The organism is Streptomyces sp. NPDC001717 (assembly GCF_042892775.1).
Taxonomy (GTDB): domain Bacteria; phylum Actinomycetota; class Actinomycetes; order Streptomycetales; family Streptomycetaceae; genus Streptomyces.
On record NZ_JBIAUK010000008.1, the window covers coordinates 87,771 to 144,008 of the forward strand.

Here is a 56,238-nt window from a genome sequence, read left to right on the forward strand (position 1 = left end):
CGCTGCCAGATGCTGTAGATCAGGTGGCGGCCGGACTTCTTCGGGACGGTGCCGGTGAACACGTAGTCACCGTTCTGCATGCCCGGGTCGGCGACCTTCGCGAACGGGGTCGGCTCCAGGTCGGACCACTTCAGCGGCTGCGACGGGTCGTAGCCGTCCTTCGTCACGTACAGCTCGAAGGAACCCTTGTGCGGGGCGGTCCCCTTGTAGCGGAAGGTGTGCGGGCCCGCCGTCATCGGGCTGGCCGGCCAGTCGGCGCGCGCCAGGTCCAGGCCCTGGTACTTGTCGTTGCCGGCGGAGCACAGCTGGCCGTTGGGGATCAACGCCCGGTGGTTCCCGGCCGCGTTGGCGATGTTCACGGCGTTCCAGTCGTAGAACGCCTGGGCCCCGCTCGCCGCGACGGCGGCCTTGCACGCCGCCGACTTGGGGGATTCGGGCCCCTCCGCGTAGCACGCCGCCACCCGGCTGACCGGGTCCGTCATCGAGCCGTGCGCGGCCGCGGGAACGGCCGAGTACGCCGCCACCGCGAGCGGGACGAGGGCGACGCCGGCGATACGGGTCGCGGTACGGGGGCGTGCGGACATGGGTGGGCCTCCTCAGGGCGAAAGGCAGGGATGCGCCGGCGGAATCGGGCTCAGTGGCGCCGCCCCCCGGCGGCGCCACATCGGGCCCTTCCTGTCCTGGCCCCGCCAAGCTAGCCCCCCGGACCACGGCTTTCGCCGGATCCGGGCGCCCGGAGAGGATCTTTAGGGTCCGCTTAAGGAAGCGGTAAGCGGGGGCCAAGGAAGGGGCCGGGGAAGGGGTGGTGGGAGCCGCTCCCCCCACCCCTTCCCCGGCCCCGCCGCGCCGCTCCGCGTGCGTACGCGACCGGCTATCCGAGCAGCGCGGGCAAGCCGGCCGGGGTTCGGGCCTGCTCGTCCAGGGCGTCCAGGGCGCGTACGGCCTGGGCCGCGGCCTCCGGGTCGCTCGTGGCGAGACCGCTCTCGGCGAACTCGTCCTCGTCCAGGCGCAGTACGGAGGTCCCGTCCGCCGAGACCCACAGGTCGAGGTCCAGGTCCTCCACGGTGATCACTCCCTCGCGCACCACGGCCGGACGCGTGACGTCGCAGTACCAGCCCTTGAGGACGCCGTCGCCGGTCCACACCTCCTTGACCGCGTACCAGCGGGTGCGCCAGAAGTGTTCGACGAACACGTCGCCCGGCTCGAAGCGCACGAAACCGAAGTCGCGCACGCCCTCCGCCGCCCAGGGGGCGCGTACGGAGATCCGGTCGCCGTCGTCGGCCACCTGCGCGGCCGGGTAGCGGATCTTTTCACGTCCGGCCTTGACCAGTGCCACGGTCAGCTCCTGCACGCTCACTTCGTCTCCAGTTCCTTCGCGTAGCGCGTCTTCATCGCGCGGATCGGGACGGTCATGCGGCCGACGCTACGTGCGGGGTGGACCGGTCGCCTCCCAATTAACCGGCGATGGTGGACAATCACCCGCGTGACCTCGACGAACCTGAAGATCACCATCGACGTGCGGACCGGCTCGGCCGCGCCGTACGAGCAGCTGCGCGCGCAGATCGCCGACCGGGCCCGCTCGGGGAAACTGCCGGCCGGCTTCAAACTGCCCACCGTGCGGGGGCTGGCGGAGGAGCTGGGGCTGGCCGCCAACACCGTCGCGAAGGCGTACCGGGCGCTGGAAGCGGACGGGGTGATCGAGACGCGGGGGCGCAACGGGACGTTCGTCGCGGCGGCGGGTGAGGGCGCCGCCCGCGAGGCCGCGTCCGCCGCCCAGGCCTACGCGGACCGGGCGCACCGGCTCGGCCTGACGGAAGCCGAAGCCGTGTCCGCCGCCGCCGAAGCCGTCCGGGCCCGGTACGCGAAGTAGGTGCCGCGCCGCCGCGGGGGCTCCGCCCCCCCAACCTCCGTGCCCCAAGCGCCGGCGGGGCTGGTTTTGCCTCCGGCGGCGGCGCGGGGTACGGGCGGAGCCCCGGCAGTTGGGCCGCGCCAGACGACCATCCGCACGCCCGCCGGAGGCTAGAGGTACAGGCCCGCCTCCGACGGCGCCTGCGCCGGCAACACCGCCGGTCCCGTGCCCCGCCGCAGGGCGAAGAGTTCCGCCAGGCTCGCGCCCTCGCGGGACACGCCCTCGTCCGTGCCGAGCCAGTCCACCGCCTCGCGGTGCGTCAGCCGGCCGACCTCGATGCGCGCCAGGCACCGGCCCGGGCGGACCACCGCCGGGTGGAGGCGTTCGAGGTCCTCGTTGGTGGTGACGCCGACCAGGACGTTGCGGCCCTGGCCCAGGAGCCCGTCCGTGAGGTTCAGGAGCCGGGACAGCGCCTGCCCCGCCGTGTGCCGGGCCTCGCCGCGGATCAGCTCGTCGCAGTCCTCCAGCAGCAGCAGCCGCCAACGGCCCTTCGCCGTGCCCTCGTCCTCCCCGATCGCGATGTCCATCAGGTAGCCGACGTCGTTGAACAGCCGTTCCGGATCCAGTACGCAGTCCACCTGGCACCAGTCCCGCCAGGACCGGGCGAGGGTGCGCAGCGCCGAGGTCTTGCCCGTTCCCGGCGGCCCGTGGAGCAGCAGCAGCCGGCCCGCGATGTCGTCCGGGGTGACCTTCATCAGCCGGTCCATCGCCCCGGCCACCGGCGCCGTGTAGTTCGGCCGGACCTCCGCCCAGGTGCCGGCGGCGATCTGGCGGGTCGTCCGGTACGGTCCCCGGCGCGGGGACACGTACCAGAAGCCCATCGTGACGTTCTCGGGCTGCGGTTCCGGTTCGTCCTGCACGCCCTCCGTGGCATCGCCGAGCACGCTCTGGGCGAGTTCGTCGCTGACCGCCGTCACCGTGACGTCCGCGCCCCGGCTCCAGCGCGAGACGAGCATGGTCCAGCCCTCGCCCTCCGCGAGGGTGGCGCTGCGGTCGCTGTCGCGCGCCGAGCGCAGGACCTTGGCCCCGGGCGGCAGCAGGGTCGCGTCCACCTTCACCCGGTCGATCGACAGGCTGTGGGAGTACGGCTGCTCGCCGGACGCGAACCGGCCGAGGAACAACGCGTCCACGACATCCGACGGCGAATCGCTGTCGTCGACATTGAGCCGGATCGGCAGCGCGTCATGCGGGTTGGCTGGCATGGCGCCCATGATCCGGCACGGGGTGCCCTCTTGCACCCGTGTTTCCCCGGTTCGGGTGGCAGGGTTCCCTCTTCAAACGTGCCGGACGTGAAGATTCGGCCCGGAACCCTACTCCGAACATTCTTGGCATGGACACTTCCAGAAGGCCCCGGCTCCTTGTACCACGGACTCAGCAGTAACTCCGCGGTAACTCCGGCGTGACACCCGCGTCATACCGGAGGAACCCCCACACCCCCCACAAGGGAGCCGCACCCCCATGAGCATGAGAATGACGCGTTTCGCCGCCTTGACGTCCTCGCTGTTACTCGCAGCGGGGGCGGCCCTGTTCGGTGCGGGCCAGGCGGCCGCCGCGGCGCAGGCCGACTTCGGCTACGTCGCCCTCGGCGACTCGTACTCCTCCGGTGTCGGGGCCGGCAACTACGACAGCGCGAGCGGCAACTGCAAGCGCACCACCCGCGCCTACCCCGCCCTGTGGGCCGCGGCCCACGCCCCGCAGACCTTCTCCTTCGCCGCGTGCTCGGGCGCCCGTACGGGTGATGTCCTGTCCGGCCAGCTCGGCCCGCTCAACTCCGGCACCGACCTGGTCAGCATCACCATCGGCGGCAACGACGCGGGATTCTCCGACGTCATGACGACCTGTGTGCTCCAATCCGAGGCCACCTGCGTCGCCCGCGTCAACCAGGCGAAGGCGTACGTGGACTCCACCCTCCCCGGTCAGCTCGACCAGGTGTACAACGCCATCTCCGGACGGGCGCCCTCCGCGCACGTCGTCGTCCTCGGCTACCCCCGCTTCTACAAGCTGAACGGCACCTGCGTCACCGGTCTGACCGAGGGCGAACGCTCCGCCATCAACGGCGCGGCCGACTACCTCAACGCGGCCATCGCCAAGCGCGCCGCCAACCACGGCTTCACCTTCGCCTCGGTCGCCGGCGCCTTCACCGGCCACGAGATCTGCTCCGGCGACGCCTGGCTGCACAGTGTCAACTGGCTGAACATCGGCGAGTCCTACCACCCGACCGCCGCCGGACAGTCCGGCGGCTACCTGCCCGTCTTCACGAACGCGGCCTGACCGGCCGCGGGATCCGCGGCAGCCGGGCTCGGCGCCGGGCTCGACGTCGAACTCGGCGTCGGACTCGGTGACGGGCCCGGACCGGGGGAGGAGGCTCCGCTCGTCGGAGTCTCCTTCTCGCAGGTCACGGAGATGTCCACCCACTGCGTGGCCACCTCGGCCGGCCCGCGCACCTCCAGCCGCACCGCGTCGTGCCAGTCCGCGTCCGCCGCGTACGTGAGCTCGCTGTGCTCCAGCCGCCGGCTCCTCGGCCCGCCCGCCTCGTACGTGACGGACTGCCAGCCCGGACCGGAGCCCCTCCCGCTCCGCGTGGCCCACCGGTACTCCAGCGTCACCGGGGTGCGCTCCACCTCGACCGTGGCGGTGAAGGCGGGCGCCCGATCCGCGGGCGGCGGGCAGGTGCCGGTGTAGGAGGAGCGCACGACGTCCACGTACGCGAGCACGTCCCGACCCGCCGCGCCCGACGGCGAGGCCGACGCGGATGCGGGAGCCGAAGCGGACCGTGTCGCCGAGGGCGTCGTCGTGGCGCCCGGCGAACCGCTCGCCGAGCCGGTGGGGCCCGCGCCCCGGCCCTCGCCCGCGCCCTGACGGTCCTTCACCAGCAGCCACCCCAGCAGGGCCAGCGCCGCGAGCAGCACCACGATCCCGACGGTCAGCACCGCGCCGGCCCCGCTCCGCCGCACCACCTGTGGTCCGGGCTCGGACGGGGGAGCGTCGAGCGGCCGGCGCCGGTCGTCGTGTCCTTGCTCGTGGTGGTGCGCGACCGCCGTCGGCGAGTCGGGCCCCGACACCGGCCCGCCCGGGGCCCGTACGGCCCCTCCCGCCCCCACCACCCGCAGCATCCGGGCCGCGTCCGCCGCGGACAGCCTGGCGGCGGGGTCCTTGCGCAGCAGCCCTTCCAGCACGGGCTCCAGCGGGCCCGCCCGGCGCGCGGGCGGCAACTCCTCCTCCACCACCGCCCGCAGGACGTCCACCGGGCTCCCGCCGCGGAACGGGGGCGCGCCCTCGACGGCGGTGTACAGCATGACCCCGAGCGACCACAGGTCCGACGCGGGGCCGGGGTCCTGCCCGAGTGCCCGCTCCGGGGCCAGGAACTCGGGCGAGCCGACCACCTCGCCCGTCATCGTGATCGCCGGGGAACCCTCCAGGCCGGCGATCCCGAAATCGCTCAGCACCACGCGGCCGTCATTGGCGAGCAGTACGTTGCCGGGCTTGACGTCCCGGTGCAGCACCCCCGAGTCGTGCGCGGAGCGCAGCGCGGCCAGTACCTGTTCCCCGATGTGCGCGGCCCGCCGCGCGGGCATCGGCCCCTCGGCCTCCAGCACCTCGGCCAGCGAGAGGCCCCGCACCAGCTCCATCACGATCCACGGCCGGCCGTCCTCGGAGGCCACGTCGTAGACCGTGACGACCCCGCGGTGCGAGACGCGGGCCGCAGCCCACGCCTCCCGCTCCAGCCGCCGGTACAGCCGGGCGAGTTCGCCGGCCTCCATCCAGGCCGGCGCGAGCACTTCCTTGACGGCGACCTCACGGGCCAGCACCTCGTCCCGGGCCCGCCACACGAGGCCCATCCCGCCGCGGCCGATGGGTTCGAGCAGCCGGTAGCGGCCGGAGACGACACGATCGGAGTGCGATTCCCCACCCCCGGCACCCGGTCCACGCACGTTCCCAGCCACGCGAGCCTCCCCTGCGTCATGAGGTGATCACTCCAAGTTAGCGCAGGGCGGGTCGTGTGGCTCCTGTCGTGACGCGACTGGTGGCGCACCGTTCCGAACTCGGCACATCTATGCGGAGAGTGACGGGTGACTCCGCTGAGTAATCGTCAACTCCCCGTCGCGATAGGGGTAATTCACACCACCGGGATACCCGAGGGCGTTGTGGGGGCGATAGGGTTAACCTGCCCGGGTCGGGTGCCCTTGTACGGGTGGGGAGAGATCATGGAACAGATAGCAATGCGCAGCAGGCCGCCACGCGTGCCTGCCATCACCTGCGGCAGCAGCGCGAGCAGCTCGCGCCTCGACCGTCACCTCGCCGTGCTGGGCGGACCCGCCCTCCCGCACCGGGAGACCGCCGAGGCGACCCTGCTGATGCGCGAGCTCACCTCCCGCGACCACACGCACCGCCTGCGGAGCCGGAGCGCGCGCGTCTCGCTCTTCGCCCCGCTGCGCCGTCTGCGTCGCACGCTCTTCGGCAGCCGCCGCTCGTAACTGCCCGTCCGTCCCCGCACCGCAGCCGTCGGCCGTCCCGGTCGCCGGTTCCCCGGCCCTACGCGAACACGCCCACCACACCGTCCCGGCGAAGGTCCGAGATCTGCGCGTCCGTCATCCCCAGGGCGCGCAGCAGGGCCCCGGCGTGTTCGCCCAGCGCGGGCACCGCACCCATGTGCGGTGCCGCGCCGCCCGGCAGCCCGATCGGCGGCAGCAAGGCCCGCAGCGGACCGACCGGCGAATCCACCTCCCGCCATCGGTCCCGGGCCGCCAACTGGGGGTGCCCGGCCAGTTGTGCCACCGAGTTGAGCCGCGCGCAGGCGATGCCCGCCGCCTCCAGCCGCCCGATCGCCTCGTCCGCGCGCAGCCGACCCAGGGCCTCGGCCACCACCGCGTCGGTCTTCTCCCGGTTCACGGTGCGCGCCGCGTTCGTCGCGTACGACGGGTCGTCGGCCAGCTCGGGCCGCTCCAGCACCTGCTCGGCCAGCCGTCGCCACTCGCGGTCGTTCTGCACGGAGAGCAGCACCCGGTCGCCGTCGGCCGTCGCGTAGGCGTCGTACGGTGCGATCACCGCGTGCGCGAGTCCCGTCCGTACGGGCTGCTCGCCGCCGTGCATCGTGTGGTGCAGCGGATGCCCCATCCACTCGGCGAGCGCGTCCAGCATGGACACCTCCACCCTGCCCCCGCGCCCGGTGATCCCGCGGCGCAGCAGCGCGGCCAGCACCCCCGAGAAGGCGTACATGGCGGCCGCGATGTCCGCCGCGGGGATGCCCGCCTTGACGGGCCGCTCCGGCGTGCCGGTCACCGACACCAGCCCCGCCTCGCACTGCACGAGCATGTCGTAGGCCCGCTTGTGCGCGTACGGGCCCTCCGGGCCGTAGCCGGAGACGTCCACGGCGACCAGTCGCGGGTAGCGCGCGCACAACGCGGCCGAGTCGATCCCGAGGCGGGCGGCGGCCCCCTGGGCGAGGTTCTGCACGAAGACGTCGGCGTTCGCCAGCAGTCGGTGCAGGACCTCCAGGCCGCGCGGGTCCTTCAGGTCGAGTGCGATGGACTCCTTGCCGCGGTTGGCCCACACGAAGTGCGAGGCGAGACCGTGGGCGGCGGTGTCGTAGCCGCGCGCGAAGTCGCCGCCGTCGGGGCGCTCGACCTTGATCACCCGCGCGCCGAGATCGGCGAGCTGGCGGGTGGCGAAGGGGGCCGAGACGGCCTGTTCGACGGCGACGACGGTGATGCCGTCCAGCGGGAGCGGTTCGGGAGCGGCGCTTGCGGTGTCCATGGCACCGATCCCTATCCCGTCCGACCCCGCCCTGTCACCCCCCGGGGCCGGGTCAGCCGGCCGCGCCCCGGGCGAAGCGGCGGGTGGCGAGCGGCGCGAACACCGCGAGCAGCAGCACCGCCCAGAGCAGCGCCCCCGCCACCGGGTGCGCGGCGGGCCAGGCGGCGCCCGGTGCGGCCTCGGCCCCGGCGTTCCCGCACAGGTCCCGTACGGCCGTGGCGACGGCGCTGATCGGGTTCCACTCCGCGACCGTGCGCAGCCACCCGGGCAGCCCGGCCGTCGGCAGGTACGCGCTCGACAGCATCGGCAGTACGAAGGTGGCGCTGCCGAGCTGCCCGGCCGCCTCCTCGCTCTTGCTGAGCAGGCCGAGGTACGTGCCGACCCAGGCGGAGGCGAAACGGAACAGCAGGAGCACGCCCAGGGCGCCCAGTGCGCCCGGCAGGCCGGTCTCGACCCGCCACCCCATCGCGAGTCCCACCAGCATCAGCGGCACCATCGAGGCGGCGGTGGTGAGCAGGTCCGCCGCGGTCTGCCCGAGCGGGACGGCGGCGCGGCTCATGGGCAGGGTCCGGAAGCGGTCCATCACCCCGCGGTGGGCGTCCTGCGCCGCCGTGAACATGCCGGTCATCAGCCCGTTCGCTGCGGTCGCGGCGAGCAGTCCGGGCACCAGGAACTCGCGGTACTCGGCGCCCGGCATGGCCAGCGCGCTGCCGAAGACGTAGCCGAAGAACAGCAGCATCGTGATCGGCATGGTCTGCGTGAGGATCAGCAGGGCCGGGGCGTGCCGGGCCTTTTGCAGTTGACGGGTCAGGACGGCGCCGCCGTCGGACAGCAGGGTGCTCATGCCGCGTTCTCCTTCGGGGTCACGGGCGCGGGGATGCGGGTGAGGCGCAGGAACACCTCGTCGAGGGTGGGCGGGCGCAGGCTCGCGTCGGTGACGGGCACGCCCGCGGTGTCGAGTTCGCGGATGATCCGCGGCAGCGTCAGCCCGGCGTCGAGGACGGTCACCCCGACGGTGAGGCGCTCCTCGTCGAGCGCGGGCCGGCCGCCGGTGAGCCGGTCCAGGACGGCCGCCGCGCGCGGGAGGGCCTCCGGTCCGGGGACGGTGACCTCGGCGCGGGCGCCGATCAGCGCCTTGAGCTCGACGGGGGTGCCGTTCGCGACGGCTCGGCCGCGGTCGACGACCGTGATGTCGTCGGCGAGCCGGTCCGCCTCCTCCAGGTACTGCGTGGTGAGCAGCACCGTGGTGCCCTCGGCCGCGAGTTCTCGAACGGCGCTCCAGATGTGCTCGCGGGCCGACGGATCCAGGCCGGTGGTGGGCTCGTCGAGGAACAGCACGCCGGGGCGGGTGATCAGCCCGGCGGCCAGGTCGAGGCGGCGGCGCATCCCGCCGGACCAGGTGCCGGCGACCCGGTCCGCGGCCTCGCCGAGCCCGAAGCGCTCCAGCAGCCCGTCGGCGCGGGACCGGCCGGCGGGGCCGCGCAGTCCGGCGAGCCGGGCGAAGAGCCGGAGGTTCTCGCGGCCGGTCAGGTCCCCGTCGACGGAGGCGTACTGCCCGGTGACCCCGATGGCGCGGCGGACGGCGGCGGGCTCGCGCGTGACGTCGTGGCCGGCGACGAGCGCCCGGCCGCCGGTGGGCGCGGTCAGCGTGGTCAGGATCCGGACGGCGGTGGTCTTGCCCGCTCCGTTGGGGCCGAGGAGACCGCAGACCGTGCCCTCCGGAACGGCGAGGTCGAGACCGCGCAGGGCGTGGACGTCCCCGTAGTTCTTCTCCAGCCCCTCACTAAGTACAGCGTACGTAGTAGTCATGTGCGGCACCCTACCTCACTACGTACGGCGTACGTAACTAAGATGGTGGCGAGACGACGAGGTGATCCGAGCGATGACAGCCGGCGGGCGACCCGCTGAACCCGAAGTGATCTGGTCCCGCCCGCAGCGCGCCGGCCGGGGCCCCAGGCCCGCGCACAGCCGCGAGTCGATCGCCGCCGAAGCGGTGCGCATCGCCGACGCGGAGGGGATCGAGGCCGTCTCCATGCGGCGCGTCGCCGCCGGGATCGGCGCCGGGACGATGTCCCTGTACAACTACGTGCCGCGCAAGGACGACCTGTACGAGCTGATGGTCGACGCGGTCAGCGGCGAGTACGTGTTCACCCAGCCGACCGGCGACTGGCGGGCCGACCTGCTCGCCCTGGCCCGCCAGACACGGGACCTGATGCACCGCCACCCGTGGCTGCCGGGGCTCCTCAGCCCCGTCCACGGCTTCAGCCCGAACGCCCTCGCGTACCTGGAGCACAGCCTCGACTGCCTGGCCCCGCTCGACGTGCCGGACGGCGAGAAGCTGGAACTCGTCGCCGCGGTCAACGGCATGGTGTCCACGTACGTGGCGAGCGAGCTGGCACTGGCCGAGCGGGCCCGCTCCCTGCCCTGGAGCGAGGCCGCCGAGGCGAGCGTCCGGGCCGCCTGGCTCGGCTCACGGCTGGCCACCGGTCGGTACCCGCGGCTGGCCGCCGCCCTCACGAGCGCCCGGCCCGCCCCCGAGCCGGGAGTGGACATGGCCGCGGTCTTCGACCGGTCGGTGTCCCGGCTGCTGGGGGCCTGGGGCGAGGCGTAGGCGGCATCGCGCCGCCCGGGGCGGTGTCGACAACCTGTCCGGAGCGGCGCGGACACGGGCTCAGGGCGGCCCGGACAACGTGCTCGGAGCATTCCGGACACGTTCAGAGCAGTCCGGGCTATGCGTTCGGAGCGGCTCGGGCAACGCGTCAGAGCAGCGCGAACTGCCCGCCCGGGCCCTCCTCCTGGTGGTCCAGCACCGAGGCCGGGCGCCGTGCCGAACGCGGCGGCGGCAGCACCGCGGCCGCCCGCAGCGCGGCCGCGGGCAGCAGCGGGCCCGGCTCGAACGCCGCCCGCTCCGGCGCCAGGTCCGCCAGCAGCGCCAGGGTCGTCACCAGCGCCAACAGCTCCGAGGTCCACGCCTGCGGCCACTGCCCCGGACCCAGCGCCACCAGCCCCTCGGCATCGGGAGCCCGGTGCGCCACCCGGGCCGCGAACCAGGCCTCCAGCACCCGCACGCCCTGCGCCTCGTACTCCCAGGCCCCGACCGGGACGGGGGAGACCGTGCCCGAGCCGAGGCCCAGGGTCTCGCTCTCCGCGTCGTACGACAGCTCCAGTGGCCACGCCCCGACCGCCGAGCGGACGTACGGCCGGCGCCCGCCGGGCAGCCGGGGCGGCTCGCCGCCGCGCGCCCCGCGCAGCTGGACGGTGAGGAGCCGGTGTCCCAGCTCCAGCCCGGCCCGCCAGCGCCCCGGGTCGGTGGAGAGCGGGACCTCGTACCCCCGCGGCCCGGGGCGGCCGGCGGCGAGGATCCAGCACAGCAGGTCCTCGGGGGTGACCCAGCCGCCGTACCGCTCGCCGAGCAGGGGGAGCAGGCCCGGGGCGACATTGGGCTCGGCGCCGCCGGGGCGCCGGTGCAGGGGCCGGATCCGCCCGAGCCGACCGGCCGGGAGGTGTGCGCTGACCAGCAGCTCGGGGGTCTCGACGGCGAACAGCTGGTGCTCGTCCAGGACCCGCCACAGCTCCGGGCGGGCCGAGTCGATGAGCCGCTGGTCGGGCAGGAGCCACTGCTCGTCGAAGGGCTCGCGGAGCACCCGTACCGGTTCCGGGCACGGGCCGGGCTCGTCCGCGAAACGGGCCGTGGCCGCCGAACGCTGCCCCGGCAGCGCGGCCGCCCCGGAGGCGGGGGTGCGCAGCCGGCTCGGGCGGAACAGCCGCTCCCGGTCGGCGCCTTCGGCACCGGTCAGGGCCGCCCAGCGGGCGCGCAGGGAAGCGGGATCGGGCGCGGCCACCCAGTCCCGGCCCAGGCGCAGGCCGCCCACGGACCAGGGCATCAGATCGTCCAGCAGCGGTACGTCTTCGCTCACGCCGCCGATGGTAGCGACGGGACCCGGCGGCCGGGCTCCGCCCAGGCCGAAGAGCTACGCTCCTTGTGTACGCGTATGACGTGTATGTGTGGAATCGACCGAGGAGATGTCATGAGTCAGTACGACGAATACTCGACTCCGTCGCAGGCCGAGGGGGAGCGGCTCGACGAGGACATGGACGAGACCCAGATGCAGCAGACGCACCACCCGAAGACGATGCGCACCACGCCCTCCCAGGCCGAGGGCGAGCGGTCCGCGGAGGACGACGAGAAGCGGTAGCCGCAGCCGCAGCCGACGGCGGGTGTCAGTGCGCGTCGACCGTCACCGTGAAGGAGAACCGGTCGCCGCGGTAGCGGATCCGCGCCACGTCCACCACCCGGCCGTCCTCGTCGTACGTCACGCCCGTGTAGTGCAGGATCGGGCTGAGCAGCGGGACCTGGAGCAGCTCGGCCGTCTCCGGGTCGGCGAGCCGCGCCTCGACGGTGTCCGTGATCCGGCTGATGCGCACCCCCACGATGTCCCGCAGCACCTTCGTCATCGGCCACCGTTCGAGATCGGCGAGCCGGACCGACTCGGCGAACTCCGGAAGGACCGCGTTCTCCGCCCAGTTGCTGGGCTCCCCGCTCTCGCGGTCGTGGCGCAGCCTGCGGTACGTGACCACCTCCGGGGTGTCCGGGAAGTGCTCCAGCAGCTCCCCGGACACCGCCGTCCGCGCGTGCCCGAGGATCGTCGTGCGCTCGCCCGACTGCTGGGCCACGATCGTGTCGACCGAGCCCAGCAGCCGCACCGGGGCGGCCCGCCGGGCCCCCGGTTCGATGAAGGTGCCGCGCCGACGGTGCCGGCTGATCAGCCCCTCGCCCTCCAACTCCTTGAGCGCCTGCCGCATGGTCAGCACGCTCACCCCGTAGTGCCCTGCGAGCTGCTCCTCGGTGGGCAGCCGCAGCGAGGCGTCCGGCGTGCGCCCGAGTATCGAGGCGCGCAGCGACTGCGAGACCTGGTACCAAAGGGGAAGTTTCCGGTTCAGGACCAGCGAGTCGGGGGCGAAGGCGGTCACGGGTGGGGTCTCCGTAGGGCTGACAGGGGTGGTGTCCTGCGCATATTAGGCGCGGAAGTGGCGCTGGAGCCCCTGCCAGACGTCGTCGTATCCGCGCTGGAGGTGGTCCGCGCCGGCCGCCTGGGCGGTGGCGGTGATCGGCCAGCGGGTCTCGAACATGAAGGCCAGGCCGTCGTCGATCTTCTGCGGCTTCAGCTCGGCGGCGCTCGCCCGGTCGAAGGTCTCCCGGTCCGGGCCGTGCGCGGACATCATGTTGTGGAGCGAGCCGCCGCCGGGGACGAACCCTTCGGCCTTGGCGTCGTAGGCGCCCTCGATCAGGCCCATGTACTCGCTCATCACGTTGCGGTGGAAGTACGGCGGGCGGAAGGTGTCCTCGCCGACCAGCCAGCGCGGGGCGAAGACCACGAAGTCGACGCCCGCCAGTCCGGGGGTGTCGGTGGGCGCGGTCAGCACCGTGAAGATCGACGGGTCCGGGTGGTCGTAGCTGATCGACCCGATCACGTTGAAACGGCGCAGGTCGTACACGTACGGGACGTGCGTGCCGTGCCAGGCGACCACGTCCAGCGGGGAGTGGTCGTAGGTGGCCGACCAGAGGTTGCCGCAGAACTTGTTGACCACCTCGGTCGGGCGCTCGACGTCCTCGTACGCGGCGACCGGAGCGCGGAAGTCCCGCGCGGCGGCGAGGCCGTTGGCGCCGATCGGGCCCAGGTTCGGCAGCTCGAAGGGCTGGCCGTAGTTCTCGCAGACGTAGCCGCGGGCGTCGTCCCCGAGGAGCTCGACGCGGAAGCGGACGCCGCGGGGGATCAGGGCGACCTCGCCGGGGCCGGCGGAGAGCAGGCCGAGCTCGGTGCGCAGCAGCAGGCCGCCGCGCTCGGGGACGATCAGGAGCTCGCCGTCGGAGTCGCTGAAGACCCGGTCGGTCATGTCGGCGTTGGCGGAGTACAGGTGGACGGCCATGCCGGTGCGCTGGGTCGCGTCGCCGTTGCCGCCCAGGGTCCACAGGCCGGCCAGGAAGTCGGTGCCGGGGGCCGGGGTGGGCAGCGGGTTCCAGCGCAGTCGGTTGGGGTCCGGGACGGTCTCCGTGAAGGGCGCGGTGCGCAGGGCCCCGTTGTCGACGCGGGTGAAGGGCGGGTGCGCGGCCGAGGGGCGGATCCGGTAGAGCCAGGAACGGCGGTTGTGGGTGCGGGGCTCGGTGAAGGCGCTGCCGCTGAGCTGCTCGGCGTACAGGCCGAGAGCGGCCCGCTGGGGCGAGTTCCGGCCGAGCGGAAGCGCGCCCGGCACGGCCTCCGAGCTGTGCTCGTTGCCGAAGCCGGTGAGGTACTCCAGTGCCTCGGCCGTCTTCCTGGCCTGCTCGCTCATCTGCTGCTCCCACTCCGTCGAATGAATCCTATGCCCGACAGTAGGATTCCGCGGCCCGCGCGTCAACGGCGGGCGGGGTGCGGGGGTCGGTCGGATTCATCGTGCGGAGGGGCGGATTCGCGGCGCCGAGGGGGATCCCAAAAGATGAACAATGCTCTACTCTCACGCGCATGTCGTGGACCCGCAGGTCTCCTGCCGTGCCGGCGGTGCTCCTCGCCGCCCTCCTAGCCCTCCTGTCCCTCCTCGTCGCCGCGCCCGCCGCGAGCGCGCACGAGGAGCGCCCCGTCACCCTCCCCGACGGCACCGGATCCGTGCCCGAGTACCGCAAGGCGGAGCCGGACCTGCTGGTCTGCAAGACAGACCGGCCCGACTTCAAACGCCGCACCTCCGCCTTCCCGCAGGAACTCCGGGACCGCAACCTCGCCCTGTTCGAGCGCTGCCTGCGGACCGGCTACCGCCACCTCCAGGAAGCCGTCGACGCCGTCGACCGGCCCGGGATGAACATCGCGATCCTCCCCGGCCTGTACGAGGAGGAGCCCTCACTGGGCAAACCGACGGGGGAGTGCGCCTCGCTCAAGGCTCCGAACTCCGCGCTCGGCTACCAGATCCTCAGCTACGAGCAGCAGGTGGCCTGCCGCCACAACCAGAACCTCGTCGCCATCCTCGGCAAGACGAACCTGCAGATCGAAGGCACCGGCGCCTCGCGCACGGACGTCGTCATCGACGCCAAGTACCAGAAGCTGAACGGCATCCGCGCCGACAAGTCCAACGGCATCTACTTCCGCAACTTCACCGCCCAGCGCACCACCTTCAACTCGCTGTACGTCCTGGCCGGCGACGGCTTCGTCATCGACGACGTGCTGACCCGCTGGAACGACGAGTACGGCTTCCTGACCTTCGCCAGCGACCACGGGCTATACAAGAACTGCGAGTCCTACGGGAACGGCGACTCCGGCATCTACCCCGGCAGCGCCTCCAACATCAACGACGGCCGCGGCTACGACGTCCCCCGGTACTCCATCGAGATCACCGGCTGCCGCAGCCACCACAACATGGTCGGCTACTCCGGCACCGCGGGCGACTCCGTCTGGGTGCACGACAACGAGTTCGACCAGAACATGGGCGGCGCCTCCATGGACAGCGCCTTCCCCGGCCACCCCGGACTCCCGCAGAACCACGCCAAGTTCGAGCGGAACCTGATCCACGACAACAACCAGGACTACTACGGGTACGTCGCCGACGGCACCTGCGCCAAGCCGCCCGTCGAGCGCGGCTACGAGCGGGGCGTGGTCTGCCCGCAGATCTCCATGCCCCCGGGCACCGGCATCATCACCGCCGGCGGCAACTGGAACCTCTACGAGAACAACTGGGTGTACGGCCACCAGCGTGCGGGCTTCTTCCTCAGCGCCGTCCCCGCCTTCATCCGGGGCGAGGAGGCGTGGTCCAAGCAGACGGACACCTCCCACCACAACCGGTACGCGGGCAACGTCCTCGGCAAGGACAAGTCCGGAGCGTCCCGCCCCAACGGCATGGACGTGTGGTGGGACGGTCAGGGCCGCGCCAACTGCTGGCAGGACGGCCCCGACGGCTCCACCCCGGGCACGGTCCCGCAGTGCGGCGGTGCGCGCGGCGACGTATCGGGCGCCTCGGCCCGCCTGGTCGGCGAACCGGTCAAGCTGGTCCAGCTCCTCGTCTGCGCCGACTACAGCGTCCAGGCGCGCAAGCTCCCGGCCGGTTGCGACTGGTACGGCGCGCGCGGGGTGGAGCGGGTGGAGACCCAGATCGCGGTGGCCGTGGCGGCGGTGCTGCTCCTGGTCGGCGGGGTGCTGTGGCGGCGCCGCCTGCGGGGCTCCCGCCTGGGCGCGGTGGCCTCACTCCTCGGCCTGGCGGGTCTGGTCCTGGACGTGGCCGGCTCCACCATGTCGCTGACCGCGACCTTCGTCCCCGCGCTGGCCGTGCTCCTGCTCGGCCTGTGGTGGACGGGCGTCGGCCTCGCCCTGCGCCCCACCCGGCCCTGGCTTGCCCGCCTGACCCTGCTCCTGGCCGGGCTGACCCTGCTGGACGCCTTCGACAAGGCGGTCCTGATGATCCCCTGGACCCCCCTGAGCCCCGCCTGGGCACGCGCGCTGGTCGCCCTCGTCTGGGTCCTGTGGGCCGCCGTGGCCTCGGCCCGTTCCGCCTACCAGGCCGGCCCGGGCGGCGACCCGGCCGGCGACCGCACCCCGGTCCCGGCGGGCCCCTCCCCGTCCCTGAGCGCGACAGCCCCCGAACCCCCGTCAACCCCGGAGCCCACCGCATGACCCCCCACGCCGGCACCCCCCACCCCTCCATCCCCCACCCCCGAACCCCCACCCGACCCCCATCCCCGGCCCCCGCCCCGTCCCCGGCTCCCGCTTCGGCCCAGCGCCCGTCTCCGGCCCCGGCGGTGGCCCCGGCGGTGTCGCCGACCCGTGTCGCCCACCCGGGTGGTAGGTCTTGTGCAGGGGCCCCGGCCCATCCCGCCACGGCGCTCGCGAGCGCCCGGTGCACTGCCCGCCCGGCCGGTGGGGACCACCCGGCCGGGCGGGTCCTCCACGCGCGGGGAGGGCTGCTGTGAGCGACGACCGTTCCGCCGAGCGGAGCCGGTGCGACGTCTGCGCCGCCCCGCCCCTCCCGCCGCGCAGGCGTGGCAGGGCCGCCCGGGGTGCGGCTCTGCTCGCCCTCGTCCTGCTCCTCGCCGGCGGCGCGGCGACGGGCTGCGGTGGACGGGCCACGACCCACCACAAGCCCGGTACCAGCCATGAGCAGGCCTCCGGCGACGTGGGCACCCTGCTCAGCAGCGATGACGGCGCGGGCCACCACCTTCGGGAGGTCCCGGCCGAAGGCGCGCCGGAGGTCCAGCTCACCGCCCGCCCGGACTCCGAGGACGGCTGGAACCTCCAACTGGCCGTGAAGAACTACCGCTTCACCCCCGACAGCACCGGCGGCGGAGCCCTCCCGGGCGCCGGCCACGCCCACCTGTTGCTCGACGGGCAGAAGCTGGCCCGGCTGTACGGCCCCTGGTTCCACCTGCCCGCCGCGCAGGTCCCCGAGGGCGCGCACACCCTGACCGTCCGCCTCTACGCCGACGACCACACCGCCTGGGCGGTGGCCGGCAAGCCGATCGAGGGCTCGGTGCAGCTCACCGCCGCCGCCCCGGGCCAGGCCGGCGGCCACAGCCACACCCCGCCGACGACCCCGACGACCCCGACGACCCCGACGACCCCGACGTCCCAGGCGACCCCGACGTCCCAGGCGGCGCCGGAGGCCGACCGCACCGTCACCGTCACCGTCCGGGACGGCAAGGTCAGCCCCGCCCCGGCCCGCACCGAGCTGCGGCGCGGCGAACGCGTCGCCCTGCGCGTCACCAGCGACCGCGCGGACACCCTGCACGTCCACGGCTACGACAAGGAACTCGCCCTGCCCGCAGGCCAGGAGGCCACCCTGATCCTGACGGTCGACCGTACGGGCCTCTTCGAGGTCGAAACTCACGAGTCCGGCCTCGTCCTGACCCAGCTCCTCGTCCGATGACCCGGCACACGTACCCGAACCGGCATCGGCACCCGCACGGACACCCGCACCGACACCCGCACTCGGGCCCGCGCCCGCGCCGGCACACGCAGCCGCGGCTCCCCGGACTCGGGCCCGAGTCCGGGACGCCCGGCCGCGCCGATGGCCCGGCACCGACCCCGGCCGGCCGGTGCTGAGCCCCGCCGCGCCCGGTTTCGGGTCGGGGCCCCTCCCGGGCGCCGGTGGTGACGGCGCCGGCCAGGGCGTGGTCCGACACCCGGCCGATCCGCTCACCACACTCGCGCACGGGATCGGATCCCAGCACGACCTTCCGATCTCTCCCTTCTACGCATTCGCCGGCGCCTTCGCCGCGCTGTTCGTCTCCTTCCTCGCTCTCGGCCTGCTCTGGTCGACCTCCCGCTTCCGCGGAGACCGGTCGGGGCTCGCCCTCCCCGCCGCCCTCCAGAGGGCCGTCGACGCGCGGGCCACCCGCACCGCCCTGCGCGCCCTCGGCCTCGCCGCCGCGTTGACCGTCCTCCTCCACCTCCTCCTCGGTCCCGACGACCCCGCCCGCAACCCCGCTCCCGGCGCCGTCTACGTACTCCTCTGGGTCGGACTCGTCCCCGCCTCCCTCCTCCTCGGCCCCGTATGGCGCCGCCTCAACCCGCTCCGCACCCTGTACCTCCTGCTCTCCCGGGCCCCGCGCCACCACGGACCCGACCGCCCCCTCCCCGCCCGGCTCGGCCAATGGCCCGCGGCCGCCGGGCTGTTCGCCTTCACCTGGCTCGAACTCGTCGCTCCCGACCCCGCATCCACCACCACCCTCCTGATCGCCCTCGCCCTGTACTCCACCGTCCAGCTGCTGCTCGCCGCCCGCTTCGGCGAGCGCTGGTTCGACGACGGAGACGCCTTCGAGGCGTACTCCGCCCTCTTCGCCCGTCTCTCCCCCCTCGGCCGCCGCCACGACGGCCGCCTCGCCCTGCGGAACCCCTTCCACGGACTCGACGCGACGCCCGAGCGGCCCGGACTCGTCGCCACCGTCTGCGTCCTCCTCGGATCCACCGCCTACGACGGCTTCTCCGACAACCCCTCCTGGATCGACACCCTTCAGACCTCCCCCCTCGGCCGCACCCCCACGGCCACCCTCGGACTGCCCGCTTCCATCGCCCTCGTCGCCACCCTCTACTGCCTCTGCGCGGCGGCCACCCGACTCGTCAGCGGCCCGCACCCCGGCCCGCTGACCGCCTTCGCGCACTCACTGGTGCCGATCGCACTCGGCTATCTCATCGCCCACTACTTCTCCCTCCTGGTAGTCGAAGGACCACGCACGGTAATCATGGCATTGGGCACTGACAACGCCCCGGAACCCTTGTCACCACTGGGTCCGGGCGGTCTCGCCGCGCTCCAGGTCATCGCCGTCGTCACCGGCCACGTGCTCGGTGTCACCGCGGCCCACGACCGCTCCGTACGTCTCTTCCCGCCCGCGAAAGCGGTGGCCGGACAGCTCCCGCTGCTCGCGTTGATGATCACGTACACCATCGGAGGGCTGAGCCTGCTGCTGAACTGAGCGAGTCCAGGCCCCCGCCGAGCCCGGAAACGAGGAGCGGCATGATGGACCCCGTGCCTCCCGCCCACCCCATGCGTCGTACGCCCATCCAGCAGCGCAGCGCCGACCGGCTCGCCCGGATCCTCGACGCCTGCGCCGAACTCCTGGACGAGACCGGCTACGAGAACCTCAGCACCAGGGCCGTCGCCCTGCGCGCAGGCGTCCCGATCGGCTCGGTCTACCGGTTCTTCGGCAACAAGCGGGCGATGGCCACGGCCCTCGCCCACCGCAACCTCGACACCTACGCCGACGGCATCGCGGACCGCCTCGCCGACCTCCCCGCCACCGACTGGCGGCCCGTCGTCGACGCCGTGCTGGACGAGTACCTCGCCATGAAGCGCACCGTCCCCGGATTCGCGCTCGTCGACTTCGGCGTGCCCGCACCGCCGACCGAAGGCCCGGACTCCGATCCCAACAACCTGGTCGCCGCCCGTCTGACCGAACTGCTCTGTGCGCACCTCGGCCTCACCCTCGACACCGCCCTCGAGCGAGCCGTCCTGGTCGCCGTCGAAGCCACGGACGCGCTGGTCCAGCTGGCCTTCCGTCTCGATCCGGCGGGGGACCCGGCCATCGTCACCGAGATCCGCGTGATGATGCACGCCTACCTGGCCCGCGTGCTGGACTGACCCGCCCCCGCCCGGCCGCGGCACGGTGCTCCGGGGGTGTCCGGCCCGCCGGCCCGCCGGTACGCCGCCCCGCCGGGTCGCCGGGTCGTGGCTTCCCGCCCGGCCCCGGTGCGATCCCGCTCCGGCAAGGCCCTCCCCTCCATGCGTACCGGTCGGTATGCTCGGTGTGCCCCGCGTGCCCGTGCCGCAGCCTGCCGCCCCTGGAGGGCCCATGCCCCGCACCGCCCTGCGCATCTGTCCCCTCTGTGAAGCCACCTGCGGCCTCACCCTCACCATCGAGGGCGCCGCGGTCACCGGCGCCCGCGGCGACCGCGAAGACGTCTTCAGCCGCGGATTCATCTGCCCCAAGGGCGCCGCCTTCGGACAGCTCGACGCCGACCCCGACCGGCTGCGCCGCCCGCTCGTCCGCCGCGACGGGCGCCTGCGGGAGGCCTCCTGGGAGGAGGCGTTCGACGCCGTCGCCGCCGCCGTTCCCGCGCTCGTCGAGGAGTACGGGGCCCAGTCGGTGGGCGTGGTCCTCGGCAACCCCAACGCGCACACCATGGCCGGAGCCCTCTACCCGCCCCTGCTCCTCAAGGCCCTCGGCACCCGGAACCTCTTCACCGCCAGCACGCTCGACCAGATGCCCAAGCACGTCTCCAGCGGCCTGCTCTACGGCGACCCCTTCGCCATCCCGGTGCCCGACCTCGACAGGACCGACTTCCTGCTGCTCCTGGGTGCCAACCCGGTCGAATCCAACGGCTCCCTGTGCACCGCGCCCGACTTCCCGGGCCGGCTCAAGGCCCTGCGTGCCCGCGGCGGCACCCTCGTCGTCGTCGATCCGCGCCGCACCCGCACCGCCGCCCTCGCCGACCACCACCTCGCCCCGCGCCCCGGCAGCGACGCCCTGCTGCTCGCCGCCCTCGCGCACACCCTGTTCGCGGAGAAACTCGCCACCCCAGGCGCACTGGACGAAAGGACCGAGGGACTCGGGGAACTCGCCGCCGCGCTCGAGAGTTTCACTCCTGAGGCCGTGGCACCCGCCTGCGACCTCCCGGCCGACGAGATCCGCACCCTCGCCCGCGAACTCGCGGCCGCGCCCACCGCCGCCGTCTACGGCCGGATCGGCAGCTGCACCGTCGAGCACGGCACCCTCGCCAGCTGGCTGGTCGACGTACTGAACATCCTCACCGGCAACCTCGACCGGACCGGCGGAGTCCTCTTCCCGCTCCCGGCCGCCGGACCGCGGCCGCGGCCCGCCGGACCGGGCAAGGGCTTCGCGCTCGGCCGCTGGCACAGCCGGGTCAGCGGCCACCCCGAGGTGAAGAGCGAACTGCCCATCGCCGCCCTGGCCGAGGAGATCGAGACGCCGGGGGAGGGGCGGATCCGCGCCCTGATCTCCATCGCCGCGAACCCGGTCCTGTCCGCACCCGACGGCGACCGGCTCGACCGGGTGCTGGCCGGCCTCGACTTCATGGTCGCGATCGACCCGTACCTGAACGAGACCTCACGCCACGCGCACGTCGTACTGCCTCCGCCGCCGCCCTCGCAGAGCCCGCACCACGACTTCGCCTTCAACGGCTTCGCCATCCGCAACCAGGTGCGCTACACCCGGGCCGCCGTCCCCCTCGAAGCCGACCGCCTCGACGAGTGCGAGATCCACGCGCGACTCGTCCTCGCCGTCTCCGGCACGAGCGGCGCCGCCGGCCCGGAATCCGTCGACGAACTCGTCGTCCGCGGCACCCTCGGCAAGGAGACGGCCGACCCGAACTCCCCGCTGCACGGGCAGGACCCGGCCCGTCTCGCCGGCCTGCTCGCGGGTGACAGCGGCCCCGAACGCCGCCTGGACATGATGCTCCGACTCGGCCCGTACGGAGACCTGTTCGGCGCCGCCGTCGAGGGGGACCGGCTCAGCCTGGAGCGGCTGCTCGCGCACCCGCACGGCATCGACCTGGGACCGATGCGCCCCCGGCTCCCGGGCGTGCTGAGGACCCGCAGCGGCAGGATCGAGCTGCTGCCGGACCCGATCGCGGCCGAGCTCCTCAGGCTGCGCACGACGCTCACCGACCGCCCCGCCGCCCTGGTGCTCGTGGGCCGCCGCCACCTGCGGTCCAACAACAGCTGGTTGCACAACGTCCCGGCCCTCACCGGAGGTTCCAACCGCTGCACCCTCCAGGTGCATCCGCTGGACGCGGGCCGGCTGGGCCTCACCGACGGCGGCCGGGCCCGGATCACCGCCGCCGGCGGGAGCCTGGAGGTTCCCGTCGAGATCTCCGACGCCGTCCGCACCGGAGTGGTGAGCCTTCCGCACGGCTGGGGCCACGACCGGGCCGGCACCCGACTCTCGGTGGCCTCCGCCGTGCCCGGCGCCAACGTCAACCAGCTCCTCGACGGCACCCTGCTCGACCCGCTGTCCGGCACGGCGGTGCTCAACGGCTTCCCCGTCGAACTCGTACCCCTGCCCTGAGCTGGGGTTTTGCTCGTATTGCTCACGGCTCGACGTCTTGTTGGCCCCAGGAGGCGGCACCTACCTTCCCCCCATGCTGACCTTCCTCGGCTTCGCCATGATCGCGACTTTCCTGGCCCTGATCATGATGAAGAAAATGTCGCCCATCGCGGCGCTCGTCCTCATCCCCGCCCTGTTCTGCGTCTTCGCCGGCAAGGGCGCGCACCTCGGCGACTACGTCATCGAAGGCGTCGGGAAACTCGCCCCGACCGCCGCCATGCTGATGTTCGCCATCGTCTATTTCGGCGTGATGATCGACGTCGGCCTGTTCGACCCGATCGTGCGGGGCATCCTGCGCTTCTGCAAGGCGGACCCCGTGCGGGTGGTGGTCGGCACCGCGGTCCTCGCGGCGATCGTCTCGCTCGACGGCGACGGATCGACCACCTTCATGATCACGGTCTCGGCCATGTACCCGCTCTACAAGCGCCTCGGCCTGAGCCTGGTGGTCATGACGGGGGTCGCGGCCACGGCGAACGGCGTCATGAACACCCTGCCCTGGGGCGGCCCCACGGCCCGCGCCGCCACCGCGCTCAAGCTCGACGCCGCGGACATCTTCGTCCCGATGATCCCGGCGCTCGCCGTGGGACTGGTCTTCGTCTTCGTCCTCGCGTACGTACTCGGGCTGAAGGAGCGCCGCAGGGTCGGCATCCTCTCCCTGCCGGGGGGCGAGACGGCGCAGGAGGAGGAACTGGTCACGGCCGCCACCGGGACGCGCCCGGGCGGGGCCGCCACCGGCTCCGCTGCCGCGTCCACCGCCGGCTCCGCCGCGCGCGCCGAGCACTCCGCCGTGAGCGCCGCCGACCCCGTCGCGAGCACCACCGGATCCGCCGGGACGTCGGACGCCGCGGGCGGCGCCGGTCCCGAGGGCGGGTTCCAGGGTCTCGACCCGCACCGCCCGACCCTGCGCCCGCGCCTCTACTGGTTCAACGCCGCCCTCACCGTCGCCCTCCTGGCTGCGATGATCATGGAGTTGCTCCCCATCCCGGTCCTGTTCCTGCTCGGCGCGGCCCTCGCGCTCACCGTGAACTTCCCGCACATGCCGGACCAGAAGGCCCGGATCGCCGCCCACGCCGACAACGTCCTGAACGTCGCCGGCATGGTCTTCGCCGCCGCCGTCTTCACCGGAGTCCTGACCGGTACCGGCATGGTCAAGCACATGGCCGACTGGCTCGTCGGCGCCATCCCCGAGGGCATGGGCCCGCACATGGCCCTGGTCACCGGCCTCCTGAGCCTGCCGCTCACCTACTTCATGTCGAACGACGGGTTCTACTTCGGCGTCCTCCCGGTCCTCGCCGAGGCCGGCGCCGCCCACGGGGTCTCCCCCCTCGAAATCGCCCGCGCCTCCCTCGTCGGCCAGGCCCTGCACATGTCCAGCCCGCTGGTTCCGGCCGTCTACGTCCTCGTCGGCATGGCAAAGGTCGAGTTCGGCGACCACACCCGGTTCACCGTGAAATGGGCGGCACTGACCTCCCTCGTCGTCCTCGGGGCGGGGATGCTTTTCGGCATCATCTGATCCCCGCCTCCCCTGGCGCACGGAAAACTACCGCCGCTAGTTTGTAGGGTGTCCGCGAGGTCTGGTCTACGCACTCGTGCGTGCTCGGGAGGAATGGCATGAAGGCCCACGACGGGATGTACATCGGCGGCGCATGGCGCCCCGCCGCCGGAAGCGACCGCATAGAGGTCGTCAACCCGGCCGACGAGCAGGTCATCGCTTCGGTGCCGGCCGGTACCGAGGAGGACGTGGACGCGGCCGTGCGAGCGGCCCGCGCCGCGCTGCCCGGCTGGGCCGCGACGCCCCCGGCCGAGCGGGCCGCCCTGATCGGCGCGGTGCGCGACGTACTGATCGCCCGCAAGAGCGAGATCGCCGAGACCATCACCGCCGAACTGGGTTCCCCGCTCGGTTTCGCGGAGGCGGTCCACGTCGGCTCGCCGATCGCCGTGGCCTCCTCGTACGCCGAACTGGCGGCCTCGTACTCCTTCGAGGAGCGGCTCGGGAACTCCACCGTGCTGCTGGAGCCCGTCGGGGTGGTCGGCGCCATCACCCCCTGGAACTATCCGCTGCACCAGGTCGTTGCCAAGGTGGCACCCGCTCTCGCCGCCGGCTGCACCCTCGTGCTCAAGCCGGCCGAGGACACCCCGCTGACCGCGCAGCTCTTCGCCGAAGCCGTGCACGAGGCGGGCATCCCGGCCGGAGTCTTCAACCTCGTGACCGGAACCGGCCCGGTCGCCGGGCAGGCCCTCGCCGCGCACGAGGGAGTCGACCTCGTCTCCTTCACCGGCTCCACCGCGGTCGGCAAGAAGATCGGCGCCACGGCCGGCGCCGCCGTCAAGCGGGTCGCCCTGGAACTGGGCGGCAAATCGGCCAACGTCATCCTGCCCGGCGCCGATCTGGCCAAGGCCGTCGCGGCCGGCGTCGGCCACGTCATGAACAACGCCGGCCAGAGCTGCAACGCGCTCACCCGCATGCTCGTCCACCGGGACCACTACGAGGAGGCCGTCTCGCTCGCGGCCGCCGCCGTCGCCAAGTACCCCACGGGTGACCCCCGCACGCAGGGCACCCGCCTCGGCCCGGTGGTCAACGCCAAACAGCACGAACGCGTCCGCGGCTACATCGCCAAGGGAATGGAGGAAGGCGCCCGTCTCGTCGCCGGCGGCCCCGACTCCCCGCACGAGAAGGGCTACTTCGTCGCGCCGACCGTGTTCGCCGACGTCACGCCCGACATGACCATCGCCCAGGAGGAGATCTTCGGCCCCGTGCTGTCGATCCTGCCGTACGACGACGAGGAGGAGGCCCTGCGCATCGCCAACGGCACCGTCTACGGCCTCGGCGGCGCCGTCTGGGCCGAGAACGAGGAGACGGCCGTGGCGTTCGCCCGCCGCATGGACACCGGGCAGGTGGACATCAACGGCGGCCGCTTCAACGTGCTCGCGCCCTTCGGCGGCTACAAGCAGTCGGGCGTCGGCCGCGAGCTGGGCCCGCACGGCCTGACGGAGTACCTCCAGACCAAGTCCCTGCAGTTCTGACCACGGAGACGACGAACATGGTCCGCGCCGCCATCCTGCCCGCCGTCGGAGCCCCGCTGGAGATACGGGAGATCGTGCTGCCCGATCCCGGACCCGGGCAGGTTCGCATACGGCTCACCGCAGCCGGGGTCTGTCACTCCGACCTCTCCCTCACCAACGGCACCATGAGGGTTCCCGTACCCGCAGTCCTCGGCCACGAGGGCGCGGGCACGGTCCTCGCGGTGGGCGAGGGCGTCACCCACGTCGCCCCCGGCGACGGGGTCGTGCTCAACTGGGCCCCCTCCTGCGGGGAGTGCCACCACTGCGCCATCGGCGAGGTGTGGCTCTGCGTCAACGCGCTCACCGGGGTCGGTGCCGTCTACGCGCACGACGCGCAGGGCGTCCCGCTCCACCCCGGGCTGAACGTGGCCGCGTTCGCCGAGGAGACCGTCGTCGCCGCCAACTGCGTGCTGCCCGCGCCCGCCGGGATTCCGCTCGCCGAGGCCGCCCTGCTCGGCTGCGCCGTGCTCACCGGCTACGGCGCCGTCCACCACAGCGCCCAGGTCCGCGCCGGCGAATCCGTCGCCGTCTTCGGCGTCGGCGGGGTCGGCCTGGCCGCGCTCCAGGCCGCCCGCATCGCCGGGGCGGGCCCGATCGTGGCCGTGGACGTCTCCCCGGCCAAGGAGGAGCTGGCGCGGGCGGCCGGGGCCACCGAGTTCGTCCTCGCCTCCGACACCACAGCCAAGGAGATCAGGGCCGTGACCGGGGGCCGGGGCGCGGACGTCGCCGTGGAGTGCGTCGGCCGGGCCGAGACCATCCGCGGAGCCTGGGAGTCCACCCGGCGCGGGGGCCGCACCACGGTCGTCGGCATCGGCGGCAAGGAGCAGCAGGTCGCCTTCCACGCCCTGGAGATCTTCCACTTCGCCCGCACCCTCACCGGCTGCGTCTACGGCAACAGCGACCCCGCCCGCGACCTCCCGGTGATCGCCGATCACGTGCGCGCGGGCCGCCTCGACCTCGGCGCGCTCGTCACCGACCGCATCGCCCTCGACGGCATCCCGGCGGCCTTCGACGCGATGCTGGCGGGCAAGGGCGGCCGCTCGCTGGTCGTCTTCTAGGCCTCCGGGCCCGCGGGGTGCCCTGCCTGCCTAGGCACTCAGGGCGCCCCGCGAGCCGTAGTCCCGCAGCGTGATGTTCTCGGCCGTCTTGCGGGCGATCCTGGCGGCCATGTTGCTGCCCGGCAGGTAGGGCATGACCTTGTAGTAGCGGTTGAGCAGCCCCGCCACGAAGCGGTTCCCGGGGACCATGAGCCCGGCCACCCCGTCACCCATCTTCCGGCACCCCTCCGCGTACGTCCGCAGCGCCTCCTCGTACCGGCCGAAGGCCACCCGGTGGTCGCCGCCGGCGGCCGCGAGTTCCCCCGCGAGGACGTACGCGCCGACCAGGGCGAGCCCCGAACCCATGCCGGAGAGCGACGAGGGGCAGGAGGCGGCGTCGCCGACCAAGGCCACCCGACCCCGGCTCCAGGAGTCCATCCGGACCTGTCCGACCGAGTCGAAGTAGAAGTCGGGCGCGTACCGCATCTCCCGCAGCAGCCGGTCGCTCTCCCACCCGTTGCCCGCGAACTGCTCGGTGAGGACGGCCTGCTGCCGCGTCACCTCGCGCCGGCCGAGGTCCAGGGCCGGAGAGGCGAAGTAGAAGACCGCCTTGGCCTCGGTGTTGTGACGGGCGCTGTACATCGCGACGAGCTTGCCCGCGGTGCGGTAGGCGTGTCCGGTGTGGTCGAGCCCGAGGTGGTTGGCCGTCGTGAAGATCGCGCAGTGGACGCCGAGGTGCTTCACGAACCGGTCCTCCGGCCCGAACGCCAGGCGGCGCGTGTTCGAGTGCAGCCCGTCGGCCCCGATCACCAGGTCGAACCGGCGCGGCGCACTCCGTTCGAAGGTGACGGCGACGCCGTCCGCGTCCTCGTCGAGGGAGGTGATGGAGTCCCCGAAGACGTACTCCGTGAACGGCACGGTCGCGTCGTACAGGATCCGTGCCAGATCGCCCCGGAGGATCTCGACGTCGCCGGCGAACAGGTCGGCCGGCAGCTTCGCCTGCACCTTGCCCGCGCTGTTGACGTACGACATGGAGCCCGTGCCGGTCCGACCGGCTTCGACGGCGTCCAGGATGCCCATGCCCCGCAGGACCGACAGGTGCGCCTCGCCCCGGAAGTCGACGGCGTAGCCGCCGTCGCGCAGTGCGGGGGCGCGTTCCACGATCGTGGGGTTGAAGCCGTGGCGGTGGAGCCAGTAGGCGAGCGCGGGGCCCGCGACGGAGGAGCCGGAGATGAGGACGTCGAGGTTCTTCATGCGGTGAGCTTCGCGGTGAGCGCTCACCGCCCGCTCACCGCCGACTCACCGCACCGCCGGCCGGGCCCGCCTCGACCACGCTGCCCACGACGCCCTCGGGGACGCCCAACAGCCGGAGCACCTCCAGGGTGTCGGCCCCCATGACCGCCGCCCCCTCCGCGGCCTTCCGGTAGCACTCCCGGGCCGCGGCGAGGTCGCCGCGCGCCTCGGCGACGCGGCCGAGTCCGGCGAGCGTGCGGACCCGGGTGGCGACGGACTTGACCCAGTGCGGGTCGACCCGCTCCAGCGCCTCCTCGTACAGCCGCTGCGCCTCCGGCAGGTCCCCGTCGAGCAGGGCCAGGTCACCCAGGCCGCGCAGGGCCGCCGCCAGCCCGGTGGAGCTGCCGGCGCGGCGTGCGAGAGCGGCCGCCCTGCCGTAGTCGGCCCGGGCCGCCGCCGCATCCTCGCCGATGAGGTGGTCGCCCCGGTTGACCAGCAGGTCCGCGCCGTCCTCCAGGGCGTCGAGCTGCTCGGTGAGTACGAGGGCCTCGTCGGTCAGCGCGATCGCCCGGGCGAGGTCCCCGCGCCCGCCCGCCAGGCCGGCGAGGGTGTCCAGGGCCAACGCGGTGCCCCACCGGTCGCCGAGCGCACGGAATTCCTCGACCGCGGCGCCGAATTCCCGCCCGGCCCGCTCCGTGTCGCCCTCGCCGAGCGGCCCGAACCCCGAAACGTACCGGGCGGCGGCCCGCGCCCACGGCTCGGAGCAGTCGCGCTGGGCGGAGACGAGCTCGAACGCGCCGCGCGGATCGGCCTCTCCCGCGTTCCGCATCATCCACAGGAACAGGGCGACGGGATGCCGGCCCGGCCGGCCCGCCGACCACGCCGCGGCCAGGGCGGATCCGGCCGCCGCACGATGACGCTGCCACACCGGCCGCCCGCCGGTACCGGACGCCGCCAGGAGCACGCACAGCACGTACCCCTCGCCGAGCCCGTCCGGCGGGGCCCAGCCCGGCCCCCCGTCCCCCTCGTCCCCCACGCCCCCCATCGCCTCCAGCAGCGCGATGGCCTGCGGCGCGACCGAGGCGGCCATGCCCCGGATCCACAGGTGGTGCGAGGCCGCGGCGAGCAGCTCCAGCCCGGCCTCCACGTCCCGCGCCTCGACCGCCCGGCCCAGCGCCGCCAGGAAGTTGCCGTGCTCCGCGGTGAGGACGGGCAGCCACTCCAGCTGCTCCGCCCGCCGCAGATGCGGGTCGGCGGTACGTACCAGCTCCAGCAGCCACCGGGCGTGGGCCGACCGTACGGAGTCCCGTTCACCCGCCGCGTCGAGCCGTTCGCCGCCGTACGCGCCGATCGTCTCCAGCATTCGGTAGCGGCCCCCCGCCACCTCCAGCAGCGACTTGTCGACCAGCGACTCCAGCAGCTCCTCGTCCGCGCCGCACACCCGCAGCGCGGCCCCGGCCGTCGCACCGCCGGCGAAGACCGTGAACCGCCGGGCGGCCCGCTGCTCCGCCTCCGACAGCAGGTCCCAGCTCCACGCGACCACCGCACGCAGCGTCCGGTGCCGTTCGTCGGCCGTACGACTGCCGCGGGCCGCGACCCCCAGCCGGTCGTCGAGCCGCCCCGCGAGGTCCTCGACGTCCAGGGTCCGGACGCGCGCCGCCGCCAGCTCGATGGCCAGCGGCAGGTCGTCGAGGGCCGCGCAGATCCGCCGTACGACCTTCGGGTCGGCGGTGAAACCACGCCGTACGGCGCGCGCCCGGTCCGTGAAGAGGCGTACGGCCGCGTCCCCGTCGAGCGGCCGCACCTGCCGGATGCTCTCGCCGATGATGCCGAGCGGCTCCCGGCTCGTCGCCAGGACGCGCAGCCGCGGGCAGGCCGCCAACAGCCGCGCCGCCAGCGCCGCGGCCTCGTCGACGACGTGCTCGCAGTTGTCCAGGACGAGCAGCAGCACCCGGTCGGACAGCGCCGCCACCAGCCGGTCGACCGGCGCCTGCGCGCCGTCGCCCAGGGTCAGCCCGTTCTCCCGCAGGCCGAGCGCGCCCAGCAGCGCCTGCGCCACTCCCGTACCCTCGCGCAGCGGGGCCAGCTCGACGAAGCACACCTCGTCGGCCAGGGCGCCCGCCACCTCGACGGACAGCCTGGTCTTGCCGACGCCGCCCGGGCCGGTCAGCGTGACCAGCCGGGCCACCCGCAGTAGCCCCGCGACCTCGGAGACCTCCTCGCCCCGGCCGACGAAGGCCGTCAGCTGGGCGGGCGGTGCGGCAGGTGCGGGGGAGGGATCCGTGCTCAGCAACTCCCGATGCAGGGAAACCAGTTCGGCCGACGGGTCGGCTCCCAGCTCATCGGCCAGGTGTCGCCTGGTCTCCTCGAACACCACCAGCGCCGCGGCCTGCCCGCCCTCGGCGAACAACGCCCGCATCAGCAGCCCCGCCAGTCGCTCCCGCAGGGGATGGCGGCCGACCAGTTCACGCAGCTCCGGTACGGCGGTGTGGTGCCCGCCGAGCAGGCACTCGGCCTCGATCCGGTCCTCCAGCGCCCCGAGTCGGCGCTCCTCCAGCCGTACGGCGGCCGGCCCGCCCGCTTCGCTCGCATCGAGGCCGTCCAGCGCCGGCCCCCGCCACAGCTCCAGGGCCTCGCGCAGCAGTACGACGGCCCGTCCGGCCTCACCGGAGCGCAGCGCGGCCCGTCCTTCCCGGGCCAGCCGCTCGAACCGGTACGCGTCCACGTCGTCCGGCGCCACCACGATCCGGTAGCCCGCCCCGGCCTGCTCGATGACGGCCGCCGCGCCGAGGGCCTTGCGCAGCCTCGACACCTGGGACTGCAGGGCGTGCGCCGACAGGGCTCCGTCCGGGTCGAGGGCGTCGGCGAGCCGGTCCGCCGAGACGGCCTCTCCCGCGTTCGACAGGAGCAGGGCCAGCAGGGCGCGGCGGGCCGGTCCGCCCAGCGGCACCTCGGTGCCGTCGTCGTGCCACGCCCGGGTCTCGCCGAGTATTCCGAACAGCATGTCGGTGATTATCCACCGGAGTTGAGACGGGGGTCATCCGAGTCGATCACGCGTGGGCGATCGGGCCCAGGTAGGTTCCGCCCGAGACGTCGATGGTCTGGCCGGTCACCCAGCGGCCCTTCGGGCCCGCCAGGAACCCGACCACGTCGGCGACGTCCTCGGGTTCGCCGAGCCGGCCGAGGGCCGTGATCGATTCGAGCCCGGCGACCACCTCGGGGATGGCGGTGTAGCCGGCGGTCATGTCGGTCCGGATCGCACCGGGTGCGACGGTGTTCACCGTGATGCCCCGGCCGCCGAGCTCGTTGGCCAGCGACGGGGTCATCGACTCCAGCGCCGCCTTGCTGATCGTGTAGCCGATCTGGGTGGAGACCGCGAACCGGCTGGCCGTCGAGCCCATGTTGACGATGCGGCCGCCGTCGTTCATGAGCGGCAGGGCGCGCTGGATCACGAAGAACGGCGTGCTGACGTTGATCGCGAGCAGCCTGTCGAGCTCCTCCTGCGTCACCTGCTCGATCGAGTTGCCCGAGATGATGCCCGCGTTGTTGACCACGATGTCCAGCCCGCGTCCGGCCGGCCCGCGTCCGGCCAGCCCCTCGGCGAGGCCCTCGAACAGCCGGTCCACGGCGCCCTCCTCGCCGAACCGGGCCCGGACCGCGAACGCCCGGCCACCCGCCTCCTCGATCGCGGCCACGGTCTCCTTGGCCGCCGCGTCGTTGCCGCCGTAGTGGACCGCGACCAGCGCGCCCTCGGCGGCGAGGCGCAGCGCCACCGCCCGGCCGATCCCGCGGGATCCGCCCGTCACCAGCGCGGTCTTGCCCGCCAGTTCGCCCGTCGCGTTGCCCGTCGCGTTGTCCGTGGCGTGGTTCGTCGCGTTGCCCATGACCTGCTCCTCGTCCGGCGGCCGGTCCGCGGTGGATCCGGCGATGAGGACACAGTGGCCGCCACCGCTCACCGCCCGCTCACCGCCCGCTCACCGGGCCCGCCCGCTCACCGGGCCCGGGCGGTCGCAGGCGGTCGCGGCGTCGTCAGCGCACGGTCCCGCGCAACGCCTCGTACTGCAGGGCCAGCCCGTCCAGGAGCGCCGTCAGCCCCGTTTCGAAGGCGCCCTCGTCCACCTCGCGGCGGCGTTCCGCCAGGAGGTGCGCCTGACCCAGGTGGGGGTAGTCCGACGGGTCGTACGCCGTCTCGTCGTCCACGAAACCACCGGCGAACGAGGCCACCGCCGAGCCCAGGATGAAGTACCTCATCAGCGCGCCGATCCGGGTCGCCTGCCCCGGGGGCCAGCCCGCCTCCGTCATCGCGCCGAACACCGCGTCCGCCAACCTCAGGCCCGCCGGCCGGCGGCCCGGGCCCCGCGCCAGTACCGGCACGATGTTCGGATGGTCCGACAGGGCGTCCCGGTACGAATGCGCCCATGCGTGCAGCGCCCCGCGCCAGTCCCGCCCGCCGCCCTCGAACATCGACAGGTCGACCCGCGCGCTCACCGCGTCCGCGACCGCCTCCAGGATCTCGTCCTTCGTACGGAAGTGGTTGTAGAGGGAGGGTCCGCTGACACCCAGCGCCGCCGCCAGCCGCCGCGTCGACACCGCCTCCAGACCCTCCGCGTCCACCAGGGCGCCGGCCGCCTCGACGATGAGGGCTCGGCTGAGGAGGGGCTTGCGCGGTCTGGCCATGCGCCACATAGTAGGGCCTGCCCGCCATAAACTACCGGTGCTAGTTAACCGGGGGCGAGGCGGCCACCGACGACCCACGACACACCCGGAGGTGCCCGGTGGACATGGAGCTGAGCGAGGAGCAGGCGGCCGTACGCAGGCTCGCCCGCGAGTTCACCGAGCGCGAGGTGGTTCCGTACGCCGCCGACTGGGACCGAGCCGAGAGCGTGGACCGGGCCATCGTGAAGAAGCTCGGCGCCCTCGGATTCCTCGGCCTGACCGTCCCCGAGGAGTACGGCGGCTCCGGCGGGGACCACCTCGCCTACGTCCTGGTGACCGAGGAGCTCGGCCGCGGCGACTCCTCCGTGCGCGGCATCGTCTCCGTCTCCCTGGGCCTCGTCGCCAAGACCATCGCCGCCTGGGGCACCGAGGAGCAGAAGAACGACTGGCTGCCCCGGCTCTGCTCCGGCGACGCCCTCGGCTGCTTCGGACTGACCGAGCCCGGCACCGGCTCCGACGCGGGCAACCTCACCACCCGCGCCCTGCGCGACGGGGACTCGTACGTGATCAGCGGCGGCAAGACCTTCATCACCAACGGCACCTGGGCCGACGTGGTCCTGCTCTTCGCCCGCACCAACGACGAGCCCGGCCACCGCGGGATATCCGCCTTCCTCGTACCCGCCGACACCCCCGGCCTCACCCGCCGCGAGATCCACGGCAAGCTCGGGCTGCGCGGGCAGGCCACCGCCGAACTCGCCCTCGACGGCGTCCGCGTGCCCGCCTCCGCGATGCTCGGCCCGGAGGGCAAGGGCTTCTCCGTCGCCATGTCCGCGCTGGCCAAGGGGCGGATGTCGGTCGCCGCCGGATGCGTCGGCATCGCCCAGGCCGCTCTCGACGCCGCCGTCTCCTACTCCGTGCAGCGCGAGCAGTTCGGCAAGCCGATCGCCCACCACCAACTGGTCCAGGAGCTGATCGCCGACATCTCGGTCGACGTGGACGCGGCCCGACTGCTGACCTGGCGGGTCGCCGACCTCATCGACCGCGGGCAGCCCTTCGCCACCGAGTCCTCCACCGCCAAGCTCTTCGCCTCCGAGGCCGCCGTGCGCGCCGCGAGCAACGCCCTCCAGGTCCACGGCGGTTACGGCTACATCGACGAGTACCCGGCCGGCAAACTCCTGCGCGACGCCCGCGTGATGACGCTGTACGAGGGCACGAGTCAGATCCAGAAGCTCCTCATCGGCCGCGCCCGCACGGGGGTTTCGGCTTTCTGAGTACGTACGTGAGTACGCGCGCCCATGTGCCCCCGGCGCCCCCGCCCGAAGCTGGACCCATGAACGAGACACCGGTCAAGCAGCAGAACACGGGGGCTTACTACGGCCAGGCCGTCGCCTCCTTCGGCATCGCCATCGCCGCCGTGGCGGTGGGGATCTACAACATGGACACGAACGGCTGGGTCCGCGCCTTCCTCGGCATCGCGGTGCTCTACCTGACGACCTCCGCCTTCACCCTCGCCAAGGTGATCCGCGACCGCCAGGAGGCGGGCCAGATCGTGAGCCGGGTGGACCAGGCCCGCATGGAGAAGATCCTGGCCGAGTACGACCCGTACCAACCGAAGCCCTAAGCGCTTGCTCACCCTCCGGTAAGGTGTTCACTCCCACAGGGCGAAGAGGGTGAGCGAGCGATGGACAGCGCGGAAACCGGCGGCTACCGGCCGTGGTCGGAGGTCACCCCCGACGCGGCGAGGCGGCTGCTCGTGGCCGCCGTCGACGCCTTCGCCGAGCGCGGATACCACGCGACCACCACACGTGACATCGCGGGCCGTGCCGGGATGAGCCCCGCCGCGCTCTACATCCACTACAAGACCAAGGAAGAGCTGCTCCACCGGATCAGCCGGATCGGTCACGACAAGGCCCTCGAGATCCTGACCTCGGCCGCCGAGGGCCCCGGATCCGCGGCCGAGCGGCTCGACGCGGCCGTGCGCTCCTTCGTGGGATGGCACGCGGCGCACCACACCACCGCGCGCGTGGTCCAGTACGAGCTCGATGCTCTCGCTCCGGAGCACCGCTCCGAAATCGTGGCACTGCGCCGCGAGAGCGACGCCGCCGTGCGCCGCATCCTGGCCGACGGGGTCACGACGGGGGAGTTCGACGTCCCCGACGTGCCGGGCACCACCCTCGCGGTGCTCTCGCTGTGCATCGACGTGGCCCGCTGGTTCAGCGCGGCCGGACACCGCACGCCCGAGGAGGTCGGCGCGCTCTACGCCGACCTCGTGCTCCGCATGGTGGGCGCGAGCCCCGCGGCCCTCGCCCCGAAGTAGTTCGGACGCGGTTCAGAAGTAGTAGCGGGACACCGACTCCGCCACGCACACCGGCTTGTCGCCGTCCTCCCGCTCGACCGTGACCGTCGCCGTGACCTGCACGCCGCCGCCCGCCTCCGTGACCTCCGTGATCACGGCGGTGGAGCGCAGCCGCGAGCCGACGGGCACCGGCGCCGGGAAACGGACCTTGTTCGTGCCGTAGTTGATGCCCATCCGCATGCCCTCGACGCGCATGATCTGCGGCACCAGGCTGGGCAGCAGGGACAGGGTCAGGTAGCCGTGCGCGATGGTGGAGCCGAAGGGCCCGTCCGCCGCCCGCTCCGGGTCCACGTGGATCCACTGGTGATCGCCCGTGGCGTCCGCGAAGAGGTCGATCCGCTTCTGGTCCACCTCCAGCCAGCCGCTCGGGCCGAGCGGCTCGCCGATCCCGGCGCGCAGTTCCTCGGCGGACGTGAAGACCCTCGGCTCGGCCATGCCCTGCTCCTACCTGTCGGTGCACATGAACAGACGAATAAGCGTTTGCTCAGCATGCTGGGACCGTATGTGTATGTCAACGGACCTCCGGCTACGCTCGGCCGGGTGCCGCAGATTCCCGAGAACGTCCACGAACTCACCGTCGGCCAGCTGTCCGCCCGCAGCGGTGCCGCCGTCTCCGCACTCCACTTCTACGAGACCAAGGGCCTCATCAGCAGCCGCCGCACCAGCGGGAACCAGCGCCGCTACACCCGAGACGCCCTGCGCCGGGTCGCCTTCGTACGCGCCGCCCAGCGCGTGGGCATCCCCCTCGCCCACATCCGCGAGGCACTGGCCCAACTCCCCGAGGAGCGCACCCCCAACCGCGAGGACTGGGCCCGCCTCTCCGAGGCCTGGCGCAAGGAACTCGACGAGCGCATCAACCGGCTCGCCCGCCTGCGCGACCACCTGACGGACTGCATCGGCTGCGGCTGCCTCTCGATGAAGACCTGCGCGCTGTCCAACCCGGACGACGTCATAGGCGACCGCGTCACCGGATCCCGACTCTAGACCGGCATGGCCGACGGAGTCCCGCTCCAGACCGGCACGGTCCGTCCCAAGTTTCGCTCTAGACGGGCACGGCCGGCCCCGGGTCCCGCTCTAGACGGGCACGGCCGGCCCCGGGTCCCGCTCTAGACGGGCACGGCCGGCCCCGGGTCCGCCGTCTCCCGCAGCACCACCCGGGCCGCCGCCACCAGTTCCGCGTTCGACCGGGCCGGCCGCCCGTCCGGCAGGTGCAGTACGTCGCCCACGCCCGTCCGCGCGCCCGTACCGCACCGCCCCGCCAGCCGCAGCACCGGCCACGCCGCGGCCTCCCGCCCGAACAGCACCACCGCCACCGGGGGCAGCCCGCGCAACCCGGCCACCAGCGACGGATCCGCCGACGGCAACTCCGCCACCAGCCGCACCCGCCCCGGCTCGCGCACCGGCCAGGCCAGGAACCGGGCCATCGGATCCGCGTCGGCCGGCCCGGCCGATCCGCCCAGCGGCACCACCGCGTCCACCGCCACACCCAGCCCCAGCAGGGCCTCCGCCAGCTCCCGCGCACCCGGCTCCGCGAAGCGCACCACCGCCCGGTCCGGCAGCGCCGTCCACGAACGCACCCGCTCCAGCCGCTCGGCGGCACCCGGCTCGGCCCCCACGCACGCCGGCACCACCAGGGGTACGCCGACCCCCGCGCCCCGCAGCTCCTCCAGCACCGGCCCCACCACCCGGGGCGAGAGGCTCTCCCGCCCGCACGGGGTCCGCGGGTGCACCAGCACCTCCCCGGCCCCCGCGGCCACCGCCGCCAGCGCCGAAACCGCCAGATCCGCCGGGGACACGGGCACGGCCGGGCCGTCGGACGCGCTCCGGGAACCGTTCACGGAGGCCAGCAGCACCGGCGGGACCGGTGTCACGCCGCCCCCGCCCGGACCGAAGCCGACGGAGCCTCCGCCAGCGCCGGTCTGGGCACCACGATCCCGCAGCCCGCGCACAGCGGCCCGTCCCACGCCCAGGCCCCTTCCCAGGTGCCGACCCGGACCACCGCGGGCCAGCGCAGCTCGCTCTCCCCGCAGACCGGGCACCCCGTACCCGGCTCCGATTCCAGCGCCCTGACCAGCCGACGCAGCACCTCACCCAGCGTCCCCTCCGGCCGCACGCCCGGATCCGCGCACCGCACCACCGCGTCCCCGCTGCCGCCCCACGCCCACTCCGGCCGGCGCAGCCCGTCGTGCTTCTCCCGGCGCCGACGCTCCGCGAACTGCCGCTCGTACTCCAGCCACACGGCCCGCGCGTCCTCCAGCTCCTCCAGCGCCGCCACCAGCCGCAGCGGATCGGCCCCCCGGTCCTCGGGGGCGATCCCGTGCCGGTCGCACAGGTGCCACCACGTGGCCCGGTGCCCGTACGGCGCGAACCGCTCCAGACAGCGGCGCAGCGAATGGCGCCGCAGGGCCCGGTCGTTGCGCGCGTCGCGCACCTGGTAGGCCAGACTCCGGAAACCCGCCATCACACTTTCACCTCCGCCTGCATCGATGTGCCCAACATGCCCTGTGGGCGGCGGGCGCATGCGGGGCGGACGAGGCGTGCGGGTGGCACATGGCCGGAACTCAGCGCCCCATGCGCCCCGCGGTGACCACGAGTTCGGCCAGCTGGGCGTGGCAGATGTCGCTGTGCGCCCCCGAAGGTGCTCCGCCACGCCGCACCACCGAACCGGCGTCCACGCTGACACACCCCGACGTCGGCAATCCGTCGCGCAGGGCCGCGTCCAGGGACAGCCGCGGCGCGCCCGGTACCGCCTGCACCCCGTCGTGCCCGATCGCGCCCCACCGTTCGTCGAAACCCAGCAGACCGGCCGAATCCCCGGCCATCCGGGAGGCCAGCGGGTAGAACACCTTCAGGGCGGAGTCGTACGGGGAATGGCAGGCGACCACCGGTCCGTCCACCCGGCGCTGGAGCCCGCCCAGGCCACCCCCGTGCCCCTTGTCGTGCGGCAGCCGGTCGCAGAACACGTAGTGGGAGAAGGCCCCCTGGAGCAGGGTCAGCGACGCGACGTACCGGGCGCCGTCCGGCACCGCGCGCAGCGCGAACGAGACCAGGCGGGCCCCGAAACTGTGCCCGATCAGGTGGATCCGCAGGGCCGGGCGGGCCACCGCCAGCTCCGCCAGCACCGGCCCCAGGCCCCGCTCGCCGACCACCCCGGCCCGCTTCTTCATCTGGTAGTACGAGGCCTGCCGCAGCAACTCCTTGGCTCCGCCCCACAGGCCGCGCAACCCGCCGCCGAGGTCGAAGTCCCGCCCGTCGCCCGCGCCCAGGGGCGGCCCGCCCGCCTCGACCAGCGCGAGCGCGAGGGCCCGGCACACCTCCACGACGTCCTCCGTGAAGAGGGCCGGCGGCACCTCGTCGGGCGCGGCCGCGGACCCCCCGTCCGCCCCGCAGAGCCGTCGTACGAGCGCCCCGAACTCGGCGAACGCAGCCTCCGACTCCGGCCGCTCCTCCAGCAACTCCGCGACCCGGTCCAGCTCCGCGCCGCGCCCCGGCCAGAACCCCCCGAGTGCCTGACGGGTGGCGGGGTCCAGCGCCGTACCGAAGCCGGGCTCCGCGAGGGCGCCGGGCGGGTCGAAGTCCGGTATCGGCTCGTCGGAGAAGCGGATCGAGGGCCATACGACCCCCACGTACCCCAGCCGCACCCCCGGCCCCACCAGCCCCGGAAAAGGGGCGAAGAACCGGTCGTAGAGCCGCGTCGCCGTGGACCGGTCGCTGTTCCAGCCGTGCGCGAAGACCAGCAGGTCCGTGGCCTCCATCCGTTGGACCGGCCCGAACGTGGACCGGTCCACGTCCCCCTCGGAGTCGAAGGTCAGTTCCGCGTACGGCCCGACGCCGATCCCCGCCCCGAGCCCGGCCACGTTCTGCGCCATGAGGTCCCCCTCCGAGCAGTGCATCCGCGCAGCCGTGTCTCCGCACGACCGCGAACGCCGTTGGATCCCGCCGGGTCCAGCATCCTGCCGCCGCCCCCGCCCGGCCAGACCCGTGACAGCACCGGTTCAGCCGTAGAGCAGGTACTCCCCGCGCAACGCCTCGAACCGGGCCAGCCCCGCCGCCCAGTCGCCCGCGATCTCCTCCACCCCGGCCCCCGCGTCCACCATCGTCCGCACCCGGTCCGAGCCGGTCAGCCTGTCGATCCAGTGGTCGGCGCGCCAGCCGAAGCCGCTCCACACCCGGCGCGCCGTCACCAACAGCCCGATCCCGGCCCGCACCGGGTCGAAGGCCTCCCGGTCGTGCACGATCAACCGGACCCCGCCGCACGTCTTGCCCACGTGCTTGGAGAAGGACGGCGTGAAGTACGCCTCCCGGAACCACACTCCCGCCAGCCCCAGCGCGTTCGCCGCCTCAGCCCACCGCCGGTCGATCCCCTCCGCGCCCACCACCTCGAACGGCGTGGTCGTCCCGCGGCCCTCGGAGAGGTTCGTCCCCTCGAACAGGCAGGTGCCGGCGTACGCGAGGGCCGTGTCCGGAGTCGGCATGTTCGGGCTCGGCGGCACCCAGGGCAGCCCCGTCTCCCCGAAGAAGGAGCCCCGGCGCCAGCCGGACATCGCCACCGTCCGCAGCCTGACCGGATCGGTGCCCAGGAACTCGCCGTTGAAGAGCAGCGCCAGCTCGGCCACCGTCATCCCGTGCGCGAGCGCGATCGGCTCCCGGCCCACGAAACTCGCCTGCGCACGCTCCAGCACGGGACCCGCCGCCCGCCGGCCGCCCACCGGATTGGGCCGGTCCAGCACCACCATCGCCTTCCCCGCGAGGGCGGCCGCGCGCATGCAGTCGTACAGGGTCCAGATGTAGGTGTAGAAGCGCGCCCCGACGTCCTGGATGTCGAAGACGACGGTGTCCACCCCGGCCGCCCTGAACACCTCCGCGAGCCGCTCCCCGCTCTTGTCGTACGTGTCGTACACGGGCAGCCCGGTCGCCGGATCGCGCCCGGCGCCCTCCGAACCGCCCGCCTGGGCCGTGCCCCGGAAACCGTGCTCGGGCCCGAACACCGCGACCAGGTCCACCGCTTCTTCCGCGTGCAGTACGTCGACCAGGTGGCGGGCGTCGGCGGTGATCCCGGTCGGGTTGGTGACCACCCCCACCTTCTGCCCGGCCAGCAGCCCGTACCCGTCCGCGGCGAGCCGCTCGAACCCGGTGCGCACCCGCTCCGCCCGGGGCGCGGCCGCCCCGATCGCCCCGGCGGCCCCGGCCGCCCCAGCCAGTCCCAGCAGCCCCCGTCGCGACAGACCCATGCGGCCACGCTAGATGTCGGCCCTCTTCCGCCACGACATACCGACTGGTTAGTCTGCCCGGCATCGGCAGTCGGAGTCCGTCCCCGAAGGGTGATCCCGTGAGCGCGTACCAGGACCAGCGAGTCGTCGTCACCGGCGCGGGCGGCGGCATCGGCGCCGCCCTCGCCCACCGCTTCGCGGCCGAGGGCGCCACGGTGGTGGTCAACGACCTCGACCCCGCCAAGGCCGCCGCGGTCGCCGAGGAGATCGGCGGACGGGCGGTCGCGGTTCCCGGCGACGCCTCGGCGATCGTGGCCGAGGCCCGGGAGGCACTGGGCGGGACGATCGACGTCTACTGCGCCAACGCCGGACTCGCCTCCGGCGGCGACGCGTTCGCCGACGAGTCCGTGTGGGAGGCGGCCTGGGACGTCAACGTCATGGCACACGTCCGCGCGGCCCGGCTGCTGCTGCCGCACTGGCTGGAGCGCGGGAGCGGCCGCTTCGTCTCCACCGTCTCGGCCGCAGGACTGCTGACCATGATCGGAGCGGCCCCGTACAGTGTCACCAAGCACGGTGCGCTCGCCTTCGCCGAATGGCTCTCGCTGACCTACCGCCACCGCGGTGTCCAGGTCCACGCCATCTGCCCGCAGGGAGTGCGCACCGACATGCTGACCGCCGCGGGCTCGGCGGGCGAACTCGTCCTCGCGCCGACCGCGATCGAGCCGGACGCGGTCGCGGACGCACTGTTCGACGGCATGGAGAAGGGCCGGTTCTTGATCCTCCCGCACCCCGAGGTGGCGGACTTCCACGCCGCGCGGGCCACCGACCCCGACCGCTGGCTGAGCGGTATGAACCGCCTCCAGCGCACATGGGAAACCCGATGAACTCCGGCGCCGCAGGCCCCGGGTCCCGCTCCCGCTACGCGGCCAAGCCGTGGCTCGGCCTGCTCAGCCCGGAGCAGCGCGCGCCCCTCGCGTCGCCGCCCACCGTGCTGCACGCCTTCCGGGAGGCCGTCGCCCGGGCCCCCGAGCGGACCGCGCTGGCCTACTTCGACGGCCGGATCGACTACGCCCGGGCCGACGCGCTCTCCGACTCGATCGCCGGCCGCCTCGCGGCGGAAGGCGTACGGCCGGGGGACCGGGTCGCGGTCATGCTCCAGAACACCCCGCACTTCGTGCTCGCCGTGCTCGCCGCCTGGAAGGCGGGGGCGGTGGTCGTTCCGCTCAACCCGATGTACAAGTCCGCCGAAGTCGGGCACGTGCTGCGCGACTCGGGGGCGGGCGCGCTGGTGTGCGAGGCGGGTGCGTGGGAGGCGTACCTGCGGGGAGCGGTGCGGGGGAGTGGCGTGGGGGTCGTCCTGACCGCGCGGGACACGGACCACCAGACCCGCAACGACCCCCGCGTCTTCCCCGGCCCGGCCGCCGAGCGGCCGGACGCCGGCGCGGCCCCGACCGCCCCGGGGCCCGGCCCCCGCACGCCCGCGCCTCGAACGCCGGCGGATGCCCCCGCACCGGCGGACCCGTCGGCGGCTCGGGAGCCGGTGGTGCTGGACCTGTCCGGCGTGGCGCGGGAGGGGCGGCCCCGGCCCGCCGGGCCGGAACCGACCGACGACGACATCGCCCTCATCGGCTACACCTCCGGCACCAGCGGCACCCCCAAGGGCGCCATGAACCCGCACGGCGCGCTCGTGCACAACGCCGCCCGCCAGGTCGCCGGCCACCCCCTCCCGGAAGGTGCCGGCTACTTCGCCCTCGCCCCGCTCTTCCACATCACCGGCATGGTCTGCGAGCTCGCCGCCTGCTTCGTCAACGCGGGCACCCTCGTCCTCGCCCACCGTTTCGAGGCCGGAGCCGTCCTCGACGCCTTCCTCGAACACCGTCCCGCCTACACCGTCGGTCCCGCCACCGCCTTCATGGCCCTCGCCGCCCACCCCGCCGTCACCCGTGACCACTTCGCCTCGTTCCAGGTGATCTCCTCCGGCGGAGCACCCCTCCCGCCCGCGCTCGTCGAGCGCCTGCGCGCCGCCTTCGGGTTCTACCTCCGCAACGGCTACGGCCTCACCGAGACCACCGCCGCCTCCGCCTCCGTGCCCGTGCACCTCGAAGCCCCCGTCGACCCGGCCTCCGGCACCCTCTCCGTGGGCCTTCCCGGCGCCGACACCGTCGTCCGCGTACTGGACGAGCGGGGCGCGGAGGTCCCCTTCGGCGAGACCGGGGAGATCGTGGTCCGCGGACCCCAGGTCGTCCGCGGCTACTGGGGTCTGCCGGCCGAGACCGCGGAGGCCTTCCCCGGGGGCGAGTTGCGCACCGGTGACGTCGGGTTCATGGACGAGGACGGCTGGCTCTACGTGGTCGACCGCAAGAAGGACATGATCAACGCCTCCGGCTTCAAGGTCTGGCCGCGCGAGGTCGAGGACGTGCTCTACGCGCACCCCGCGGTCCGCGAGGCGGCCGTGGTCGGCGTCCCGGACCCGTACCGGGGGGAGAACGTCAAGGCGTACGTCAGCCTGCGTCCGGGAGCCTCGGCCGCACCGGAGGAACTCGCCGCCCACTGCGCCGAGCACCTGGCCGCGTACAAGTACCCGCGCCAGGTGGAGATCCTGCCTGTCCTTCCGAAGACGACCAGTGGCAAGATCCTGCGACGAGAACTGCGCGACCGAGGCTGAAAAGAGTCGGACGGTCGTACGAAGGACTGTGAAGGGAAGGTCAGCGCCATGGCGGCTGCCAAGACGACGGAGCCCGAGGGCACGCACGAAGCGCCGGTACCGCAGCGGCTGCTGGCCGTCGCCACGCGGCTGTTCGCCGAGCGCGGCTACGACCGCACCTCGGTCCAGGAGATCGTCGAGGCGGCCGGGGTCACCAAGGGCGCGCTCTACCACTACTTCGGATCCAAGGACGATCTGCTGCACGAGGTGTACGCGCGGATGCTGCGGACCCAGCAGCAGCGGCTCGACGCCGTGGCCTCGTCCGACGCGCCCGTCGAGGAACGGCTGCGGGCGGCGGCCGCCGACGTGGTGGTCACCACCATCGAGAACCTCGACGACGCGATGATCTTCTTCCGGTCCATGCACCAGCTCAGCCCGGAGAAGTTCAAGCAGGTACGGGCCGAGCGCCGGCGCTACCACGAGCGGTTCCGCGCGCTGGTCGAAGAGGGGCAGCGCACGGGCGTGTTCTCCACCGCCACGCCCGCCGACCTGGTGGTGGACTACCACTTCGGGTCCGTGCACCACCTGTCCACCTGGTACCGGGCGGACGGGCCGCTCACGCCGCAGCAGGTCGCCGATCACCTCGCCGACCTGCTGCTGCGCGCGCTGCGTCCCTGAGTCCGGCCCGGCCCCGACGGCCCACCCTGCGGCCCGCCCCGGCCAAGGCGGTGCCGCTGCGCGGAGCATCCCCTACCCGCCCTTCCACCGTTCCCCGGGGCTCCGCCCCGGACCCCGCGCCTCAAACGCCGGCGAGGCTGGAGGTGTCGCCGGCGGCGGCCCGAGGGCGGGGTGTGGCGCCCGCCTGAGGGCGGGGTGGGGCGGCGGTGCCTCGCCCGGACCCCGCCGGGAGGCTACAGAAACCGTTTCAGTTCGCGTCGCGCCAGCGACCGCTGGTGGACCTCGTCCGGGCCGTCCGCCAGCCGCAGCGTCCGCGCCGCCGCCCACAGTTCGGCCAGTGGGAAGTCCTGGCTCACCCCACCCGCGCCGTGCAGCTGCACCGCGTCGTCCAGGATCCGCACCACCGCCCGCGGAGTCGCGATCTTGATGGCCTGGATCTCCGTGTGCGCGCCCTTGTTCCCCGCCGTGTCCATCAGCCAGGCCGTCTTCAGCACCAGCAGCCGCAGCTGCTCCACCGTCACCCGGGCGTCCGCGATCCAGTTCTGGACGACGCCCTGCGCGGCCAGCGGCTTGCCGAAGGCCGTACGCTCCACCGCGCGCCGGCACATCAGCTCGATGGCCCGCTCCGCCATGCCGATCAGCCGCATGCAGTGGTGGATGCGGCCCGGGCCGAGTCGCGCCTGGGCGATGGCGAAGCCGGTGCCCTCCTCGCCGATCAGGTTCGCCGCCGGGACCCGTGCCCCGTCGAAGACCACCTCCGCGTGACCGCCGTGGTCGTGGTCCTCGTACCCGTACACCGTCATCGCGCGCCGCACCTCCACGCCCGGGGTGTCGCGCGGGACCAGGATCATCGACTGCTGGCGGCGCGGATCGGCGCCCTCCGGATCCGTCTTGCCCATCACGATGAAGATCTTGCAGTCCGGGTTCATGGCGCCGGAGATGAACCACTTGCGCCCGGTGACCACGTACTCGGAGCCGTCCGCCGACCGCTCGATCCGGGTCTCGATGTTCGTCGCGTCCGACGAGGCCACCTCGGGCTCGGTCATCGCGAACGCGGACCGGATCTCCCCGGCCAGCAGCGGCTCCAGCCACTGCTTCTTCTGCTCCTCGTTCCCGAACTGCGCGAGCAGCTCCATGTTCCCGGTGTCCGGAGCCGCGCAGTTGGTCGCCGTCGGCGCCAGGTGCGGACTGCGGCCGGTGATCTCGGCGAGCGGGGCGTACTGCAGGTTGGTCAGCCCGGCGCCGTACTCGCCATCCGGAAGGAAGAGGTTCCACAGGCCCTGACGGCGTGCTTCGGCCTTCAGTTCACCGAACACGGCCGGGGTGTCCCAGGGCGAGGCCAGCCGTGCGCGCTGCTCGGCGGCGACGGGCTCCGCCGGGTAGACGTACTCCTCCATGAACGCGAGCAGCCGCACGCGGAGTTCCTCGGTCCGGGCATCGAATGCGAAGTCCATGCTGATCGGCTCCTCAGCCTTGCTGCGGTTCGTGGAGGGTGGTCAGTCCGTGCTCGATGAAGACCGGCACCAGCTCGCCGATCCGGTCGAAGCCCGCCCCGACGGTCTGCCCGAGCGTGTAGCGGTAGTGGATGCCTTCGAGGATCACCGCGAGCTTGAACCAGGCGAAGGCCGTGTACCAGGCGATGGCGCCGGTGTCCCGGCCGGAGCGCGCGGCGTACCGCTCGATCAGCTCGGCGGGCGTCGGATGCCCGGGCGCCCCGCTCGTCGTGCTGACCGGCGACTCGGTCAGGCCCAGGTCCGAGCTGTACATCACCAGCAGCCCGAGATCGGTCAGCGGATCCCCGAGCGTGGACATCTCCCAGTCCAGCACCGCCCGGATCGTGTCGTCCGGACCGCCGATCAGTACGTTGTCCAGCCGGAAGTCCCCGTGCACCACGGTCGGCGCGGGGGAGTCGGGCAGCGCCCGCCCCAGCGCGCCGTGCAGCTCGTCGATCCCGGCGAGCTCCCGCCCCCGCGAGGCCGCGAGCTGCTTGCCCCAGCGGCGCAGCTGCCGGTCGAGGAAGCCCTCCGGCCGCCCGAAGTCGCCCAGACCCACCGCCCCCGGGTCCACGGCGTGCAGCTCGACCAGGGTGTCGACGAGGCCCAGCACCGCCCGCCGGGTGCGCTCCGGCCCGATCGCGGCGAGCTGCCCGGCCGTCCGATACGGGACCCCGTCCACGTACTCCATCACGTAGAACGGCGCCCCCAGCACCGACTCGTCCTCGCACAGCAGGAGCGGCTCCGGCACCGGGACCGCCGTGCCGTGCAGCGCCGCGATGACCCGGTGCTCGCGCCGCATGTCGTGCGCGGTGGCCAGTACGTGCCCGAGCGGGGGCCGGCGCACCACCCAGCGGGAGCTCCCGTCGGTGACCTCGTAGGTGAGGTTCGAACGGCCGCCCTCGATCAGCCGGCCGCGCAGCGCCCCGGCCACCAGGCCCGGTCGCTCCCGATCGAGATGACCGCGCAGCCGCTCCAGGTCCAGGCCTCGCGGATCGGCCGGCGCTGAGGCCGATGCTGACGTCATGCTGCGCACCTCCGTGCGGAGTAGGCGACGGGTGTCCGTGGGCCATCATGCCGACCAGTCGGTATGTCGTCCAGAGTGCGGGCCGAAAGAACCCCGGCCGCGCGCCCGCGGATCAGGCGTGGCAGAGGATCGGCGTCCCGCCGTTCATCACCGTCATGTCCCGCAGCACCGCCAGGATGTCCAGCGGGACCCCCTCCGGTTCCCCGGCCAGTTCCGCGTACGCCCGGTGCAGGTTCGCCACCAGCCGCTCGCTCTCCCGCCAGGCGGCGAACTCGCCGAGGTCGGCCTGCCGCGCGACCTCCAGCGGGGTGAGTCCCTTGTCCCGGCCGTCCCGGGCGAGTTCGGCCACGTACCGCAGATAGCGCTCGGTGGACTCGTAGGCCGACGGGTCGGTCAGCGGGCCGTGTCCCGGCACGACCGTCTCCGCGTCCAGGGAGCGCAGCAGCTCCAGCGCCCGAAGCGAACCGGCGAGCGAGCCCATCGCCAGGAACGGGGTGCCCTCGGCGAAGACCAGGTCCCCGGTGAACACCACCCGCTGCCGGGGCAGCCACACGATCGAGTCCCCGGTGGTGTGCGCGACGCCGGGGTGGATGACCCGCACCTCCGTCTCGCCGAGGTGCAGGGTCGTCCGGTCGCCGTACGTCAGGTCGGGCGCGGTGATCTCTATCGCGCCGAAGTCCGTCGCGGGCCAGATCATCTCCAGCTGGTGCCCGGCGGCGAGCTGCTCGGCCCGGGCGTTCTCGTGCCCGAGTATCAGCGCCTCGGGCGCGAACAGGCTGTTGCCGTAGGTGTGGTCGCCGTGGTGGTGGGTGTTCACCACCGTGCGGGGGAGCGGCACCCCGGTCGACACGACGGCCTCGCGCAGGGCCAGGGCCCGCCGCTCGGTGGCGGCGGTGTCGACGAGGAGGGTGCGTCCGCCGTCGCTCACGAAGCCGGCGTTGTTGAGGCACCAGCCGCCGTCCGGCTGCACGTAGGCGTACACCCCCGGTGCGGGCTGGACGAGGTACGGAACGTCGGCGGTCATCTGCGGTCTCCCCGGGTCGCGTTGACGGGCGCCTCGCATCCTGCCGGCCGCCGCCGGGCCCGGGGAGGGCGGGTGGGTCAGTGGTCGTCGTAGTGCCCGTCGTGCACGGCGTGCCGGTGGCCGTCGTGCAGGTAGTCGACGTGGTCCCCGTGCTGCACCGTCTCGTGCCCGCAGTCCGCGCCGTGGGCGTGGTCGTGGCCCTCGTGGGCGGTGTGGCCCGTGGTCTCGCACTCGTCCCAGTGCCCGGAGTGCTCCCGGTGGAGGTGGCCGTCGTGCGCGTAGTCGACGTGGTCGCCGTGCCGGACCGCCCGGTGGCCGCAGCCGGCGCCGTGCGCGTGCTCGTGTGTGGCGTGTTCCTGGTGCAGGGTCGTCATGGCGCCGAGGCTAGTGCGGATCATCCGGCATCATCCCGTAACGCCCCTTGTGTCGCGGTGGTACGGGGAAGCCCGATCATCCGACGGAAGGGTCAGATGATCACGGTCATCGCGAACAGGGCGAGCGCCACCGTGCACGCGACCGCCGCCACCGCCGCCCGCGGCGCGAGGGTCCGCGGCCGGTGCGTCGCCAGCGCCCGGATCCGCCGGTGCGCCACCCACAGGAACAGCAGCCACACGAGCGCGATCACCGACACCCCGGCCAGCTCCACCGGCGTCCCGGTCCCGCGCAGCGCCGCCCGCAGGGCGAGCACCGCCACGACCGAGGAGGCCAGCGTCGTGCGCCGCCAGGCGAGCCGGGTCCGCTCCGGCTGGAGGCCCGCGTCGTGCCCCTCGCCGTACCTGGTCACCTGGTCACCCGCTCACCGCTTCGTCCAGCCCAGCAGCACGACCGCCACCATCGCCAGCGCCACCAGCCCCACGCCCACGCTCAGCAGCACCGGGAACCGGGACACCGGCAGGTCGTCGCCCCGCCGCATGGCCCGTTCGCACCGCACCCAGTGGTTCACCGCCCGCAGGGCGCACGCCGCGCCCACCGCGAGCAGCGCCAAGGCCATCCCGACCCGCACCCCCCACCGCAGGTCCGGCAGGAACTGGTCGACCGCGAAACCGCCGCCGACCAGGGCCAGGGCGGTGCGGATCCAGGCCAGGAAGGTCCGTTCGTTGGCCAGCGAGAAGCGGTAGTCGGGGGTCTCGCCCTCGTCCCTCAGCTTCGAGGGTGCGAACCACAGGCGCACGTCCTTGACGAAGTCGATCACCCGCCCAATGTACGGGGCGCGCTACGCGTCGCGCCGCCGGTACTCCGCCAGCCTGCGGTACGCCTCCAGCCCGTCCGGCACCCACGGCCACTCGCCCCCGGCGACCCGCCGGACCAGCTCGTCCTCCGTCAGGAAGGCGTGCCACGCGACCTCGGACTCCTGCGGCCGCACGGCCGCCGCGCACCGCACCTCGTGCACGTACGACCACCAGGCCCCGCCCGGGCCCTCGTACAGGAACTTGAACAGCGGCTCCGGCTGCGGCAGCCCGCTCACGCCCAGCTCCTCCTCGGCCTCGCGCAGCGCGGCCTGCGCGTAGCTCTCGCCGGCGCCCAGCACCCCGCCCACGAACATGTCGTAGTACGAGGGGAAGACCAGCTTCGACGCGGTCCGCCGGTGCACGAAGATCCGCCCCTCCGCGTCCCTGGCGAGCACGAACACGCAGCGGTGGATCAACCCCCGCGCGTACACCTCGCCCCGCCGGGCCCGCCCGACCACCCGGTCGTCCCGGTCCACCACGTCCAGTACCTCGTCAGCCGCACTCACAGGAGTCATCCAACCACCGCTGTTGACTGGTTACCGCTCCGTAGCCAAGGATCTGCCCCACCATCGACGTCAGGACGGGACGGGTACACGCATGACGTACGACGCAGACGTGATCGTGATCGGAGCCGGGCTGGCGGGCCTCGCGGCGACCGCGGAGCTCGTCGACGCGGGCCGCAAGGTCATCCTGCTCGACCAGGAGCCGGAACAGTCCATGGGGGGCCAGGCGCACTGGTCCTTCGGCGGACTGTTCTTCGTGGACTCGCCCGAACAGCGCCGGATGCGCATCAAGGACAACCGGGACCTCGCCTTCCAGGACTGGATGGGAACCGCCGGCTTCGACCGCGACGAGGACGTCTGGGCCCGCCGCTGGGCCGAGGCGTACGTGGACTTCGCGGCCGGGGAGAAGCGGCCCTGGCTGCACGCGCAGGGAGTCCGCTTCTTCCCCGTCGTCGGCTGGGCGGAGCGCGGCGGCTACGACGCCAACGGCCACGGGAACTCCGTCCCCCGCTTCCACATCACCTGGGGCACCGGCCCGGGCCTGGTCGAACCGTTCGAGCGCCGGGTCAGGGCCGGGGTGGCCCGAGGCCTGGTCCGGCTGAAGTTCCGCCACCGGGTCACCGGCCTGTCCCGGACGGCGGGCGCGGTGGACACCGTGACGGGCGAGATCCTGGAGCCCTCGACCGCCGTACGGGGCACCGCCAGCAGCAGGGAGACCGTCGGGTCCTTCTCCCTGCGGGCGCAGGCGGTGATCGTGACCAGCGGTGGCATCGGCGGCAACCACGACCTCGTCCGCGCGCAGTGGCCGGCCCGGCTCGGCACCCCGCCGGCCCGGATGCTCTCCGGGGTCCCGGCGCACGTGGACGGCCTGATGCTCGGCATCGCGGAGGCGGCGGGCGCGAGCCACGTCAACAAGGACCGGATGTGGCACTACACCGAGGGCATCGAGAACTGGAACCCGATCTGGGCCAGGCACGGCATCCGCATCCTGCCCGGCCCGTCCTCCCTCTGGCTGGACGCGACGGGCAAGCGGCTGCCCGTACCGCTCTTCCCGGGCTTCGACACCCTCGGCACCCTCGACCACATCATGCGGACCGGCCACGACCACACCTGGTTCGTGCTCAACCAGCGGATCATCGGCAAGGAGTTCGGGCTCTCCGGCTCCGAACAGAACCCCGATCTGACGGGCAAGTCGGTCCGCGACGTCATCGACCGTGCCCGGCAGGCCGTGCCCGGCCCGGTCAAGGCCTTCATGGACAACGGCGCCGACTTCGTCGTGGAGCGGGACCTGTCCGCGCTGGTGCGCGGCATGAACGCGGTGACCAAGGAGGACCTCCTCGACGAGGCCGTCGTCCGCGACCAGATCGTGGCGCGCGACCGGGAGATCGCCAACCCCTTCACCAAGGACCTCCAGGTGATGTCGATCCACGGGGCCCGCAAGTACCTCGGCGACAAGCTGATCCGCACGGCGGCCCCGCACCGGATCCTGGACCCCAAGGCCGGGCCGCTGATCGCGGTACGGCTGTCGATCCTGACCCGCAAGTCCCTGGGCGGCCTCCAGACCGACCTCTCCTCCCGCGTCCTGACCCCGTCCGGTGAACCGCTCCCCGGCGTCTACGCGGCGGGCGAGGCGGCGGGCTTCGGCGGGGGCGGCGTGCACGGCTACCGCGCGCTGGAGGGCACGTTCCTGGGCGGCTGCCTCTACTCCGGCCGCACCGCCGGCCGAGCCGCCGCAGCGGCCACGGCCTGACCCCCGTCCCACCCGGGGCGCTGCCCCGGGCCCCGCGCCTCAATCGCCGGCGGGGCTGCATCGGCCGTCTGCCTCGGCGGTGCTCCGCCCGTCACCCCTACGGCGCTCCGCGCCCGCGCCTCAATCGCCGGCGGGGCTGAAATTGCCCTGCGGGCAAGCCGGCCGCGGACGAATCCGGCCTCGCCGGCGTTCGAGGCGCGGGGTCCGGGGCGGGCGGGCGGTTCCAGCCCGTCCGGCGTTTGAGGACCGGGGTCCGGGGCGGAGCCCCGGGGAACGGTGGAAGGGCGGGTAGGGGACCGGCTCCGCGCAGCGGCACCGCCCTGGCCGGGGCGGGCCGCAGGGTGGGCCGTCGGGGCCGGGCGCGCGCCGGGGCACCTCCTCGGGCGTCGAACGGGTAGCGGCGGCGGACATGTACGACGTGGTGCGTTCGACGCCCTGCGGGGGCGCCCCACCGCACACCCGACCCCGCCGGCGCGGGGGTGCGGAGTGGGGGCCGCCGGGCATCCGCGTTCGACGCCAAGCCGCACGCCAGTCCCCGGCGGCACGGCAGTACGGCGGGCCGGCCGACCCCGCAGAGCACCGGCACGCCGCCGCACACGAGGCCCTCCGGCGCCGGGGTACGTCATTCGGCCAGACGGACACCCCGGCGCCCCGCCGAACCGACCCGCTCACCCCACACCCGCTCGGCACGGACTTCCCCGAACCGGCGCATTCGTCCCAACTGCCACGCAGAACAATGCAGTTGAAACTCGCCACCCAGTGGACTGGACCTTGACTCGGAGCCGGGCCTACCGCTTTGCTGTGCGTGATCACCGGTTCGCTCACCGGCACGATCCCCCGACCGCCCGCGTCCTGGAGGGAAAAACCGCGGATGTCCCCGCCTCCGCCGCCCCTCGGCCGCGCCCGCAAGCGGGACGCCCAGCTCTTCGACCCGGCCCTCTGCGACGCCGAACTCGTGGACGTGCGCACGCAGTTCACCCAGGGCCGGTGGGCGAAGGCGCGTTCCCTGCTCGTCGCCACCGGCGACGACTGGGACCGGCGCGGCCACCGGGTCGTCGTGCTCGCCGAGACCCCCGCGGCCACCGCCTGGGCCCGTGAGTGGCTCCTCGCCGAACCCGGCAGCGCCGACGCGGCCACCCTCCTCGCCTGCGCCGCCGTCTTCCGCGCCCTGCGCGGCAAGGACTCCCCGGCCGCCGCCGAGGAGGCCTGCCGTCGCGCCGCCGCCCTGCTCCCCGCGGACCCCACGCCCTGGCTCGGGCTGCTCCTCCTCTCCCGTGTCTTCGGCCCGGAGGAGGAGTTCAGCCGCCACTTCGACCAGGTCCGCGCGCGCCACCGCGAACACCACCACGCCCACCACCTGATGGTCGCCAAGCTCGCCGAACGCGCCCCCGGCTCCGGCTACGACCCGCTCCACGAGGTCTACGACTTCGCGGCCTGGGCCGCGGAGGAGGCCCCGGCGGACTCCCCGCTCGCCGTGCTCCCCGTCATCGCGCACGCCGAGCGCTACCGGGTGCTCGCCGCCACCCACGGCCACACCTTCGGCAGCGACACGCAGCACTGGTCAGGCCGGCGCGCCCGCCAGGTGCTGCGCGCCGCCTTCGACTGGTGGTTGGAATGGGAGCGCGACGACCACCCCCGCAACCGGGTCGACCTGAACTACCTGGCCCACGCCAAGCTCTGCGAAGGCCGCCCCGCCGAGGCCGCCGCGCTGTTCCACCGCATCGGGAGGCACGCGACCCCCGCCCCGTGGTCCTATCCGGACCGCGACCCGCACAAGGCCTTCCTCGCCGCGCGCGGCGCCGCCCTCGGCACCGCCTGAGACACCCCAGACCACCCCCGACCACCCCCGAAAGGAACCTGCCATGCCGACGGGCAGCTCCACCACGCTCCAGGACCCGGCCGACATAAGAACGTACAAGGGGACGGACCGCGCCCTGCGCGCCGACCGGCTCGGCACCGCCGGGCTGCTGCTCTCCGTGCTCGCCGCCAGCGCGCCCCTGATGGTCGTCGCCGGTGTCATGCCCACGACATTCGGGGTCATGGGCATCGTCGGACAGCCGCTCCTCTTCGTCATCCTCGGCATCGTCCTCGCGCTCTTCGGCATCGGCTACGCCGAGATGAGCCGGCACGTCCACAACGCAGGCGCCTTCTACGCCTACATCGCCCGCGGCCTCGGCCCCACCGCGGGCGCCGGCGCCTCCTTCGTCGCGCTCGTCGCCTACAGCGCCATGCAGGTCGGCGTCTACGGCATCCTCGGCTTCGAGGTGTCCAACCTCTTCGCCACCTACCTGGAGACCGAACTCGCCTGGTGGATACCGGCCCTGGCGGCCGTCGCCATCACCGGCGCCCTCGGCTGGCTCAAGATCGACCTCAATGCCAAGGTCCTCGGCGTCCTCCTCCTCATCGAGTGCGCCCTCGTCGTGATCTTCGACGTCTCCGCGCTCGCCAAGCCCGGCGCCGAAGGCCTCTCGCTCCACGCCTTCGACCCCGCGACCCTCGGCGGAGCCGGCCTCGGCACCGCGCTCTGCTTCTGCATCGCCGCCTTCGTCGGCTTCGAGCAGTCCCCGGTCTACGCCGAGGAGACCAGCCGGCCGCACATCGTCGTCTCCCGCGTGATGTTCCTCGCCGTCGGCTTCGTCGCCCTCTTCTTCGCCTTCAGCGCCTGGGCCCTGACCGTCGCCACCGGCCCCTCCGAGGTCGTCAAGACCTCCGCCGAGGCCGGTCCCGGCCTGCTCTTCCAGCTCACCGGGGACCGCCTCGGCGCCACCTTCACCGACGTCCTGCACGTCCTCTTCGTGACCGGCATGTTCGCGGCGATGCTCAGCTTCCACAACGTGGTCGCCCGTTACGCCTTCGCCATGGGCCGCGAGGGCCTCCTCCCGGCCGCCTTCGGCAGGACCAACGCCGGCACCGGCGCACCCGGCACCGGTTCCCTCCTGCAGACCGCCGTGTCCGTCCTGGTCGTCGTCGCCTTCGCCGTCACCGACGACCTGCCGGCCGGCGACCCCACCGCGCCCGTCCTGCACCTGTTCACCTGGATGGGCAGCGTCGGCGCCCTCGGCATCACCCTCCTGATGGCCACGGCCTCCTTCGCCGTCATCGCCTTCTTCGTCCGCCGCGGCACCGCCGGCGCCCAGGTCTGGCGGCTCGTCGCGGCCGGCGCCGCCGGTCTCGCCCTGCTCGCCATCGCCGTCTGGACCGTCAAGGACTTCGGCGTCCTGGTCGGCGCCGAGGAGGGCTCCGCCCTCAGCGGGATCCTGCCCGGCATCATCGGCGCCGCCGCCGTCGCCGGACTGGCGTACGGACTGGTGCTGCGCCGCAGCCGCCCCGAGGCGCACGCCCGCATCGGCCTGGGCAACGAGGCCTTCCGCCTCGACCAGGCCGCGACGGAGGCCGCCCCGGACAGCCGACACGGCAGCTGACCGCACACCCCGAAACCTAGGTTTCCGGCGCCCGCGAAGCCCCCGACACCCCTTTCCATGGTCGTCGGGGGCTTCGATGCGTACGGGTGCGATTTTGGCGGGCGGCGGACCCGCATGGTCTCCTGGGGCGATCAAAACACCCGGACCGCCGCACAGGGGACACCACCCAGCTCCCCGGCACGACGGCCCGGTCTGCCTGTCCACCCCACGAAGGCGAAGTCGTACATGACCGACCGCACCCTGGCCGAGGCCCCCGCCGAGCCGTCCGCACGCCACACCGACGCGGGCGACGAGGGCTACAGCAAGGACCTCAAGTCCCGCCACATCAACATGATCGCGATCGGCGGAGCGATAGGCACCGGCCTGTTCCTCGGCGCCGGCGGCCGCCTCGCCGGAGCCGGCCCCTCCCTGGCGATCGCCTACGCGGTGTGCGGAGTCTTCGCGTTCTTCGTCGTCCGGGCCCTCGGCGAACTCGTCCTGTACCGGCCCTCCTCCGGCGCCTTCGTCTCCTACGCCCGCGAGTTCATGGGGGAGAAGGGCGCCTACACCGCCGGCTGGCTGTACTTCCTGAACTGGTCGACCACCACCGTCGCCGACATCACCGCCGCCGCGACCTACGCCCACTTCTGGTCGATGTTCACCGACGTCCCCCAGTGGGTCCTCGCCCTCATCGCCCTCGCCGTCGTCCTCACCGCGAACCTGATCTCGGTGAAGTACTTCGGAGAGATGGAGTTCTGGTTCTCGCTGGTCAAGGTCGCCGCCCTGGTGATCTTCCTCGTCGTCGGAATCTGGCTCGTCGCCACCAGCCACGACATCGGCGGCCACACCCCCGGCCTCGCCTCCATCACCGACAACGGCGGCATCTTCCCCGCCGGGATGCTCCCCATGCTCCTGGTCATCCAGGGCGTCGTCTTCGCGTACGCCTCCGTCGAACTGTGCGGAGTCGCCGCCGGCGAGACCGAGAACCCCGAGAAGATCATGCCGAAGGCGATCAACTCGATCATGTGGCGCGTGGGCCTCTTCTACGTGGGCTCCGTGGTCCTCCTGGCGCTGCTGCTGCCCTACACCGAGTACAGCTCCGACCAGAGCCCCTTCGTCACCGTCTTCGACAAGCTCGGCGTCCCCGGCGCCGCGGGCATCATGAACCTGGTCGTCCTGACCGCGGCCCTCTCCAGCCTGAACTCCGGCCTCTACTCCACTGGCCGCATCCTGCGCTCCATGGCCATGTCCGGCTCCGCGCCCCGCTTCACCGCCCGCATGAACAAGGGCAAGGTCCCCTACGGCGGCGTCCTGTTCACCGCCGCCTTCGGCCTGGCCGGCGTCGCCCTGAACAAGTACATGCCCAAGGACGCCTTCGAGATCGTCCTCAACTTCGCCTCGCTCGGCATCCTCGGCACCTGGGCCATGGTCATGCTCTGCTCGCTGCACTTCTGGCGCCGGGCGAAGCAGGGCCGTGTCGAACGCCCCGCCTACCGGCTGCCCTGGGCCCCCTACACCCAGCTCCTCACGCTGGTCTTCCTCGTCACCGTCCTGGTCCTGATGTGGTGCGACGGCGGAGTGGGCCGCACCACCGTCCTGTGCATCCCCGCGATCGCGGTCGCCCTGGTCGGCGGCTGGTACCTGGTCCGCCGCCGGGTCGCCGAGATCGCCGCCTCCCGCGGCTGATCCCGCCGCCGGTACGAGGGTCCGGGTCGCCGTCAGGGCTGCCCGGGCCCCCGTACGGCCGGCACGAAGGAATCCAGCGCGGCGTCGAAGTGGCCGCGCGCCTCGGCGGCCCGCCCGACCGGTGCCGACACCCACACGTCGTACAGCACCCCGCCCTGCTCCCAGCAGAGGTCGAAGGTGTGGCGGGCGCCCTCGGCCCGGGTGAAACCGTCCCAGGTGAACTCCCACAGGGCCGCCGGAAGCCCGTCGTGCGTCGTCGCCACGACCTTGTTCTCACGGAACCCGGGGTTCGTCTCGGTTCCGTTGGCGTCGGCGCGCCGCATCACCGCCAGCGGCCCGCCGGACTGCGCCGGGGCCACCCTGATCCCGATGCGGAAGGCCCCGTCCGGCGAGCCGTAGATCACCCGCTGCTCGTCTGTGGTGCGCCGGTACCCGGTCGGCACGGCCATGCTGAAACCCTGTACGTCGGACACGACCTGGTACCCGGCGGGCGCCGGCCGCATCGACCCGCGGGCCGAGGGCGAGACCGGTGAGCTCCCGGCCGCCGCCGGGGCCGGGGAGGACGACGGCCCGGCGGACGCGGCGGCTCCGGCCGCCCCCTTGCCCGGCTCCCGCTCCTCGCCCAGCAGCCGCGTCGCGGTCACCGTGCCGGCGACCGTCGCCGCGAGCAGTGCCGCGACCAGCCCCACGCGCACCGCCGCCCGGCGCCGCGCGGGCCGTGCGGGCCGTGCGGATTCCGAGGGCAGCGGGCCGTCCGGCCGGGTGGCCCGCTCGGTCGGCGAGTACGCCACCACCGCGACCGGCTCGGGCACCTCCCCGTCCCCGCCATCGCCCGCCGCGCAGGCGGACAGCAGCCGCACGGCCTCGGCGCCGCCCAGCCGCAGCTGCGGATCGCGCTCCAGCAGGCCGCGGACGACCTGGCGCAGCGGCCCCAGCCGGGCGGGCGGCTCGATCTCGTCGAAGACGACGGCGTGCAGGATGCCGCCGATCGAATCCCGGTGGAACGGCGA

At 73.5% G+C, this 56,238-nt stretch carries 51 protein-coding genes (2 of these 51 running past the window's edge); 24 read left to right on the plus strand and 27 right to left on the minus strand.

What is annotated here, in order from left to right; all coding sequences use genetic code 11:
• A protein-coding gene (locus ACFYZL_RS16495) for a lytic polysaccharide monooxygenase (RefSeq protein WP_384748377.1) crosses the window boundary here: on the minus strand, positions 1-584 show its 5' portion. It extends 442 nt beyond the left edge of the window; 584 of the gene's 1,026 nt are visible here — the first part of the coding sequence; it begins with the start codon at positions 582-584; its stop codon lies off the left edge, out of view.
• A 287-nt stretch (positions 585-871) separates the two neighbouring features.
• Complete coding sequence (locus ACFYZL_RS16500) at positions 872-1,357, minus strand: DUF402 domain-containing protein (protein ID WP_384748374.1); 486 nt, start codon at positions 1,355-1,357, stop codon at positions 872-874.
• Positions 1,358-1,483: 126 nt separating this feature from the next.
• On the opposite strand from ACFYZL_RS16500, the gene ACFYZL_RS16505 reads away from it, so the two are divergent.
• Positions 1,484-1,870, plus strand: a complete 387-nt coding sequence (locus tag ACFYZL_RS16505) for a GntR family transcriptional regulator (protein ID WP_384748371.1) — start codon at positions 1,484-1,486, stop codon at positions 1,868-1,870.
• Positions 1,871-2,019: 149 nt separating this feature from the next.
• Here ACFYZL_RS16505 and ACFYZL_RS16510 read toward each other — a convergent pair whose 3' ends face one another.
• A complete protein-coding gene (locus tag ACFYZL_RS16510; protein WP_384748368.1) occupies positions 2,020-3,111 on the minus strand; it encodes a DUF5925 domain-containing protein in 1,092 nt (363 codons plus the stop codon).
• 262 nt (positions 3,112-3,373) lie between these two features.
• On the opposite strand from ACFYZL_RS16510, the gene ACFYZL_RS16515 reads away from it, so the two are divergent.
• Positions 3,374-4,180, plus strand: coding sequence for an SGNH/GDSL hydrolase family protein (locus ACFYZL_RS16515; protein WP_384748416.1), 807 nt, complete (start codon positions 3,374-3,376; stop codon positions 4,178-4,180).
• Here ACFYZL_RS16515 and ACFYZL_RS16520 read toward each other — a convergent pair.
• The gene (locus ACFYZL_RS16520; protein ID WP_388679706.1) at positions 4,150-5,748 is read right to left on the minus strand and encodes a protein kinase; all 1,599 of its coding nucleotides are present in this window, start codon (positions 5,746-5,748) and stop codon (positions 4,150-4,152) included. The genes ACFYZL_RS16515 and ACFYZL_RS16520 overlap by 31 nt on opposite strands.
• A gap of 366 nt (positions 5,749-6,114) precedes the next feature.
• Here ACFYZL_RS16520 and ACFYZL_RS16525 point away from each other — a divergent pair, with 366 nt between their 5' ends.
• Positions 6,115-6,384 carry a hypothetical protein gene (locus tag ACFYZL_RS16525; RefSeq protein WP_384591384.1) on the plus strand — a complete coding sequence of 90 codons (270 nt, stop codon included), beginning with the start codon at positions 6,115-6,117 and terminating at the stop codon, positions 6,382-6,384.
• A 58-nt stretch (positions 6,385-6,442) separates the two neighbouring features.
• Here ACFYZL_RS16525 and ACFYZL_RS16530 read toward each other — a convergent pair whose 3' ends face one another.
• From ACFYZL_RS16530 to ACFYZL_RS16540, 3 genes are read right to left on the minus strand one after another with little or no spacing between them, the layout of a single operon-like run.
• A complete protein-coding gene (locus ACFYZL_RS16530; RefSeq protein WP_388679537.1) occupies positions 6,443-7,663 on the minus strand; it encodes a CaiB/BaiF CoA transferase family protein in 1,221 nt (406 codons plus the stop codon).
• A gap of 52 nt (positions 7,664-7,715) precedes the next feature.
• Positions 7,716-8,507 (minus strand): ABC transporter permease, encoded by a 792-nt coding sequence (locus ACFYZL_RS16535; protein ID WP_384748361.1) that lies wholly within the window; start codon positions 8,505-8,507, stop codon positions 7,716-7,718.
• Positions 8,504-9,472, minus strand: a complete 969-nt coding sequence (locus ACFYZL_RS16540; protein ID WP_388679540.1) for an ATP-binding cassette domain-containing protein — start codon at positions 9,470-9,472, stop codon at positions 8,504-8,506. The genes ACFYZL_RS16535 and ACFYZL_RS16540 overlap by 4 nt, the downstream gene beginning before the upstream one ends.
• 73 nt (positions 9,473-9,545) lie before the next feature.
• Between ACFYZL_RS16540 and ACFYZL_RS16545 the strand changes: the two genes are divergently transcribed.
• Positions 9,546-10,274, plus strand: a complete 729-nt coding sequence (locus tag ACFYZL_RS16545) for a TetR/AcrR family transcriptional regulator (RefSeq protein ID WP_388679543.1) — start codon at positions 9,546-9,548, stop codon at positions 10,272-10,274.
• Between the two features lie 148 nt (positions 10,275-10,422).
• On the opposite strand, the gene ACFYZL_RS16550 is transcribed toward ACFYZL_RS16545, so the two are convergent.
• On the minus strand, positions 10,423-11,547 hold the full coding sequence (locus tag ACFYZL_RS16550; RefSeq protein ID WP_384748411.1) for a type ISP restriction/modification enzyme: 1,125 nt from the start codon (positions 11,545-11,547) through the stop codon (positions 10,423-10,425).
• A 144-nt stretch (positions 11,548-11,691) separates the two neighbouring features.
• On the opposite strand from ACFYZL_RS16550, the gene ACFYZL_RS16555 reads away from it, so the two are divergent.
• The gene (locus tag ACFYZL_RS16555) at positions 11,692-11,859 is read left to right on the plus strand and encodes a hypothetical protein (RefSeq protein WP_384591369.1); all 168 of its coding nucleotides are present in this window, start codon (positions 11,692-11,694) and stop codon (positions 11,857-11,859) included.
• A 25-nt stretch (positions 11,860-11,884) separates the two neighbouring features.
• Here the strand turns inward: ACFYZL_RS16555 and ACFYZL_RS16560 are convergent, their stop codons facing one another.
• Both ACFYZL_RS16560 and hmgA read right to left on the minus strand, forming a co-directional pair.
• Complete coding sequence (locus ACFYZL_RS16560) at positions 11,885-12,634, minus strand: GntR family transcriptional regulator (protein WP_384748351.1); 750 nt, start codon at positions 12,632-12,634, stop codon at positions 11,885-11,887.
• A gap of 45 nt (positions 12,635-12,679) precedes the next feature.
• Complete coding sequence (gene hmgA / locus ACFYZL_RS16565) at positions 12,680-13,993, minus strand: homogentisate 1,2-dioxygenase (protein ID WP_384748348.1); 1,314 nt, start codon at positions 13,991-13,993, stop codon at positions 12,680-12,682.
• Positions 13,994-14,163: 170 nt separating this feature from the next.
• On the opposite strand from hmgA, the gene ACFYZL_RS16570 reads away from it, so the two are divergent.
• The 8 genes from ACFYZL_RS16570 to ACFYZL_RS16605 all read left to right on the plus strand — a co-directional run bounded on the left by ACFYZL_RS16570 (position 14,164) and on the right by ACFYZL_RS16605 (position 26,359).
• Positions 14,164-16,293 (plus strand): right-handed parallel beta-helix repeat-containing protein, encoded by a 2,130-nt coding sequence (locus tag ACFYZL_RS16570; protein WP_388679547.1) that lies wholly within the window; start codon positions 14,164-14,166, stop codon positions 16,291-16,293.
• A gap of 391 nt (positions 16,294-16,684) precedes the next feature.
• Positions 16,685-17,542 carry a hypothetical protein gene (locus ACFYZL_RS16575; RefSeq protein ID WP_388679709.1) on the plus strand — a complete coding sequence of 286 codons (858 nt, stop codon included), beginning with the start codon at positions 16,685-16,687 and terminating at the stop codon, positions 17,540-17,542.
• Between the two features lie 244 nt (positions 17,543-17,786).
• Positions 17,787-19,088 (plus strand): hypothetical protein, encoded by a 1,302-nt coding sequence (locus tag ACFYZL_RS16580; protein WP_388679550.1) that lies wholly within the window; start codon positions 17,787-17,789, stop codon positions 19,086-19,088.
• Between the two features lie 44 nt (positions 19,089-19,132).
• A complete protein-coding gene (locus ACFYZL_RS16585; RefSeq protein ID WP_384751024.1) occupies positions 19,133-19,753 on the plus strand; it encodes a TetR family transcriptional regulator in 621 nt (206 codons plus the stop codon).
• Between the two features lie 211 nt (positions 19,754-19,964).
• Positions 19,965-22,199, plus strand: coding sequence for a molybdopterin oxidoreductase family protein (locus tag ACFYZL_RS16590; protein ID WP_388679553.1), 2,235 nt, complete (start codon positions 19,965-19,967; stop codon positions 22,197-22,199).
• Positions 22,200-22,272: 73 nt separating this feature from the next.
• Positions 22,273-23,751 (plus strand): CitMHS family transporter, encoded by a 1,479-nt coding sequence (locus tag ACFYZL_RS16595; protein ID WP_388679556.1) that lies wholly within the window; start codon positions 22,273-22,275, stop codon positions 23,749-23,751.
• A gap of 98 nt (positions 23,752-23,849) precedes the next feature.
• Positions 23,850-25,262 carry an aldehyde dehydrogenase family protein gene (locus ACFYZL_RS16600; RefSeq protein ID WP_388679559.1) on the plus strand — a complete coding sequence of 471 codons (1,413 nt, stop codon included), beginning with the start codon at positions 23,850-23,852 and terminating at the stop codon, positions 25,260-25,262.
• Between the two features lie 17 nt (positions 25,263-25,279).
• Complete coding sequence (locus ACFYZL_RS16605; protein WP_388679562.1) at positions 25,280-26,359, plus strand: Zn-dependent alcohol dehydrogenase; 1,080 nt, start codon at positions 25,280-25,282, stop codon at positions 26,357-26,359.
• A gap of 30 nt (positions 26,360-26,389) precedes the next feature.
• Here ACFYZL_RS16605 and ACFYZL_RS16610 read toward each other — a convergent pair whose 3' ends face one another.
• The 4 genes from ACFYZL_RS16610 to ACFYZL_RS16625 all read right to left on the minus strand — a co-directional run bounded on the left by ACFYZL_RS16610 (position 26,390) and on the right by ACFYZL_RS16625 (position 32,257).
• Positions 26,390-27,592, minus strand: a complete 1,203-nt coding sequence (locus ACFYZL_RS16610; RefSeq protein ID WP_388679565.1) for an FAD-dependent monooxygenase — start codon at positions 27,590-27,592, stop codon at positions 26,390-26,392.
• A 34-nt stretch (positions 27,593-27,626) separates the two neighbouring features.
• On the minus strand, positions 27,627-30,575 hold the full coding sequence (locus ACFYZL_RS16615) for a BTAD domain-containing putative transcriptional regulator (protein ID WP_388679568.1): 2,949 nt from the start codon (positions 30,573-30,575) through the stop codon (positions 27,627-27,629).
• A 46-nt stretch (positions 30,576-30,621) separates the two neighbouring features.
• A complete protein-coding gene (locus ACFYZL_RS16620; RefSeq protein ID WP_388679712.1) occupies positions 30,622-31,455 on the minus strand; it encodes an SDR family oxidoreductase in 834 nt (277 codons plus the stop codon).
• Between the two features lie 145 nt (positions 31,456-31,600).
• Positions 31,601-32,257, minus strand: coding sequence for a TetR/AcrR family transcriptional regulator (locus ACFYZL_RS16625; RefSeq protein ID WP_384751001.1), 657 nt, complete (start codon positions 32,255-32,257; stop codon positions 31,601-31,603).
• Positions 32,258-32,346: 89 nt separating this feature from the next.
• Between ACFYZL_RS16625 and ACFYZL_RS16630 the strand changes: the two genes are divergently transcribed.
• Genes ACFYZL_RS16630 through ACFYZL_RS16640 form a run of 3 tightly spaced genes read left to right on the plus strand, consistent with a single transcriptional unit; the run spans position 32,347 to position 34,544 of the window.
• The gene (locus tag ACFYZL_RS16630) at positions 32,347-33,498 is read left to right on the plus strand and encodes an acyl-CoA dehydrogenase family protein (protein ID WP_384750998.1); all 1,152 of its coding nucleotides are present in this window, start codon (positions 32,347-32,349) and stop codon (positions 33,496-33,498) included.
• 59 nt (positions 33,499-33,557) lie between these two features.
• A complete protein-coding gene (locus ACFYZL_RS16635) occupies positions 33,558-33,848 on the plus strand; it encodes a YiaA/YiaB family inner membrane protein (RefSeq protein ID WP_384585339.1) in 291 nt (96 codons plus the stop codon).
• A 60-nt stretch (positions 33,849-33,908) separates the two neighbouring features.
• On the plus strand, positions 33,909-34,544 hold the full coding sequence (locus ACFYZL_RS16640; RefSeq protein WP_384750995.1) for a TetR/AcrR family transcriptional regulator: 636 nt from the start codon (positions 33,909-33,911) through the stop codon (positions 34,542-34,544).
• A 12-nt stretch (positions 34,545-34,556) separates the two neighbouring features.
• On the opposite strand, the gene ACFYZL_RS16645 is transcribed toward ACFYZL_RS16640, so the two are convergent.
• The gene (locus ACFYZL_RS16645; protein WP_384750992.1) at positions 34,557-35,018 is read right to left on the minus strand and encodes a MaoC family dehydratase; all 462 of its coding nucleotides are present in this window, start codon (positions 35,016-35,018) and stop codon (positions 34,557-34,559) included.
• Between the two features lie 105 nt (positions 35,019-35,123).
• On the opposite strand from ACFYZL_RS16645, the gene soxR reads away from it, so the two are divergent.
• Entirely contained in the window at positions 35,124-35,567 is a 444-nt protein-coding gene (gene soxR, locus ACFYZL_RS16650; RefSeq protein ID WP_384750989.1) for a redox-sensitive transcriptional activator SoxR, read from the plus strand.
• Positions 35,568-35,689: 122 nt separating this feature from the next.
• Here the strand turns inward: soxR and ACFYZL_RS16655 are convergent, their stop codons facing one another.
• The 4 genes from ACFYZL_RS16655 to ACFYZL_RS16670 all read right to left on the minus strand — a co-directional run bounded on the left by ACFYZL_RS16655 (position 35,690) and on the right by ACFYZL_RS16670 (position 39,814).
• Positions 35,690-36,454 (minus strand): 3-keto-5-aminohexanoate cleavage protein, encoded by a 765-nt coding sequence (locus tag ACFYZL_RS16655; protein WP_384750986.1) that lies wholly within the window; start codon positions 36,452-36,454, stop codon positions 35,690-35,692.
• Positions 36,451-37,044, minus strand: coding sequence for a hypothetical protein (locus ACFYZL_RS16660; protein ID WP_384750976.1), 594 nt, complete (start codon positions 37,042-37,044; stop codon positions 36,451-36,453). The genes ACFYZL_RS16655 and ACFYZL_RS16660 overlap by 4 nt, the downstream gene beginning before the upstream one ends.
• A gap of 100 nt (positions 37,045-37,144) precedes the next feature.
• Positions 37,145-38,452 (minus strand): serine-threonine protein kinase, encoded by a 1,308-nt coding sequence (locus ACFYZL_RS16665; protein WP_388679576.1) that lies wholly within the window; start codon positions 38,450-38,452, stop codon positions 37,145-37,147.
• Positions 38,453-38,578: 126 nt separating this feature from the next.
• Positions 38,579-39,814 carry an exo-beta-N-acetylmuramidase NamZ domain-containing protein gene (locus ACFYZL_RS16670; RefSeq protein WP_388679579.1) on the minus strand — a complete coding sequence of 412 codons (1,236 nt, stop codon included), beginning with the start codon at positions 39,812-39,814 and terminating at the stop codon, positions 38,579-38,581.
• Positions 39,815-39,912: 98 nt separating this feature from the next.
• Here ACFYZL_RS16670 and ACFYZL_RS16675 point away from each other — a divergent pair, with 98 nt between their 5' ends.
• The 3 genes from ACFYZL_RS16675 to ACFYZL_RS16685 are packed head-to-tail and all read left to right on the plus strand — an operon-like array spanning position 39,913 to position 43,115.
• Complete coding sequence (locus ACFYZL_RS16675; RefSeq protein WP_384750968.1) at positions 39,913-40,677, plus strand: SDR family oxidoreductase; 765 nt, start codon at positions 39,913-39,915, stop codon at positions 40,675-40,677.
• A complete protein-coding gene (locus ACFYZL_RS16680; protein WP_388679583.1) occupies positions 40,674-42,458 on the plus strand; it encodes an AMP-binding protein in 1,785 nt (594 codons plus the stop codon). Before ACFYZL_RS16675 ends, ACFYZL_RS16680 begins: the two co-directional genes overlap by 4 nt.
• 48 nt (positions 42,459-42,506) lie before the next feature.
• Positions 42,507-43,115 (plus strand): TetR/AcrR family transcriptional regulator, encoded by a 609-nt coding sequence (locus ACFYZL_RS16685; protein WP_384750962.1) that lies wholly within the window; start codon positions 42,507-42,509, stop codon positions 43,113-43,115.
• A 233-nt stretch (positions 43,116-43,348) separates the two neighbouring features.
• Here the strand turns inward: ACFYZL_RS16685 and ACFYZL_RS16690 are convergent, their stop codons facing one another.
• The 7 genes from ACFYZL_RS16690 to ACFYZL_RS16720 form a co-directional block, all read right to left on the minus strand.
• Positions 43,349-44,569 carry an acyl-CoA dehydrogenase family protein gene (locus tag ACFYZL_RS16690; RefSeq protein ID WP_384758117.1) on the minus strand — a complete coding sequence of 407 codons (1,221 nt, stop codon included), beginning with the start codon at positions 44,567-44,569 and terminating at the stop codon, positions 43,349-43,351.
• 13 nt (positions 44,570-44,582) lie between these two features.
• Complete coding sequence (locus tag ACFYZL_RS16695; RefSeq protein ID WP_384758119.1) at positions 44,583-45,635, minus strand: phosphotransferase family protein; 1,053 nt, start codon at positions 45,633-45,635, stop codon at positions 44,583-44,585.
• A 112-nt stretch (positions 45,636-45,747) separates the two neighbouring features.
• Positions 45,748-46,659, minus strand: coding sequence for an MBL fold metallo-hydrolase (locus ACFYZL_RS16700; protein WP_384758122.1), 912 nt, complete (start codon positions 46,657-46,659; stop codon positions 45,748-45,750).
• Between the two features lie 77 nt (positions 46,660-46,736).
• Complete coding sequence (locus ACFYZL_RS16705) at positions 46,737-47,033, minus strand: hypothetical protein (RefSeq protein WP_384736611.1); 297 nt, start codon at positions 47,031-47,033, stop codon at positions 46,737-46,739.
• Positions 47,034-47,125: 92 nt separating this feature from the next.
• The gene (locus tag ACFYZL_RS16710) at positions 47,126-47,443 is read right to left on the minus strand and encodes a DUF202 domain-containing protein (RefSeq protein ID WP_384595983.1); all 318 of its coding nucleotides are present in this window, start codon (positions 47,441-47,443) and stop codon (positions 47,126-47,128) included.
• 12 nt (positions 47,444-47,455) lie between these two features.
• On the minus strand, positions 47,456-47,851 hold the full coding sequence (locus ACFYZL_RS16715) for a YidH family protein (RefSeq protein WP_384758125.1): 396 nt from the start codon (positions 47,849-47,851) through the stop codon (positions 47,456-47,458).
• Positions 47,852-47,872: 21 nt separating this feature from the next.
• Entirely contained in the window at positions 47,873-48,403 is a 531-nt protein-coding gene (locus tag ACFYZL_RS16720) for an NUDIX hydrolase (protein WP_384758128.1), read from the minus strand.
• 82 nt (positions 48,404-48,485) lie between these two features.
• Here ACFYZL_RS16720 and ACFYZL_RS16725 point away from each other — a divergent pair, with 82 nt between their 5' ends.
• The 4 genes from ACFYZL_RS16725 to ACFYZL_RS16740 all read left to right on the plus strand — a co-directional run bounded on the left by ACFYZL_RS16725 (position 48,486) and on the right by ACFYZL_RS16740 (position 55,228).
• A complete protein-coding gene (locus ACFYZL_RS16725; protein WP_384758131.1) occupies positions 48,486-50,141 on the plus strand; it encodes an FAD-binding dehydrogenase in 1,656 nt (551 codons plus the stop codon).
• Positions 50,142-51,012: 871 nt separating this feature from the next.
• Positions 51,013-51,960, plus strand: a complete 948-nt coding sequence (locus ACFYZL_RS16730; RefSeq protein ID WP_384753075.1) for a hypothetical protein — start codon at positions 51,013-51,015, stop codon at positions 51,958-51,960.
• Positions 51,961-52,003: 43 nt separating this feature from the next.
• Positions 52,004-53,563, plus strand: a complete 1,560-nt coding sequence (locus ACFYZL_RS16735) for an APC family permease (RefSeq protein ID WP_384753078.1) — start codon at positions 52,004-52,006, stop codon at positions 53,561-53,563.
• A gap of 225 nt (positions 53,564-53,788) precedes the next feature.
• Positions 53,789-55,228, plus strand: a complete 1,440-nt coding sequence (locus ACFYZL_RS16740) for an amino acid permease (RefSeq protein ID WP_384753080.1) — start codon at positions 53,789-53,791, stop codon at positions 55,226-55,228.
• A 32-nt stretch (positions 55,229-55,260) separates the two neighbouring features.
• On the opposite strand, the gene ACFYZL_RS16745 is transcribed toward ACFYZL_RS16740, so the two are convergent.
• Positions 55,261-56,238, minus strand: partial view of a serine/threonine-protein kinase gene (locus ACFYZL_RS16745; protein ID WP_388679715.1) — the 3' portion only. Its footprint extends 552 nt past the window's final position; only the last 978 of its 1,530 coding nucleotides appear in the window; its start codon lies beyond the right edge, outside the window — the gene reads right to left on this strand; the stop codon is at positions 55,261-55,263.

Bases quoted from the DNA above. Each gene is read 5' to 3' on its own strand.
- ACFYZL_RS16510 (WP_384748368.1), bottom strand. From the start codon at position 3,111: ATGCCAGCCAACCCGCATGACGCGCTGCCGATCCGGCTCAATGTCGAC.
- ACFYZL_RS16515 (WP_384748416.1), top strand. From the start codon at position 3,374: ATGAGAATGACGCGTTTCGCCGCCTTGACGTCCTCGCTGTTACTCGCA.
- ACFYZL_RS16520 (WP_388679706.1), bottom strand. From the start codon at position 5,748: ATGGGCCTCGTGTGGCGGGCCCGGGACGAGGTGCTGGCCCGTGAGGTC.
- ACFYZL_RS16525 (WP_384591384.1), top strand. From the start codon at position 6,115: ATGGAACAGATAGCAATGCGCAGCAGGCCGCCACGCGTGCCTGCCATC.
- ACFYZL_RS16530 (WP_388679537.1), bottom strand. From the start codon at position 7,663: ATGGACACCGCAAGCGCCGCTCCCGAACCGCTCCCGCTGGACGGCATC.
- ACFYZL_RS16535 (WP_384748361.1), bottom strand. From the start codon at position 8,507: ATGAGCACCCTGCTGTCCGACGGCGGCGCCGTCCTGACCCGTCAACTG.
- ACFYZL_RS16540 (WP_388679540.1), bottom strand. From the start codon at position 9,472: ATGACTACTACGTACGCTGTACTTAGTGAGGGGCTGGAGAAGAACTAC.
- ACFYZL_RS16545 (WP_388679543.1), top strand. From the start codon at position 9,546: ATGACAGCCGGCGGGCGACCCGCTGAACCCGAAGTGATCTGGTCCCGC.
- ACFYZL_RS16550 (WP_384748411.1), bottom strand. From the start codon at position 11,547: ATGCCCTGGTCCGTGGGCGGCCTGCGCCTGGGCCGGGACTGGGTGGCC.
- ACFYZL_RS16555 (WP_384591369.1), top strand. From the start codon at position 11,692: ATGAGTCAGTACGACGAATACTCGACTCCGTCGCAGGCCGAGGGGGAG.
- hmgA (WP_384748348.1), bottom strand. From the start codon at position 13,993: ATGAGCGAGCAGGCCAGGAAGACGGCCGAGGCACTGGAGTACCTCACC.
- ACFYZL_RS16570 (WP_388679547.1), top strand. From the start codon at position 14,164: ATGTCGTGGACCCGCAGGTCTCCTGCCGTGCCGGCGGTGCTCCTCGCC.
- ACFYZL_RS16585 (WP_384751024.1), top strand. From the start codon at position 19,133: ATGGACCCCGTGCCTCCCGCCCACCCCATGCGTCGTACGCCCATCCAG.
- ACFYZL_RS16590 (WP_388679553.1), top strand. From the start codon at position 19,965: ATGCCCCGCACCGCCCTGCGCATCTGTCCCCTCTGTGAAGCCACCTGC.
- ACFYZL_RS16595 (WP_388679556.1), top strand. From the start codon at position 22,273: ATGCTGACCTTCCTCGGCTTCGCCATGATCGCGACTTTCCTGGCCCTG.
- ACFYZL_RS16600 (WP_388679559.1), top strand. From the start codon at position 23,850: ATGAAGGCCCACGACGGGATGTACATCGGCGGCGCATGGCGCCCCGCC.
- ACFYZL_RS16605 (WP_388679562.1), top strand. From the start codon at position 25,280: ATGGTCCGCGCCGCCATCCTGCCCGCCGTCGGAGCCCCGCTGGAGATA.
- ACFYZL_RS16610 (WP_388679565.1), bottom strand. From the start codon at position 27,592: ATGAAGAACCTCGACGTCCTCATCTCCGGCTCCTCCGTCGCGGGCCCC.
- ACFYZL_RS16615 (WP_388679568.1), bottom strand. From the start codon at position 30,575: ATGCTGTTCGGAATACTCGGCGAGACCCGGGCGTGGCACGACGACGGC.
- ACFYZL_RS16620 (WP_388679712.1), bottom strand. From the start codon at position 31,455: ATGGGCAACGCGACGAACCACGCCACGGACAACGCGACGGGCAACGCG.
- ACFYZL_RS16625 (WP_384751001.1), bottom strand. From the start codon at position 32,257: ATGTGGCGCATGGCCAGACCGCGCAAGCCCCTCCTCAGCCGAGCCCTC.
- ACFYZL_RS16635 (WP_384585339.1), top strand. From the start codon at position 33,558: ATGAACGAGACACCGGTCAAGCAGCAGAACACGGGGGCTTACTACGGC.
- ACFYZL_RS16640 (WP_384750995.1), top strand. From the start codon at position 33,909: ATGGACAGCGCGGAAACCGGCGGCTACCGGCCGTGGTCGGAGGTCACC.
- ACFYZL_RS16645 (WP_384750992.1), bottom strand. From the start codon at position 35,018: ATGGCCGAGCCGAGGGTCTTCACGTCCGCCGAGGAACTGCGCGCCGGG.
- ACFYZL_RS16660 (WP_384750976.1), bottom strand. From the start codon at position 37,044: ATGGCGGGTTTCCGGAGTCTGGCCTACCAGGTGCGCGACGCGCGCAAC.
- ACFYZL_RS16665 (WP_388679576.1), bottom strand. From the start codon at position 38,452: ATGGCGCAGAACGTGGCCGGGCTCGGGGCGGGGATCGGCGTCGGGCCG.
- ACFYZL_RS16670 (WP_388679579.1), bottom strand. From the start codon at position 39,814: ATGGGTCTGTCGCGACGGGGGCTGCTGGGACTGGCTGGGGCGGCCGGG.
- ACFYZL_RS16680 (WP_388679583.1), top strand. From the start codon at position 40,674: ATGAACTCCGGCGCCGCAGGCCCCGGGTCCCGCTCCCGCTACGCGGCC.
- ACFYZL_RS16685 (WP_384750962.1), top strand. From the start codon at position 42,507: ATGGCGGCTGCCAAGACGACGGAGCCCGAGGGCACGCACGAAGCGCCG.
- ACFYZL_RS16690 (WP_384758117.1), bottom strand. From the start codon at position 44,569: ATGGACTTCGCATTCGATGCCCGGACCGAGGAACTCCGCGTGCGGCTG.
- ACFYZL_RS16695 (WP_384758119.1), bottom strand. From the start codon at position 45,635: ATGACGTCAGCATCGGCCTCAGCGCCGGCCGATCCGCGAGGCCTGGAC.
- ACFYZL_RS16700 (WP_384758122.1), bottom strand. From the start codon at position 46,659: ATGACCGCCGACGTTCCGTACCTCGTCCAGCCCGCACCGGGGGTGTAC.
- ACFYZL_RS16705 (WP_384736611.1), bottom strand. From the start codon at position 47,033: ATGACGACCCTGCACCAGGAACACGCCACACACGAGCACGCGCACGGC.
- ACFYZL_RS16720 (WP_384758128.1), bottom strand. From the start codon at position 48,403: ATGACTCCTGTGAGTGCGGCTGACGAGGTACTGGACGTGGTGGACCGG.
- ACFYZL_RS16725 (WP_384758131.1), top strand. From the start codon at position 48,486: ATGACGTACGACGCAGACGTGATCGTGATCGGAGCCGGGCTGGCGGGC.
- ACFYZL_RS16730 (WP_384753075.1), top strand. From the start codon at position 51,013: ATGTCCCCGCCTCCGCCGCCCCTCGGCCGCGCCCGCAAGCGGGACGCC.
- ACFYZL_RS16735 (WP_384753078.1), top strand. From the start codon at position 52,004: ATGCCGACGGGCAGCTCCACCACGCTCCAGGACCCGGCCGACATAAGA.
- ACFYZL_RS16740 (WP_384753080.1), top strand. From the start codon at position 53,789: ATGACCGACCGCACCCTGGCCGAGGCCCCCGCCGAGCCGTCCGCACGC.